Source organism: Bradyrhizobium sp. UFLA01-814 (assembly GCF_046718885.1).
In the GTDB taxonomy this organism is placed as follows: Bacteria; Pseudomonadota; Alphaproteobacteria; order Rhizobiales; family Xanthobacteraceae; genus Bradyrhizobium; species Bradyrhizobium elkanii.
In genome coordinates, this window is sequence record NZ_JAQOSR010000001.1 from 115,343 (window position 1) to 173,013 (window position 57,671).

Sequence of the window (57,671 nt, forward strand, 5' to 3'; positions counted from 1 at the left end):
CTTCAGGCCGATGGGCGTCCGCTGGTCTGCGACCACAGCGGTCACTTTATGTTGCGACCGCCGCGCGAGGCCGAAATATGGATGGGAGCGTCCAGTTTGGTCTACGGCTCGCCGCGCGGACGCTACGGCGACGCCCCCTTCACCGATCGTCAGATCTATTACCGGCAACGCTATCGCAAGGGTGCGCTGCGCCGGGTGTTCGCGCAGGAACACACAGGCCTGCTGACCACTGAGGAGCGCGAAGACCTAGAGCGACGGTTCAATGGTGGGCTTCACGCAGACGATCCCAATGTCATCACGGCCACCTCGACCCTAGAAATGGGCATAGATATCGGCGACCTCTCGACCACGATGCTGTGCTCGGTTCCACCGACCACCGCGAGCTATCTTCAGCGCATCGGCCGGGCGGGACGAAGCACCGGCACCGCGCTGGTCGTTTCAGTGGTCAATCAGCGACCGCATGACCTGTTCTTCTTCGCCCGGCCGGAGGAGATGCTGGCCGGAAAGATCGAGCCGCCCGGCTGCTGGCTAGACGCCAGCGCTATGCTAGTTCGCCAATATTTGGCATTCTGCTTCGACAGCGCGGTCAAGGAACGCGTCATCTCAGAGCTTCCTTCCAGCGGAAAACAGCTCAACGAGCAGCTCCAGGCTGATAGCGGACCGATCATCGACCTCCTGACATGGATGGTGATGAAGGAAGCCGCCCTACAGGATGGGTTCCTCGCGCGGTTTGGTCCCGAAGCGGTACGTCCGGATACGCGCAAACGCTTTCAGGTAGAGGCGGAAACTGTACGGCTCCATCAGAGGATCCGTAGCGCCTCGTCCGAGTTCGGCGAGCAGCTAAAGAGCATCGAAACAGCGCGCCGGCGTCTGACCGATCAGAAGAAGGAACTCGCCGGAGCCGACGATCAGATCGGGCTCCGCGAGATTGAGCGCGAATTGCGTATGCTCAAGGCGCGGACCTTGACGCTTAATCGCACGTCGGCATTGGAGGTGCTGACCGAGCGAGGATTGCTGCCGAATTACGCCTTCCCGGAGCGGGGCGTGAGGTTGACAGGTGCAATACACAACGAGCATCAGGGCGATGAGGACGCCACGATCTCCATCGACATCACCCGGGCGGCTGCCGTCGCCATCAGGGAGCTGGCACCTCGGAACATCTTCTATACCCACGGGCACCAATTCGAGATTCAGCAACTCTCGCTCGGCAATCAGTCGCAGCCACTGACGCAGGAATGGGGTGTTTGCGGGAAGTGCGGTCACATGCGGCTGGTCGAAGATATGGAGAAACCGGAAGCCAAACCGGCCTGTCCACAATGCGGCTACGACAAGCAGCAGCAGTCGCAACTAGATCGAGCTCAACGCAAGACGTTCCTGGAATTCTCTCGATCCGGCGCGATTTCCTACATGGAATACTACGACAGTATGTCCGGCGATCGGGCCGATGAGCGCGATCAGCACTATTATCGGCTAGTCTACAGCTTCGATCAGACGGCCGGAGGTTACAAGGGAGCCGTGGGCACGGAGGGCGAGCCTTTCGGTCTCGAGTTCCGCAGTTCGATGATCCTGCGCCAAGTCAATACCGGACTTGCCGAGACACCGCAGGGTTTTCAATTCGGTGTCGAACAGAAGGTGCCAGAGCTCGGATTCCCGGTGTGTCAGGACTGCGGTGTAGTGGCCGACGGCGATGCCACCATGGACAAGGTGGAGCATCGCCGCAGCTGCGCCGGGCGCAAGCGCACCGACAAAGCGTTTCGCGAAGGGCGGACGCAGAACGGATATAAGTGGCAGCGGGTCTATCTCTATCGGCAGCTCAGGTCTGAAGCGATCCGACTGTTGTTGCCACCGGATGTAGAATCGGAGGATATCCAGACGCTGCGGGCTTGCCTGTTCCTCGGCCTGCGTCTGCATTTCAGCGGAAACCCCGGCCACCTGCTGATCGAGCCGCAAACACTGCCCGACCACAAGCAGGATATCAGGCGCCACTATCTCGTCATCATGGACGCGGTACCAGGAGGAACGGGCTTCCTAAAATCGCTGTTTGAGCCTAAGCACGCTGGCGAAATCCCGGGTCAAGGCATCATGACCGTGCTGGGCCTGGCGCTCAACGCGCTGCAGTCATGCTCTTGCCGCCTCATCGGACCGGATGAGGATGACACCGACGGCTGTTATCGCTGCATTCGCGCCTACCGCTTGCAACATCAATCCGAAGAGATCAGCCGCGAACGCGGCATCAAGCTGCTGGCCGCGATGATTGAGGCCGGCAAAAAGCGAGTTGTGGTCGAGGCGCTGGATGATCTCGATACCATATCCCTGTTCGGCAGTGTGCTGGAAAAGAGATTTGTCGAGCGCTTGGAAGCAGCCGTTACCGAGAGCCATGGTGAATGGCAGAAGACCTTGGTGAAGGGCACCTCCGGCTTCCGATTTCGCTTCGGAAAGGATTCCCGATTCTGGGAGATCCAACTGCAGCCGAGGTTGGCCCAGGCGCAGGGAGTCATGACTGCATGCCAGCCCGACTTCATGCTGACCGCTGACGATGCCGACGTTCATCCCATCGCAGTTTTCACTGACGGTTTCGAATTTCATGCCCACCCCGGCCAGCCGACGAGCCGTCTGGCCGACGATGCGGTCAAGCGCCGGTCCGTGCTCGATAGTGGCACCTACCGGGTGTGGAGCATCACATGGCAGGATCTGCTGGAAGGCCCGGAAGCCGCGTTAAGCCTGTTGCACCCCAGGATCCATGCGACCCTCGAACGGAAGATGCAGGCTCTCGGAAGGACCGGTCTGGTTTACCCTCCGGTTGCCGAGGCGCTCGGGAACGGTTTTGTTCAGCTCGTCGCCTTTCTTCGATCACCCGAACCAGCCGGATGGCAGCGACTCGCCAACGAAGCGGGCCTCATCCCGCTGCAGGTGCTTGCTAACAAGGGAGCAAGAGGGGCCACGCCGGCCGATCTGCTCAATCTGCACGATCGTTGGCGCGCTGGCGCGGACATTCCCAAAGGCACCGACGACACCTGGATGGGCGATCTGCTGCACACAACTGTGTTGACTGAGTGTGCCGATCTCCTCGTGGTAGCCAACCAGGGGGACGTTCTGGCCAGCAGTTCACATAAGGTCATTGCCCGGCTGCGGCTCAGCGATACGGCTGTAGACCGCGCGTCGACACTCTATGTGGAGCGCTGGCGGCGATGGCTCGGGCTCAGCAACCTGCTGCAGTTTTCCGGCAGTGCCCGGTCCTTCACGACTTCCGAGGTTGCACTCGGCTCGGCACCAGATCTGGAGTTCACCGCCACAGATGGGGTGCCCGAGGCATGGGACGAAGTCTTGGCTGCGCTGCTTCCCTCGCTGCTCGCCTTGGCGAAGAAAATGGCGATCGACGGTGTCCCCGTGCCCGAAGTCGAGCACTACCTGGAAGGCGCGTCGGATGATTGCTTCGCCGAAATGGCTTGGCCGTTGGCCGGTCAGCGCAGTTGCTTGCTGATCGGTGACCAGATGCACTTCAGGAAAGATTGGGAGGATGCCGGCTGGCGCGTCGTTGCGCTTGACGAAGTCCATGGAAAAGGCACGCGTTGGCTGGCGGGCCTACTGCTTCGTGCCGAGGAGAACGTCTGATGGCGTCGCTGATGTTGCATCGTGATGTATTGACCGGTTTTGGCCGTCTTCCAGCCAAGGTGCAGAAGAAGGTCAGCGAACTGATTCGGAAATTCCAGGAGGACAGTACCCAGCGCAGTATCCATCTTGAGAAGATCGAGCAGGCGCTCGACGCAAAGGTACGAAGCGCTCGGCTCGGCGATGACTGGCGCGCCATCGTCATCGCGCCGGAACGGGGCGATACCTTTCTGCTGATGCATGTCGATCACCACGACGAGGCTTACCGATGGTGTGCCAACAAGCGCTTCGAAGCCCATGGCTCCCTGGGGATGCTCCAGGTCTTCGATGTCGCGGAAGTCGAGGAGGCAGCTGAGCGCAGCGGGGACGGGAATGGCGCCCAGGGGAACGATAGCCGAAGCTATCCATTGGATGAATTGACGGACGACGACCTGTTTCACGCCGGCGTTCCCCGGCCACTCATTCCTGCGGTGCGTGCCATTCGCACTGATGCGGCCTTCGAGGAAGTCGCGCCCTATCTGCCTGAAGAAGCGCAGCAGGTTTTGTTCTGGGTCGCAGCCGGGCGGTCGCTCGACGAAGCGCTGAGGGAGACGCTGGGAACCCTGAATGCCGGAGCGGCACGTCCCGAGAGCCCCGGCGATTTCTCCAAGCTCAATCAGGTCGGGAATTTCAACCTTGTCTTGGTCGAAGGGGAAGAGGAACTGCGCGCTATCCTAGCTGAAGACATCGAAATGTGGCGCGTCTTCCTTCATCCGTATCAGCGCAAGATCGTCGAGTGGAACGCGGCCGGCCCCATCAAGATCAACGGAGCCGCGGGGACCGGAAAGACGGTCGCGCTCATGCATCGTGCTGTCTATCTCGCGAAGCGGCTGACCGATCCGAAGGACAAGATTCTCATCACAACGTTCACGACGAACCTTTCCGTAACGATCGAGCATCTGATTGCGCAGCTTTCGCCGGAGGCAGCCAAGCGCATTGAAGTCACCAATCTGCATCAGCTCGCGCGGACCATCTGCATGCGGTCGGAATGGCGTGGACGGATTGCGGACGACCAGGAGCTCGATGAGATTTGGGACGCGTTGCTGCCGCCAGCTTCCGAGGCGGACGAGTTTGATCGGCAGTTCGTCAAGGAAGAATACGAGAGTGTTGTCGATGCAATGGGGATCGACACCGAAGAGGAGTATCTCACCGTCGTCAGGACCGGACGCCCAAAACTTTCCCGCCAGCAGCGTCGGAAGCTTTGGCCGATCTTTCTGGATTTCAACCGCCGGCTTCAGACGAAGGGGCTTCTAACTTTCGAGGGGACGATTCACCAGGCCCGTATGATCGTCGAGAACACTCGGGGCGATAGCGCAGGGCTTCCAAGGTATCGCCACGTTCTCGTCGACGAGTTGCAAGACTTCGGCCTCGAAGGTCTCCGCCTGATCGCGGCGTTGTGTCCACGGGGTGAGGTAGCGAGTAACCCTTTGTTTATGGTCGGCGATGGACACCAGAGGATCAATCGGAAGATTCCGATCCCGCTGTCGCGCGCCGGCATCAACGTCGTGGGTCGGTCTCGTCGACTAAAGATCAATTATCGAACGAGCGCGCAAATTCGAGCTTGGGCGCAGTCGCTGCTCGCGGGCATGGACATTGATGATCTGGACGGTGGCAAGGCCGACACGACGGGCGACCGCTCGGTTTTCAGGGGACCCGAGCCGAGTGCCCGCAGGGCGACCAGCATCGAGCAAGCAGCCAACATAATTGCGGACTGGTCGTCGGAGCTGATCGAAAAAGAGGGGTTTGGATCCCACGAAATCTGCGTCGCGCCAGTGCGTGATGCGGTTAAATCAGCACTGGCCGCCAAAGGGATCGGCTTCCTTGAGCTCGAAGCGCGGCGCGTCGATCCAGGCAAGGCCGAACCCGGCGTACGTCTCGGTTCGATCCGTCGCATTAAGGGCCTGGAATTCAAAGCCGTTGCCATGATCATTGACCAATCGAACGATCATCCAAGCAGGTTAGAAAGATACGTGGCGGCGACACGGGCGCGCCAACGACTGTTGATCATCGAGCTTTCCACGGCTGACGCTTCAACTGCTCCGGGCCTGGCCTCGAAAAATGCGGCGAACGAGCGCGCGTGAGCGATGCTCCAACGCCTTCGGCTCGTACGGAGATATGCCGGGCCGCCGTCGAGCGGGCAGCAGCTGCCTTTTTTCGCGCTGGTCGATACGGTAATGAAGGTCGCGCCGGCGCGCGGCCTGTGCTGGGGATCATGTTGAGCAGATCCCCGCGTCCGGGCTGCAGCAATTCCATGGCATGAGATGCCGTCCCGACGTTGTACAGTCACTCGAAGGGTGCAAGGCGCATTTTGGGCGCGATCGAGCAGGATCGTCTGGTGCGACCGACAGCATCCAGCCCCCGGCATTCGTTGGTAGAAATGAACGATTGATGCATCTTTGGATTAGCCGCCGTTGAACACCCTCTGGCCTGACCGCGAACGCACGCTCCCATGTATTATTCCTGCAGGCATCAAGAATGATGATCTTCGTCGCCGCTGCTGACTTGTCCATCGTGTCGATGATCCTGTCGAGCGAAATCGAACTGTGTTTCGCCTCGGTTCTTGTTCGATGTATCCGTGTCGATGGCGATCGGGTAATAGCGCTCATCCAGCTGCATTCCGTGACCGGCAAAAAATAAAAGGTCGACATCGTTCTCGTCCAGCCGCTTCTTGAAGCTCCCGAGCGACTTGTCCATGTCCGCGTTCGAGGCCTCGATCGCAAGGATCACGTCGAAGCCGAACGACTCGAGCTTCTCTGAGATATCTTCGGCCTCTTTGACCGGATGCGTAGCGCGCTGCCGCTGGCATAGGCAGCATTTCCGATTACACGGGCTACCATCTTGCGCGTCATTAAGCCGTCCTCTCTGCTGGTGGTCTTGCGCCGCGAAAGCCTTTAGGAAGGCTCGTTCACATCGCTGCTCTCTCAAGCCCGATGATAGCCGTCGAGGCGCGGAACGCGCGCGAAAGGTGGCTGGCCGAAATATCTAGCTCCGCCGCCATCTACGAGCCGGCTAACCACCTTAAGCCGCGATTACTGGTGCGAACCCTATGCCTCTTGCCTGGCAATCCGCAATCAGCGCGCTCCCGTCAGATGCGGCGACGACGGCGCTTCGGGCGCCGCGGATAATGATGACCGTGCAATCGGATGGCTTCTTCAACCGTCGCCAAGCTGATCCGGAAGCGCGCCGCAATCTCGTCTGGCTCATCGCCTCGGCCCCATAACAGAGCAAGAGCCGTTGCGGGAAGCGCTTCACCTAACGCGACGCGAACAACACCAGGTGATACTACCTTTTCATTTTCGTCCATTTCGCGCGCCTTTTAGTGGACAATAAAAGAACTTCCAGTCTATCGCGGTCGACGGATCGACCGTTTTCGCTGATCACTTCAAGCGGTAGCATACCCCGATTAACCGTCGCTCGATCTGTTGCTTCAACACGTCCTTTCCATGACGGTTAAATATGCTCTGTGGTTAACCGTCGCCGAATCTTCCTCAATGTCCGCGGCGGCTGCATAGAGCGCCGATGCGGCAGGCGTAAATATTGTCATGTCTTCTTGCGAAATCGCAAGCCAATCATCGGAGGCGAGGGTCACCAAGGCACCGAGATGCTGAAGGGCAGGCCGATCCTACACGATGGAGATAAGAGGGCGGCGCACGCCGCTGCTCTTCTCCGCAGCGAGCGCGAGCATGCGCGGCGGCAGAGAGATCGTCCTCGCGGCCTGGCGACGACTCGCCCGCTAATGCAGGGGCGTCGTAGCGCGTGGGAGAGGTCTTCGAAATCGATCATTCTTGATCGATGAAACGCCCGTGTTTCGCCAGCGCGGGTATCAATACGCTGTCAGCGTAACGACAGCCGGTCGACAAGACCGGCTTTTGGCCGGCCTTTCTCGCCTCCGCAGGGACGTGACCTTCGCCGGCATCAAGGCGAACCAACATCGGCGCATAACCCGGCTGCCACGCTTGCGCGGACGGAAACGTCGCCCGCAGGCTCGAAAGAATGGCCATGCCGGCATGGTCGAGATCGCCCCAGAAGGCCGCGTCGACGTCGACGTTGCTGTGAAAAGCTTCGTCGAAGACCTGGACCTGATTTGCGTTCGATAGGGCGTCTAGACAGTAGAATTTTCTCGAGCCGGCAGGGCTTCGCAGCCGTCCAGCCGTCCCCATGAAGCCGCTAGAGTAGATCAAGGCGGCGCCGGCATACCGACTCGACCGTCCGTGCTCGATAGCTTCTCTGGCGTCGAGGATGGCGCGCTCGAACGATGTTTTATTCTCAATAAATAGAACCCAGGAAAAAGCTCCCGCAAAATAGATATTCAGATGGATCGGTTGAGCGGGATAGGGACACTCCGGCAATCCAAGTAAGGCCGCTATCAGGTCCGACCTGTTATCAAGTACCTTCGAGAGCCCCCAGAACGTCCTACTGGCCACCTCGCGCAAATGAAGAGTTTCCCGAGCTTCGTAAAGAGAGCGGATCGAGATAAGACGATGGAAGACCTCGGTGGCGGACCTTCCCGGGATGGCGACCGGAAGATCCAGGATAGCCGCCTTAATGTCGCTATCGAGATCGCTCGATCGGACCAGTGAGCGCCATTCCTCCAAGTATTTCGGGCCTAGCCGCGGGCGAGTGTAGAAGGTGCGAAGGCGGTCCTCGTTGGCCGGAACAGTCGAGATTTCGAATACAGGCAGGCGCTCTTCGCGCGAACCGTGACGTGCCGCCCGGCGATAAACGATGTTACCAATGCCAGCGTCGGCGAGCACGTCGAGTACGTGCCATGCGACCTCGCGGTCGGCGCTGGTTTCCGCCCCGAATATCTCCGGTGCCGTTTCCGGGTCGATCGGGATCCTGACGGCATTCGTTCTCTCTTCCGGCCGCGACCTATCCAGCCGATCAAGAGCTCGGCCGAGAAGGCGCTTCGCGAGTGGATCGCCAAGGGCGGTCTCGGGGGTCATTCCGCCGCTTCGCCGATATCTGTCTTGAATGGATTCGCGAGCTCGAACTTCGTCTGCGCGTCTGCGACCGTGTTGCGTCGATGCTTTTCGTAGATTTCCGCGATCTGCTGCTGCTCGAGGTCCACTTCGTCGATCCAGGTCGGCGATCCTGCCGCTGGCGTCTTCGAGAAACTGATGCGCCGATTGAAAACGTCCATCAGGGCAGCCATCGATTTGGTCGGCGCGGCGCACACGAGTTGAAAGCCCATCTCCTTGGTCAGAAAGTCGATGACGCGTCGAGTCCTGGTCTCGTCCATGTTCTTGAAGACTTCGTCCAGGAAAAGGGTTCGGAAATGCGAGATCTTTTGCTTCGAGAACAGTCTAAAACTCGCGGCGAAGACGGCGGCGCGGATAATGTAGAATGGCGTCTCGGCTTCGCCGCCCGATCCCGTTCCCCAAGTCGATAGGCCGCGCGGATCGCCTCCTTTTGAAGATTTCTCGAAGTCATACTTTTTGTAATTGCGGTAGTCGGCAATCCGGTTGAGCTCGCGCATCGAATGCTCGACGTCATTTGACAAGAGAAGAAGCCGGAGCGCTTCGAGCGTCGCCTTCTCCGCCGGCGCGTACTCGGCTCCCGAGAATAGGTCGGCAGGACCGACCTCCGTGCGTTCGCGCACGGCGCGGAATAGATCGAGATATTGACTGTATTCTTCGCGCAACGATTGCGTCATGAGGATCTTGTCGCCGGAGAAGCTTATGTCTTCCAAGCTCTTGTTGATCACGTCGATCGTCCGGTCCGGCCCCGTAACCCGCTGCAGAATGCGAAGGCAAAAATTCGAGGTGAACGACTTGGTGAATTGCACTTCGGCCATCACCAACTTTTCGCGCTGTTCGACCAGGCCTGTATCGCGCTGTCGGCGTATCTGATCGGCCACTTGTTCGAACTGCGAACGAAGCCACTCCGTCATGAGCTCGGGCGATGGCAAAGGATACTGCAGAGTGTGAACGGCGATCTTCTGGTATTCGAGCGCGTCGCGATTGTACTCGCGAAGCACATTCTCGGCGCCGTTCTTGGCGTCCTGTGCCCACGAACGCCGTTCGACGTTGCGGTCGTGGAAGGACTTGACCGGCCGTCCGGACTCGATCTCCTGATGGTAGAGGGACTCGAACGGCAATTGCTTCTGCAGGACGCTTGAGAGCGCTATTCGCCAGTTCTTTTCGGCACGCTCCGCGTCGGGTGTCAATTTGCCGATCTGAACGGTCTCGTCGTTAGCCTTCACATCGGCGATCCGGATGTCACGGTTGAGTTCGCCGACTATGGGAAGCAATTCGTTCTTGCGCTCGGTCAGTTTGGTGACCTTGGCCTTGGCGTCGGCGGCCTGCCGTTCGAGATCCGCGATGCTCGATACGTCGAGGCTCTCCAGTTCCAGTTTCGCGGCGTTCAGTTCCTTGCCGGCAGCCTGAAACGAGCCGACGTCCAAGTCGTCGAGCTCGGCTTGCTTCGCGCGCCCCATCAAGGTGATGGCATTCCTGACGTTCTGTTCGCGGGTCGATCTTTCTGCGATCTCCTTGTTCATTTGCTCGATCGCCGCGACGAGACTTTCGGCCTGCCGACGGCGGACTTCGAGTCCGAATACCAGCCGGTCGTCGGGCTCCGACCTGTTCCGGTAATTGTAGCCCGCCACCGAGACGCCATCCTGCATCAATCCGCTGCGGACATCCTTCAAAGCTTCTTCAGTCGCCACGCAAACGCTTCGGCCATAGCGCGCCGTCAGGTAACCGAGAGCGACGCGGTCACTGGTCTTGATCTTGCCGACCAGCGAGTCGGGAGCGGGCGTACCCGCGTCCCTGAGGGCTCGCCCAATCTGGGCGACCGACGGACGGTCGCCGCCTGCATCGCGGTAGGAACGGAGTAGCGCGATGACTCTCGCTTCGTAGTCGGGCTCATAGAGGATAGCGAACCGATCTCCTCCGATGAATCCTTCCACCGCATTCTGCCATGACGGATCCTTCATCTCGACCACGTCGCAGAGAATTCGCGGCTTCGCCTCGGGCAGAATTTGCGCCAGATGTGCGACGAATTCCGGCACGCCGCGCGGATAGCTCGTTCGCCCGGATGCCAGAGCCTTTCGCTTCGTCTCGCTGTCGCTGCGCTTCGCTCTCAAGAGATCCAGATCCTGGCGCAACCTGTCGTGGGCGAAATGGAAAGGCTCGGCAATTGAGTCGATCTCTGCAGTCCAGCCGGAGCCGATGGCAGTGTCGATCGCGACGATGGCCTCCTGCAGTCTAACCGCCGCTCCGCCGTCGAATCCGTCCTTTACGGCGCGGAAGAAACCTTCGATTTCGGGCAGGCGAATGTCGTCGATCTTCTGCCCGATAGCGGACAATCGCATCGCTGCGTCGCCCAAGTCGTCGACACCCGAGCAAGCTGCTACCGACTGCCTGATCACGTTGCGTGCGGCGCTCAACGTGAGAGTAGCGCTCCGCAGCCTCTGCTCGAAGCTTCGGATAGCGTCGCCGCTCCGCTCGATCCGGTCCTGGATAACCTGCCGGACGCGATTTACGTCGCTGTCGTTGATGCGAGCCCTGAGTCGCTCCCATGCTTCATTTTCGACTGCCGCCTGCGCGTCGCATTTGAGGATCTCCTCGTTAATGTCGCCGAGGGTGGCGGTCGCTTTTGCCTTCGCTTCGAGAGACTGGTCGCGGCGGGCGACAGCGTCCTGCAGCAGCTTGGCGGCCTCCAAGGCGGCAAACATCCATTCCTCGATGAAGTGCTTCGCCCCTTCGTTGAGAAATCCCTCAGCCTCCTCCAGAAGCCTGACGTTGTTTTCCATCCGCTCGGCCTGCTGTCGCAGGTTCGAGACGTCGGTGATCGTCGTCTTGAGAGTCTCGATCATCCTGGCGTTGTCATCGGGCTCCAGGATGTCCTCGCGGATCAGCGCATCGATGTCATCGGGCTGCCGGTAGGCGATCGAGTTCACGAAAGCGCGCATGCAGCCTTCCGCCTCACGCCGATCCACGGGCGAGGGTTGTCCCTTTAGCGCCGCGTAAAGGCGACAAACGTACTCGGTCTTCGTGCTGTAGTCGCGTACCGAATCCTTGCCGAATTTCTTGCGCAGGGTGACGAGAAGCTCTTGGACGGGAATGACCTCTTCGGTTCCGTCGACCATCGTCACGAGATCCGCTGCGCCGACCTTGTTGCCGAAAACAATGATCCGGACGTCTTCCAAGGACTTGAAGACTGGTTGATTCGCCAGCCTCTCGAGCCGAGCCTCCGCTCCGACTATCGCGGTGAATGGTTGGCCAGCCCCGTCGTCCCTTTTGTCTGGTTCGAAATAGATGCCGGCATAACCGTGCGCGCCGTGCTGACGGTGTGGTTCCGCGCTGTCGTCGGCGCCGAGCACGTAGGACGCCACCGTCCGCTTCGTCTTTCTGCTCGAAGTGGCCTCGCTTTGAGCCGAGTTGTACTTGGCGAACCGCAATTCATTGCCCGTCATCACCCCGATGACCGCGTCGATGAACGAGGATTTTCCCGCCCCGGTTTCGCCGGCGAGAAGCACGACTTCGGCAAGTCGCACGTCGCCGATCGGGAGCTGGCCCCAATTAACAGTCGTCACATGCTGTATGATCATCCGGCGGAATCCACTTCCAAGTCGACTGTATCGGCTGAAGAATCGGTCTTATCATTCGAATTGCGGTTGGAATCCCGAATTGAGGCGACCGCCGCGGCCACAGCGCTGTCGTACACGAGCGATCCGATCTCCGGCCGGATGCTGATAACGGCGTCTTCGTCTTTAAGTTCGTCGATGTTGAATTCGGCGACACCGTGCTTCTTCAGCTTCATAAAGATCGCCTTGCGATGGAAATCGGCGGTCGGCAGATCGACCTTGAAATTGACTTTCATGGCAGTGACGAACTCCGTCACTCTGACGGCGACGCGTCCGCCGGGACCCATCCGGCGTTCGATGATTAGCTCGTCGTAGAGCAGCTTCAGGGTCAGCAACGCGGCCGTGAAATCCTTGTGCACGGGTCCCTTCAGTTCGCGGCGGATTTCCATCTCCTCGCCGACCTCGGGCAGGCCGATGTCGCGCGCGCCGAACGGCTGCAGGCGGAAATGGGATGTTCCGGGATCGTGAAATAGCGATGCGCCATATACAAACGCCAGCACATCCTGAATTTCGTCCTGGCACCTTTGCGCGACCATGTAGAGTGCCCGGTGACGCACGCCGTCCTCGCGAGAAAGAAAACCCCTGCTGATGAGGAGTGCGTTGACCGCTTGAAACTCTTCCAATCTGACGTTCTTGGCTTTGAGCCGGTCTTGGATCAACTTCATGTCAGGCCCTTTGCGAGATCTTGTGATCGAGCGCGCGGAAGACGCCGTTGGAACAGTATTCCTCTCCGGCGGAGACCGTCAGCCCTGTTTCCGCGCCGAGACTGCGGATGATTTCGATGGCGGACATCGCCGCTAAAAGCTCGCGGGCGTCTCCGACGGGTAGTTGCGTCACCGACGCCGATCCGCCGTTAGCCGCGACAGCCCCATTTACTCGTCCGACCACCTCCTTTGCCGGAACGGCGAAGGCCGCCGTCAAGGCGTTTCGGATGGCTGCCTGCAGCATCTCTTCCCGCGAGCGCTGCTTGCGAACGATCGTGGTTGGAGTCCGCACGCGTTCGGCGCGTTCTGCAATCTTCAAGTCCGCAGGATCGATAAGATCCGCGCGTAGCGGAAAAAGACGGCCCAGCATTTCCCTGCAGATGTCGTCGCGCTCCTCGTCGCCGGCCGATGCGAACATGCTGGCGAATCTAATCAGAGGGTCGTCGTTACCGACTGCGCTCAGCTTGATCAGCCTGCCGATCAGGATCGCATAGTTTGTCGAGAACTCGCCTACGACCCGATGCAGCTCCTCATGCTTGATATCCCGAGTCGACTCCACGACCCTGCGTATCCTCGCGAGCATCCAGACGTGGAGACGCTCGCCGTTGGCTTCCTCCTCCAGCGCGGGATTCTCTTCTGCCATCTTGCGGTCGGCTGCTGCGAGCACGGCAGGGTTCATCGTGGCAATGCTTTCGGTCAGGTCCACGATATCGGACGCATGATTGTAGATGTTGTCGCTGTCGAAGTAGCGCGAAGCACGCTTGTCGAAATCGTTCACCCCCCGCATGTATCCATCCAAGGCCTCCTTCGAAGTCGAAAAGGTGTGCCCCATGATGCGACGTTGGTGTTCGGTGAAGAGGTCGGAGACCTGGCAGACGTCATCAAAGATGGTCGATGCGTATTCGTAGGCGTCGACGAGATACTCGTGGTTCCCTTCGTCAGAGAAGGCCTTCAGCGCTCCCTTGCAGGCCCGCACGCTGCGCTGGCGCGCCACGGATGTCTTCCGGCGCGTGTCCGCGAACATTTTGGCGATCCGCTTGCCCTCCGGCGTGAAGCGCCAAAGCACCTTGAGATAGGCGGAATCGTTGTATTCTTCGATCATACCAAAGCGCTTTAAGCGCTTGCGTACCTTGTCGGCGTAGTCGCGATCGTCGCCGGCCTCGTCCAGCTCTTCGTCGCCTTCTTCGCCAGAAAAGATGAGAGATCGGTTCTTGTCCAACGCGTCCACGATGATTTCTGTCAACGCGGGTCGGTCAAGCACGATTTCGTAGTCGGCATTCACGCCGAGAGTGCGTTCGTAGATCTCGGTAACTATCTCGAAAAAGATGGCGCGGTGTCTTCCGGTGAACGGCCGAAAGATGTCTACGCGCGCCTTGGACAGGAAATGGTCTTGCATGAAAATCACTCAACTCACAAGCGATACAACGCCAAGGTGCAATCATATTCGCCATCCTCAGCCGAGACTAGGTAGGGAATAGCTATCCAAAAGGCGAAGAAAAGCCGGGCCCAGAATGAGCTTTCGCAAATTGACCAGCCTCGCTCGTCGCTCGATCGGAGGCGAGATTTTGCAGCGCAATAAATGGAAACCAATGACGCGTGGATCGTCTCGGAAAGTCCAGGCCGTCGGTAGGAAACTCCGATTTGCGCGACCCGCGGACGTCGTCGTTGGACAGGCGGTTCTGTAAGCAGCCGTAGGTACTTGCCTAATAACATCGGATCACCTCGCTCAAGCTGCCATCATTCTCGTCGAGGGCATGACGGTGATGACCGTGCCGCTGGACATCAGCACGATCAGGCCACGGTCGGCGCCGGTCACGTCAAGATACGTGCGAACCTGCGAGCGGTAGTGCTCGATCGACTGATGATCGGGGTTCACGTCGCTTTTCCAATCGACGATGACGGCGGGGCGACCGTCGCTGACCGTTAGGGCATCCGCGATGCCCGCTGTTGCGACAAGGTCGGTGTCTTCGCCCCGGATGGCATAGACCGGAAACTCAGCAAGCAGTGTGGGCCGGAGGGCGGCGATCTGAGGGAGCGCAAGCGTCCGTGCGACACAGCCCGCTAGTTCTTCCGGAGCGGGTCCGGCAGCCGGATCAACTGCGGGGATCTTGCCAATGGCCCGGATGAGCTCCTCAGCCCGCGTGGCGAGTGCCGAAAAACTCTCATCGGTCTCGCCGGTCAGGATCTCTTCCATCAACTTATGCAGGATGAGGCCGCGCTCGCGGCCACCTTGCACGGAAGCGGGAGCGTCGAGCTCAGCGGACGGGCCATCATCCGAGCTAGTCCAGATGTCGGCTTCCTTCTGCGGCAATACCGTGCCGGTTGCATTCTCGTCGCGGCTCGGTGCGAGCCAGGTCAATCGCACCTGCCGGTCAACGATCGCCTTGGCCTCAGCGGCGAAACTATCGCGCGTCTGATTGTTACTGGCGCTACCCAAAGCGACGATCGGATCGAGCGGCAAGTGCGACGCATCGAGGGCGGGAAGCGCAGCAAGCGACAGGTCGACCAGATCGATCCAGGCAGACTTAGAGGGCGTGACGTCGAGCCGCGGCAGAACCATCAATTCCCGGGCGCGCGTTGCCGCGACATACCAGAGGCGGACGCGTTCGCGATCCAGTTCATCCTTCTCTGCCTGGCGCGCAACGTCGTAACCCGAGGGCACGACGCCGAGGACTGGGCAATAGAAGGTGTCGGTCTGGCGATCGATCACCGCGCTGTCGGGCGCCATCACTCCGGTCATAGTATTGATGGGAACGACCACCGCCCATTCGAGGCCCTTGGCGGCGTGCATGGTGAAAAGCGCAACGGCTTCTTCCTGCGCGTCGGGTCGACCTTCGACCGCGCGGGCCTCATCGGTCCAGGCCGCCGTCATGGCCTCGGAAAAGGCCCGCAGGCCACGCACGGCGTAGCTGGTCGAGAGACTGAGATAGAGGTCGACATTGGCGAGCGCGCGCTCGGCCTGACCGCGATGACGGTCGAGCAGAATGGGTCGCAGTCGCAGGACATCCACGGCTTGCGAAAGCAGCTCGTGCGGCGTCGTGCTGTTGGCGCGTCGATAGAGCGCCTGCAGCTTTTCGACCACATCGCGCGCCAACGGATGAGCGATCGTCGCCGGATCGATCCCAAGGTCGAGGCGGGGAATGCGGTCAGGTTCGTCCTCGGACCGCGGAAGCGCCCAGACGACGTCCAACAATTCCTCCTCGCTGAGCCCGACCAGCGGGCCGCGCAGCAGTGCGCCAAGCGCCAAGGTGTCGCGGCGATCGGCCAGCACGCGCGTCAGCGCGATGAGGTCCTGCACCTCCTGCCGGCGGAACAGACCCTTGCCGGCCTGGGTTGCCACCGGAATGCCGCGCCGTTCGAGGGCTTCCTCATAGCGCCACAGATCCGCGCCGGTCGGCGCAAGAAGGGCGATGTCGCCGGGCTGACAAGGACGTTCCGTGCCGGCTTTGCGATCCAGAACGGGATGGCTGCCGATCAATCGGGCACACAGATCCGCCACGGCATCGGCTTCGGCGTCACGTTGCCGCTCGGCGTTGGCCTTGCCGTTCTCGTCGCCGACGGCGATGTCGAGTGCGGCGACGCAGACGCCATCGCCTCGATCGTCATGGAAGGGGTCGAGCGCGGTGAAGCCGGGCTGACCATCCGCTGACAGGATCGCCTCGAAGCGCTCGTTGACGAACGTGAGGATCGAGGCGCAGGAGCGGAAATTGGTCGAGATCGACACGACGCCGTCCGCGTAGCGATCCGCGAAGGCGGTACGCGCCTGGACATAGGCTCCGACGTCCGCGCCGCGAAAGCGATAAATCGCCTGCTTGGGATCGCCCACGAGGAAAAGCGCGCCAGGCCGAATCCTGAAGCGGATCCAATCCTGCGGATTGTCCCCGGGGTCACCGCACAGGCGCCAGAAGATTTCCGCCTGGAGCGGATCGGTATCCTGAAACTCGTCGACGAGGACCTTTGTGTACCGCTGTCCGAGCGCGAGCCGCACCGACTCATGGTTGCGCAGCAGATCGCGGGCGGCATAGATAAGATCGTCGAAATCGAGCTGGGCGCTGGCGCGCTTGTGCTCGTGATAACGCTGAAGGATCGGTTGCGCTTCGCCGATCAGCGCAGCGAGAACCTGACCGGAGGCTGCCTGAAGAAGGGCGTCCCAGGCTGAACAGCAAGTCCCGAAGAATGCTTGGGCAGCATCGTTCAGCCGGTCGCCGTCCGCCTTGGAAAGACCCGCCTGCTTGGCCGCGGCCACCCATTTGCCCTTCTTGCGATAGGAGGAAAAGGCGCCAGCCTTGGTGCAGAGGTCAGGATGCGGTCGCGAGACCAGCAGCCCGACCAGGCCGGTGGGCGCAGCGACCTCCGCTAGGGTCGGGAGAGCCACCGCCATTTCGGAAAAGCGTTCCGCGTAGACCTCCGTCTCCGGCTCGCTGACGCCGTTAGACTGCATGAAGGCGGAGAGATCGTCTGCCGCCTCCCGGAAGGCCCGCAGATGAGCGGCCAGCGGCATCGCCGCAGGCGCCGTGAGGCTCCTGCGCCGGCGCAACGCTTCGGCGATCTTGTGCATCAGCGCCACGGTTTCGCCGGGACTGTGCAGCACCATCTCGGCCAAAATGCCGCCATGGTCGCCGGACAGGCGCTCGCGCAGCCAGTTATCGACAATTTCGATAAATGCGAGATCGGCCTGATTCCGATCCATGACGGCAGCCCCCGGATCGATATCCGCCTCAGCCGGATAGGGCTTGATGAGGCGCTGGCAGAAACCATGGATGGTCGAACATGTGATCTCGTCGATCGCGGCGGTCGCCGCGATCAGATTGTCCCGCTGCGCCTGCGACAGGCCGTCGGGCAGCCCGACAGTGAGCTCGGGGGCGATGTGGCCAGCGGCGAGATCGGCGACGGAATCCCGGACGCGCGCGAGGAGTTCGCTTGCCGCCAGTTCCGTGAAAGTGACCGCGGCGATGGCCCGAGGTGCGACGCCCTGCGCCAGCATGACGGCGATGCGGCCGGCCATGAGCGCGGTCTTGCCAGATCCCGCGCCGGCCTCGACGAGGATGGAGCGGTCATGACGGCTGATCGCGTCATGTCGGGCCCCGTCATCCTTGAGGATCTTCACGCAGCTCATCATTCAGCCTCCCAGACCTGAGCGAGATCACCGAGCCGTTCGGTCGCGGCAGATCGCTTGCGTTTGCAGTAAGTGGCGCCAGCATTGGCCGGCAGGGCGAAGGCGAGATCGTCATAGTCGCCGCCTGTATCCGGACCGGGCAATGCCGCGCCGCTCGCAACTGCGGTGCGCGCGGCCAGGAGATGGCCCGTGATGTCCGCAAGCACGGCTTCGGGATCGTCAAGTTGAAGATCGAGCGGCTCGCGCGGATAGAGCAACGACGCGCTGATCTCGACATGGTCGCCCAAGAGCGCCTTGACCGCGAAGGCATAAAGGCACCGCTGGAGCTCGCGACCGCCGTTCAGACGAATCTCGCCCTTCGGTGGTTTGCCGGTCTTGTAATCGCGTACGAGTGCGCGGCTTCCATCACCGGCGACGTCGAGCCGGTCGATATAGCCCGCGATCCGAAAGCCCGTATTCGGGATCGTCACAGGCAAGCGTGCATCCCACGGAAGTTCCGCCGTCGATTTGGGTTCGGACCCTCCGAACGGCACTTCGCCATAGGAGCGGCTGCCCGGCAGATGATCGTCGCCGTAGGCGAGCGCCTGACCAGCCAGACTGCGTGCCTCGCCGAGCGTCCGGTCCCAGATGACATCGGGCGGAATAGGGCGTTCGCTTTCCCACTCGGCTGCCACTGCGGCGGAAGCCTCGGCCACGGCGGCTTCGATTGCAGACGAATCGGCTACTGCTAGACCTCCGGCCGCTTCGAGATTTCGCAGAACGCGATCCAAGACCAGATGGATGAGGTCGCCCGCCGCGAGCGGAGCGAGCATGAGTGGCTCGGCGCTGCTTTGCGGGGCCTTCCATCCGAAGGCATAGCGCCAGACAAAACCGAGCGGACTGCGCAGCAACATCTTGAGGGAGCTGGCCGACTGGGTTCGGGCAAGGATAGCAACAATGAGCGGATGGTCAGACCGCACCAGGCCGTCATGGCGCGTGACTTCAGCCAGACGCCAATCACTCCAACAGGCGCGCGCGCCGATCGCTTGGGGATCGGCGGCGAATTCGCGAGGTCGGGCCATGAGCCGGTCGGCTTCGCCGAAGGCATGCGGCGGCACTGCGTTACGGCGCAAGTAGGTTTCGCCGCCATAGGCAGCGAGCAAGGGGCTGCGGCCGAGCAAACGTCCGTCGCTGTCGCGTCGGGCGCGCGAAAGGACCACTTGGTCAGAGGTGGTCGCGAGGATCGTTTCGAAGTCACGACGGTCGGCGAGGCCGACGGGGAGCGGGTCGAGCTCGGCTGTTGAAATGACGTGATCAGGGATGAGTCGATCTTCCGCGACGCCGCGCGGCCAGCGCGAGGAGTTCAGGCCGATCAGCCTGACAAAACGGCGAGGCGATGCAGCAAGGGCACTGGCCGGCATCCAGGCGACCGACACGCAGGCTTCCAGCCCGTCGTCCTGTTTTAGCGATTCAAGCGTGACATCGATCGAAGCGGCAGGGCCGGCAACCAGCGCTTTGTGCCAGATCGACAAGGCACGGCCCTTGAGGAAAGCCTCGCCGATCTCTTGCGCAGCGTCTGGCCCTTTGGCCAGCAGATCGACTGCAGTGCGCAGCGTCGGGGCATGGTCCATACCATCGGGCCAATCGTCCGGCTTGAGGCGCGTCAGCAGGCGGGTCCAAGCTGTCGATGTGGACAATGGCGCATCGCTGGGCAGAAGCCGCATCCAGCCTTCGGGGAGCGAAGCCAAGCGCGCGGAGTCGCGGCACAATGCGGCAAGGCGGCGTAGTCGCGACTGCGAGAGTCCGCGGACAACGATGTCCGCCAGCGCTGCGGCCGCCTGTCCTTCCCGCGTCGTTGTGGTCCGCACGCCGTGAACGAAGTGCAGGTTGATATTGGCATCGGCTCGCAGCGCCAGGAAATGGTCGTCGTAGTCCGCCGGCGAGGGCGTGGCGATGGCGATATCGGAGGGTGAGACGCCTGACGCGAGCAACGCGCGCGTCCAGCGCATGGCCTCGATGGCCTCGTGATACTTAGTCGCGGCACTTACCGACCCTACCGTCGGCGCTTCGGCCTCGCGTTGCACGATAAGGACGCGGCAATCGTCCAGCCATGATGGGACAGAGCGGGGACCCGCCGTCCACTGGACCGGAATGCGCGCGGCGAGTGCCTTCAGCAGGGGACGCCAGCACGGAGACAGTTCGGTCAGGCCGATTATCTCGATCGCGCCGAGAACGGCCGGCGCGTGGGCGATGCGGCTGTTGGCCGCGGCGACGATATCGACCGGCCGCATCATCCCGTTCGGAAGCTGAGCAAGAACGGCAGCCTCCAGTCGGGCAATCGCGTCGAGGCGGGGGTGATCTGCCGCCCGAGCGGCGAGATCGATGCCGGCGCGCCAAGCCTTGCGTAGCGTGTCAGCGGCCGCGCGGACCATGCCCGGCAGCATCTTGATGCTCTCCAGTTCACCTATCGGCGTGATTGGGAGAACCGTCTGAATCGCCGCACGCAAGCTTTCGTCGTCGATCGGTTTGGCGAAGCCGCCGGCGAGTCGGGCCGCGGCTTGCTCGAACGTCATGATCTGGACGCCGTGATGATGCTCTCGGGCGGCGGCCAGCCGGTTTTCACGCGTAGCCAAGCGGCCATGCACGACCAGTGTCGAACGACGCGCGACGGACATGGCCCCCTCCCGCGGCTACTTTTTGTTCGGACGTTGGGTGAGGGCCGAGGCCGCCGCGGTCTTTGCCGCCTTGCTGCTCTTTGGATCCCGGAGAATCTTGGAGGCAGCGCTTGCTGCTTTTTTGCCGGTGACTTCATTGCTGGAAGGGCGCTTTGCCATTGTATTTCCTCGTGTTTTTTGGGTTTGATCGGGTGGTCTTATCTTAATAGAATAGTTTATATACCCATCTATTTTAAATGTCCATATATTTTTTATTCATATCGACTTTGGCTGTCCATATACTTCTTATGCCGTACCGGCATCGATAGGAGTGGCTGATGAGAGAGGGCGCTGCGGGACTAAATTGGGGGGTAGAGCGCCGGCTCGAATTCATCGAGTTTCGGCTGTTCTGGGAGGGTGGAGTAAATCGCTCGGACATCATCGAGATGTTCGATGTGTCAGTCCCGCAGGCGTCGAAGGATCTGACGCTCTACCAGGAGCGCGCGCCGCAGAATGCGATTTACGACAAGAGCGCCAAACGCTATGTGGCGAGCGCGCGCTTCTCGCCGATCTTCCTAAAGCCCGATCCCGACGCTTATCTTTCACGCATGCGGGCTATCGCCGAAGGGCTTACAGACCCTGACGAATCTTGGATCGCTAAACCGCCCCAGATGGATATCGCTCTAACACCGCGGCGATCGGTCGATCCGACCGTGCTAAGGGCAATCATCGGCGGCATTCGCGAGCACCGCTCTATCGAGATCCTTTATCAGTCGATGAATCGAGAGCGCGCCGATCCCATGTGGCGTCGAATGACGCCTCATGCATTTGGCTATGACGGCTTTCGCTGGCACGCTCGCGCCTATTGTCATCTCGACCACAAGTTCAAGGATTTCTTGCTGCCGCGCATTCTCCAGGCGGGTGACATGGGAGCGCCAGGCCTCGGCGGCGACCAGGATGTGTTGTGGCAGAGAACGTTCGACATTGAAATCGGTCCTCATCCTCGTCTTCCGCCCGGGCAGCGTGCTGTGGTGGCGAAGGATTACGGGATGACCGACGAGCGCGTCGTTCTAACGGTACGCTATGCAATGCTGTTCTACGTCCTAAAGCGGCTCGGACTTTTAGGAGACGCAAGTCAGTTGGATCCCCGCAGCCAACATATCGTCGCGCTGAATGCCGTGGAGACCGCGCAGGCGCTGAAGCGCGCCGAGATCGAGCTTGATCAAATCGACAGGGCGCCAAGAATTGCGGGGGCGCTTGAATCTCCAAGACCCGCCGCGACTCCTAAGGCCGACGACCGCTCGAAGTGATTGATCACCTTTATTGTTTTCGCTTTTGTCTTGACGGCAAGTCCAGGTTGCAATGATATCGCTGGCGAGCGCTCGGGGAGTGCCGGCACGTCGGGGTTGACGCAGTTCTCCTTCGCCGATCGCGCTCATTGATTTCGGAATTTTGAGGTTCCCCAGTTCTCTGCCACGCCGGGCAGGGTTGAACTGAAGTTCAGTTGTCAGTCGAAGATGGAAATGTAGTTTCCGCGGATATCAATTTGGGGGCAGGGTTGAGTTTCTTGGGTTCATCGTTTCTTTGGCGTGGCTGGTTCCGCATTGCGCTCTTTTGGGGCGCCTTCGCGGCCGCTCTCTCAGTATTGGCCCAAGTTGCGCCTTTCTCGGAATGGGGCCACGTTCTCGAGGTATTCCGTGAAGTCGCAAATGGCGACATCGGACACGTCGCGGAGCGGAGCTTCGCGTTCGCACTGTCGTCGGGAATAGCTCAAATTGCCATCGCATTGGCGGTGGCCTTCTTCGTCTCTCACGTGCTCCTTCTGCGTGCGACTCTGATGGGCGCCAGGAGCCTTCTCGGCCGCCCCCGTGATTTTGCGGGATTCGCGCAGAACTTCGACAGGATTTCAGGCCGGCTCGAGCGTAACGCTGTGGTCGGACATGGCTGGCGGCAATTCGCTGCGACGGTCATCCGAGAGGACAACGTCGTACGATATACAGTTCGTCCTCAATCCTACATCAACCTGGTCGACGCTCGCGGTGAGCTTTTCGGGCTCAAGATGATGGGCTCAATTCCCGGATACTTCGTCGGGCTCGGACTATTGTTGACGTTCATCGGGCTCGTTCTGGCGTTGAATCTCGCCGCGGGCAGCACCGCCGCAGGCTCGGCCGAGGCGATGACCGCTTCTCTGAACGAATTGCTTGCCGCAGCCACGTTCAAGTTTTCGACCTCGATCGCCGGCTTGGGTGCATCCTTAGGCTTGGCTCTGGCGTTTCGAACGTATCAGATATGGATCGAGGGTGCCTTCGAGGGGCTCGCCCGCTCGATCGAACAACGAATGCTCTATTCTCCGCCCCAGCGAATCGCGGAAGAATCCCGTCAGATACTCGCCGCGCAACGGGATCAATTGAAAGAGATTAATAGTGAGCGCTTCTTCGCCCGTCTGGGAGAGAGCGTAGCCCCAGCACTGGGAAATGCGATAACTCAAGCCGTTGGTCCGCTCTCCGATCGCCTCGAACGCACGACGGAGGAGCTCGCGCGAACCTCCCGGACAGGCGCGGATGCCTTGGTCCAGAACTTCGTCGACCGACTTGACCAAAGCGCCAGTCGGGAGATGCAAGAGATCGTCGGTGCGCTCAAGAGCCTCCGCGACTCGCTGGACAGAACTCAAAACAACCTGTCGGGCTCGGGAGAGGACTTCTCAAAGCAGCTCACGCAAGCAGCGGAGACGATCGGCAGCGTGCTCGCTCAGGCCAGTCAGAACCTCAGCGGCTCCGCGGCAGACGTCGCAAAGTCGGTTCAGGCCGGCCTGGCTCAGGTGATCGAAAGTCTTGAATCGCAATCGAAAGGCTTCGGAGACACGCTTGCGGGCCTCCAGAAGCGGCTCGCCGATCAGTTTGAAGATAGTACTCGGCGATCCGTAACGGCGGGACAGGATGCAGCCGCGGCCGTGCACGCGGGAATAGATGAAGTGGTCGGAGTTCTGCGGAGCGATATCGCCTCTCTTTCGGCGACCCTGCGATCAGTCTCCGCGGCACTTTCCGGACAGACCGCACAAATCGAAACCATCAGCGATCGTTCGAGAGACACGGCCGATGCTTTCACGCGGGTGGCGAGCGAGGTACGGTCGGCAAGCCAGCCACTTTTGACGCACTCGGCTCGGGTCGCGGATTCAACCGAACGGATGAGTGCCAGCATGGCGGAGTCCGTTCAGGCGCTTTCAAGCTCCCAAGGTTCTGCCGAAAAGGTCGCGGAGAAGCTTTCGGAGCATCTTGAGCAGATCGCGCGGGTCTGGGACCAGTACGAAGCGCGATTCAAATCCGTCGATGAAGATCTGGGAAATGCCGCGGACCGCTTCCACGAGGAAGTATCCAGGCACCAGGAAGCGATGCGCGACTTCGTCAAGCAAATCGACGATCACACCGGCGCTATTCTAGGCAAGATCAACGCTGCGGTGGGGAACCTGTCAGAAAGCGTCGAGACCCTCAACGAGACGCTCGACAGTTTTGTGCACGCAATGACGGCTCGTGAAGCTGCCGAGTAAGGCGACATGACCTATCACGAAGCAACAGGCGAATTCGTGCCCGAAAGGCCATCCGACGCACACGGGGATGATGAGAACTATTTCATCTCGATGACGGATATGATGGTGGGGATGTTGTTCATCTTCATCATCATGCTCATGAGTTTCGCTCTCCTGTTTCGGCAGCAGACCGATGTCCAAGTGGCGAAGACGAAGGTGCAGTCGGCGAAGATCGAAGTAGCGGAATCGGTAGGACGAGAGCTCGACGAAACGGAGGCACGGATCCGGAAGCGGCTCGATGAAATCCGGGAAGCGAGCGAGCTGCGATTGCGTCTTCTTACCGAAGTCCGAGATCAGTTGAGCAGAGAAGGACTTACTGTCGAGATATCGCCGTCCGGCGACGTCCTTCGCCTGACGGAGGCTGCGGTCCAGTTCCCAGTCAATAATTTCGCGCTTCTCGGTGACGCCAAGAAGAACGTGGGAAAGATCGCCAGGGTATTGGCTCGAGTTCTGCCCGGCTATTCGATTTGCCCGCGCTCGCGCACGAAGTCGGCGTGCCGCTCCTCGGATCAAGCCTCGGTCGAAACCGTCTTCATCGAGGGACACACGGATGAGACCGGGAATGATGATCAAAATTGGTCATTGTCGGCTCAGCGTGCTGCCAGCACCTATCGCGAGCTCACCGCGATCGCCCCGGAACTACGCAAGTTGATCAACCGGCGCGACGAAGAGATTCTATCGATTTCGGGCTATTCGTCGACCCGTCCGATCGATCCTTCCGGTACGGCGGCCGCATGGGGAAAGAATCGAAGAATAGACTTGCGGTTCGTGATGGATACCGATCCGAGCTCTGGTCTGGAAGACGTGCGAGGTCTCCTTCAGAAGATGAGAACCGCCATTCAGGAGCTGAAAGGGCGATCTGAATGACCCTTCGTGCGGCTTTGAAGGCGAGGAAACGGTCCCTCCCGCTGCTGGCCGAGCCGACAGCAGTGTCGCGGCTTCTTTCGGAGCTGTCGTCGATGCCGACTGGTGAATCCGAGAAGCCGGCCGTCGATCTGAACACAGTGGCGGATAGGTTCATGCACCAACTCTCCCGAGGCAGAGAGCCAACGGTCGGAGATTGGAACAAGATCATATGGTGCATTTGGAGTACGGAGCCGGCCATAGCCGAGCATGACGAGGCGCTGGACAGCGTCCTTGCTCGAGTCGCGGAGATGCGACGCAAGCGCCCCTATCGCCAACTCGCCTCTGTCTACCTGTCCGAGTTCGCGCCAGATCGCCCGCGGCTCGACCGCATATCGTACGTTCTCAGCAGCTTCGCACCTGTCGCGGGAGAACCTTGGACGGGTCTCAATGCGCGATATGACGTGTTCAACGGACCCGCGCCGATCGTCCAGATGGCGCGCGTCGCACTCGGCAGGCAGATAAGCGTGCAGACGTTTCTGCAGGCGATAGGTCTCTCGAATTCGTTTGCCGGGAGCGGCTTTGCGGGATTCATGCACGGTGCCGGGCTAACTGTATTGCGAGGTACTCCCATCACGGCGGCAGCGGAGCGGCTCGATACCATCCGGCGGTGGTGCCTTGGACCGGATGACAAGCTCCTCTTCCCGGTTTGGGGAAAGGAAATGGCGCGCGCACTGACTTTGCCATTCGGCAATATGATTCCGGCCCAGACCGACCGTGACCTGATTTCCGGCTTCCTTACGACGCGTTTCGGCGATCCTCGCATCAATCGGGCGTCCTGGATCGGCTTGGATGATGTCTCGGATATTTTGAAGCGGTGGTTGACCGAGCAGTCGTTGCGACAGTTCTTCGACGTCGTCGACAGGATCGCGCCGGACGGTGCCTGGAAGTACAGGCGCAAATTCTGGCTGGCGTTTCACAACCACGGCCTCATCAGGAACGCGTGGGTGGTCTTCGGCGATGACGGCGCACTGGAAGCTCGAAGGGCGTTCGGACGCGAAGCACTTTTCGGGGTGTTCGATAGGAGCGGTCGGAAGAGCATTCAACAAGGACATGCCGTGCTCCTGCTGGACTTCGGACAGTGCATCGTCGCGGATTGGAGCTACAATGGATATTGCAATATCTGGCCCAACCGTAGCGCCACCAAGACGCCGAGCTTGAATCTTTCGTCGTATAGCTCTGACGACGTCAGACGCCATTTGCCGGCCGATCGCACCGAGCAAAATCTGAGACAACATGACATCTTCGGCCATGGTGGTTCGGAGAACTATGTCTGGCAAAATCGCGTGGCTCGCAGATTGCAAGAGCTGACGGGCGTCCGCATCCAAGAAGCCGAATATACGGTGCGTTGAGATGACGGCGTTCTTCAAAACGATATTCGAGACGGACCGGGTCCGGGTTCGGGCTTTCGAAAAGCGCAGCTTCGGTCGGGTGAACGACATTCCACGCTCGAGTTGGTCAGCGGCTGGTTTGGACCGGGAAGCTCTTCTAGAATTGGAGGCGCTGGTCGACAACGGTGCGGCCAAATCGACGGACCTGGAAGTCTGGATATCTCCTACGGACGCAGCGTCGTTCACGGACCGAATTTCTGTCGCACTCGGATTTCCGCCTCCCGCTGCGCTCGGACTATCGATAGCTTTGGATGGAAGAATCGAAGACGCCCGCGGCTTGCTGAAACTGCGTTGGACCGACAAGTGGGGGAGCGAGGTTCGGCCAAAGAGGGCAGGCTTGCTGTTGCAGTGGGGGGAGCAGGTTGGCCGCCTCACCTCGACCTTGTTTTCTCTGATCGGAGCGGTGGATGGGTACAATGAGACCGTCGGGCGCGATCTCGAGCAGAGGGTGTCTGCCTGGCTGCCGGTGCAAGACGCGCTAAGGCGGATCACGGGAGCGGAAGTACAGCGCGACGGCTTCCTTGAGACGTTTACGCTATATCAGGCCGGTGCTTTTGCTCTCGATGTCCGCGAGACCTCAAATGGAGTGGATTTCACTCCTGTGCTGATGAGCCGGAATCGGGCTTTCGCTTTACAAGACGACGAACCAAATGACGCCGCCGACATTGAGCCTGCCTCAAATCAATCCCACGAGTTAGGGGGATGGAATGAGGCTTTGCTATCCGCAGAAGATCAGCGCTCGTTTGTCGAGCAAGCGATCGATAGAACGGGCTCGGCGAGGGATGCCTATCAGGTCGGTCGAAATCGCTTCGTCCTCGTCGATTCGGCGTTGAAGCTTGCGCTGAACGTCCTGACGGAAAAGCGAAAGGGGTCTGAACAGGCGCGTCGCGAATTCGTTCGCAACCCACGTGCCGCCATCGCTCACGCATTGGAGAGCGCCAACGAAAAGGCCGTGCCTGGACAATTGTTTGTCGAGACCAAGCACTATTCCGACCGCGTGGAAGGGCTTGGGCTTTGGGAGCGCCCTCAGCTTCCCTGGTTGACGCGACGCCCCAATGCATGGCTGCCCGAAGCAGGGTGGATCGTAGACGGGCCGGTCGAGGAACTCGCGCCACTGAGCGCGGAGGAATTGGAACAGGTCGAGAGGGATATTCAATCGGCCGAGATTCGCGGCGACGCGCATGTCGTCATTCGCGGCTGTCCCATTCCAATCGACTTTGCCCCGGAAGTTCTCGCGGACGAGCGTCGCCGATCGGCAGCGGGGCGGCAGGACGACGGCTCGACGTCGAAAGAGTCTCTCGCGGAAGACTTCGGCGGGGACCCCAAACAACGACTGGTCCTCCTGATCAAGAAGACCAACTTCGACGACGTCGAGTATGAACTCGAACGGAGGCAACGGACGGCGCTGATTGACACCGATGCGCCGCCGGCGGCGCGGATGGGGTCGACTCCTCTTAAACCTCATCAATCCGAGGGCTTTCAGTGGCTGGTCCAGGCTTGGAAAGCTGGCTGGCCGGGTGTTCTCCTTGCCGATGATATGGGTTTGGGCAAGACATACCAAGCACTCGCGTTTCTCGCCTGGCTCAAGGCCAACGCGGCAGCATCGCGTTCTCGGGTCCCGACGCATGGACCCTGCCTCATCGTGGCGCCAACCGCCCTGCTCAGAAATTGGGAGAAAGAGAGCCTCGACCGACTTTCCGACCTCGGCTTAGGACAGCGGATCGATGCCTACGGCAGCGCGCTCAAGCAGCTCAAGCTGCCGCGCTCCGCAGAGGGGAGGGATCAGGACACGCTCGACGTCGTTCGGTTGCGCGAAGCCGACTGGATTCTGACGACCTATGAGACCCTGACCGACCATGAAAGATCGTTCGCGCGGATCGCCTATCCGGTCGTGCTTTTCGACGAGATGCAGAAGATCAAGTCGCCGGATACCCTGAACACGAAGGCGGCAAAAGCGCTGAATGCCGATTTCGTCATCGGCCTGACCGGTACCCCGATCGAAAATCGAATGGAAGATCTTTGGTGCCTGTTCGACCGACTGATCCCGGGGTTCCTGGGTGACCTGAAAAGCTTCTCAAAAGCATTTCAGAAGGAGAATCGGGATAAGCTGAGCGAATTGAAGCGGTCGCTTGATTCACCCCAGCAAGCGGCGCCCCCGGTCATGAAGCGTCGGATGAAAGCCGATATCTTGGAAGGGCTTCCAGCGAAGCAGGAAAAAAAGTATCCGACCGCGATGCCTACGGCACAAGCTCAGGCATATCGAGAGTTGATCCAGGAAGCCCGCGGCAGTCGAGATCGATCCCCGGGTTTCATGCTCAAGGTGTTGCATGGAATGCGAGGCATTTCGCTGCACCCGGAGGATCCTGCTTCGATCGATGTGACGAACAAGGCTCGGTTCGACATGTTCGTGCGTGGATCCGCTCGCCTGTCGACGACGGTCAGGCTGCTGGAGCAGATCGCCAGCCGAAAAGAGAAGGCCCTTCTTTTCATCGAGAACCTCGCTATGCAGGAAGTGCTTGCGCGAGGATTGGCCATCACCTTCGGTCTGGACAGGCGGCCGGCGATCATTAATGGCTCCACGCCCGGTGAGCGTCGCTTGGCGATAGTCGAGAGCTTCGAGAAGGCGGGAAACGGATTCGGCCTGCTGATTCTCTCTCCCAAGGCGGCTGGCGTCGGCCTGAACATCGTCGCGGCCAACCACGTCATACACCTTAGCAGGTGGTGGAATCCGGCCGTCGAAGACCAGTGCAACGATCGCGCATATCGGATAGGGCAGACCAAGCCGGTCAACATCCACATCCCGATGGCCACCCATCCGGATCTGCCTAACGAGTCGTTCGACGAGGTCTTGGACAGATTGCTTGAGGCCAAGCGCACCTTGTCGCGCGACATGCTCGCGCCGCCGACAAGCGACGGCGATATCGACAGCCTGTTCGGCGAGACCGTGAGGAATTGATCGCGTTCCTATTTCACGGGATCGAGAAATCTCGATCGGTTACCGGACCATGTTATCAGCAGCTGATCCCGCGCTCTCGTGCAGCCGACATACAAGAGGCTCAGCTCCCGTTCGCGCGTCAAGCGCTTCTCGTCCGGCTCGCTCGCCAGGTCCAAGGCAGCCTGAAGAGGGACATGAGAGTCGTCGCAAGCGACGACCGCGACCGCCCGAAACTCGAGGCCCTTGGCGGAATGAAGCGTGCCCAAAATGATCTTCCCGTCTTCATGGGTCTTGTCCGGACCGAGCCAAGTGCCGCCAATGCCGGCCCGCTCTAAAGCGGGTCCGGCTCGTTCTTGAAGCGCCCGTCGCGTGCGCGCAAAGATGGCGATCTCACCGGGGGCGAACCCGCGATCCCGAAGTCCGATCAACCATTCGCCCAGGATGTCCACTTCTGCTGCGGGGTCGTTCGCGTCTTTCAAGTCGGGCTTGGGGCCGTGCAACAAGGAGACGGCCGCGCGCTCTTCCGGCTCTCCATCCAGCTCGTTTAGACGAGCCGGCAGTAGGTGGTCCGAGAATAGACGTATTTCTGCAGTCGTTCGATAATTGACCTTGAGACGGTGAGACCGTCCACGAACGTCGATCCCGGCGCCGAGCCAGGAGAAAGGCCAGCGGAAAATGCGCTGACCGACATCGCCGGCAAAGGTCAGCGGGCGAGAGCCGGTCGGTGCGAGGGCGGCGACCAATCTCAGTTCGCGCGGACCGAGATCTTGAGCTTCGTCCACTACGACATGCGTGAAGGGCCGAGTCTCGTCCTGTTCGATCCTCTGTCGCAAACGATCGCAGACCTCGCCGAACGTATGCAATTCGTTCGTCGCCAGTTGCCGCTGCACGCGCTCGAAGACGTCCCACAATTTTCGACGAAGGGCAGCGTTTAAAGCCATACCGCGGCCGTTACGAGCGATCACCTTGTATTCGTCGAACGTTTTAATGCCCCAATAGTCCACGACGGCGTCCCATTCGGTCCTTAAAAAGCTGGTCGTGATGGTCGGATCCAGGCCGCGCCGAGCACGTTCAATGAAATCATCGATCGTCCGATCGTCGGCAATCGCCAGCGGCTTGAGTCTCGAGGCGTGACTGTGGGCGTACGCATGAAGGTGGACTACATCTACTCTTTGGCGCGCCTCAGATGAAGATCCCAACAGGGCATCCATTCCTTCGGATAGTCTCTCCGACAAGATCTTCGAAAAGGTCGTCAGCAGGATTCTTCCGGAGTGGAGTTGGCGTGCGAGATGAGCGGCGCGATGCATGGCAACGACGCTCTTTCCCGTTCCGGCTGATCCGGATATCCGCGCCGGCCCGTTGAAGTTCCTTTCTACGGCGGCTCGTTGAGACGGGTGGAGAAAAACGAGCCATTCCGCCCACGGCTTCTCAAGCGCCTGAGCAACCATCTGTTCGTCGCTGGCAACCCAGAAACGCCGTTGAGCGTCGGGGTGCGTGAAGGGGTCAGCCTTGTTGTCGATTTGCATGACCGGACGAGGCTCGGGTCGCTCGCCGGCCGCGATTGCCACCAAAGCTTCCTGTGCTTCTTCCGGTAGTCGCGGGAGAAGTTCGAACAATCCGTCTTCGTCGACCTGGAGCAACAGTTCGAGATAGGTTGCCGGTACCCCGAATGAAAGGAGGTAATCTCGGTCTTCGTTCGCAAATATGCCGCGCCTTTCTGGTGCACGAATAACCGTCCTAATTTCCTCGCGAACGACTTCAACGAGCTCGACGATTTGCGCGGCGCCGGTGACAGGATGAACCTCGAACCGTCTCCGTTCCGCCCAAGAATAGGCATCGTCGTGATGGGCGACATAACAGAAGACCGACTTTTGACCGTGCTTATAAACGACGATGCGCAGGTCGCGGTTGACCCTGATCGTCCAGAAATTCTTTTCCCGCGCCTTGTCTACGCGGTGCAACGACAAGCCGGGCCGCGATGGATCCGACATATAGTCGACGATTATGGTCTTGGTGGCCGTTTGCTCGGCGTTGGTAAGCCGGTTTAGGCTACGATGAAAGGTGTTCGCGAGCTCAAGCACCGTTGTGCGCTTCCCACGTCATTAGTCGTTTGGCTATGCAGTTCACCGTTCGATGGAAGCTCGCTTAGCGGTCCACTATTTTCCCGTTCGCTCGTCGCACCACATTGGACAACCCAATCTGATCTAGGTCAGAACCTTTTCAAGGTGTTTCGCGAGGATCGCCTCGCGCTCCGAAAGGAATTCGCCGAATTTTGCATAGGGGAACGATGACCAGCTTGGAAAGTGGTGCATCGCCAGAAAATAGCCCTTCTTTGTGCTGTCCCCTAGTTCGTGGTCAAGCCAGTCGTCGAAGTCGCTATCCGATTTGGCCTGGTTGGGCCCGCCCTGCAGTAATTGCAGATTGGCGAGATTGTCCCTGAGGTTTGGCCACTCGCGCGCATCTGGCGCGCTCACATCTTTCGCCAGGAGCCGGCGTTCCGTCATCTTACTTCTGGGATAGACATGATCAATATGGAAGCCATTTGAGAAATCGAAGTTCGGATAAAGCACGCTCAAAACGAGGAAAGTCTGCCGGTTTTTGTATTGTAGCCCCAATAGATTCTGGATCTCATCCGGCGAGAATTTGATGGATCGGTTAAGCTGCGTGAGCCGGTCATTTATCGCGAATTCCGGAAACGCGTCGACGGAAGCGCTCTGCAACTCCCCACGAAGCGCGGCGAGGATGGTGTCGCCCATCGACCCGAACGTTCCCCGGAGAAGAACCTTCGTGAGCCAACTACGGATCCCGGCCCGGTCCGCCGAGGTGGTCGAGGAATGCAAATAGGCGTCGGTGGCGCCCTTTTTTCGCAGGTAGTACGCAATGGGAATCAAGGCGTTTGCCGAGAGCAGCGACCGATCGGTTAGTCCGAAGGACCTGGCCAGGTGGGCGGTCAGCGACAGGGCGGTCTTGATCGAGGGCCACGCCTTTTCGATGGTGGCCATGTTCTGTGCATTGAAGTTCTCGATCTTGAACTTCACGTCAGATATATCCGAAAGTACCAGCGCGGATTTGAGGACAAAATCCTGGTCGAAAGTCAATTCGTCGCTGACGCTGTTCAATTCGTCGACAAACGCGTGGATGGCTTGACGGGCATCGGTGCCTTTCCACGAAGCCGTCGCGATCGAAAGCAGCAGGTCCGAATAGCTCAGCTTTGTGCCGCCGCTGTTTATTCGGATGAATATCTGTAAGACCTTGTCGAGATCGGCTTCGCGCTCCAGGAAGAAGTTGACATTCCCAAGCGTATTAAATGTCTCGCAGATCATGCCGAGCGTCCGTGCCGCAAAATCCCGCCTTTCTTGAGGGGCAGAGCTGATCCGTTCCATCGCCATGAACATCAAGACATGGCTCACATTCTTGATTTTCGAAAACAGCTCAGGAAACGACACCCAGAAGCGCTCGGTATCGGCCGCGGCTTCCTCCGTCGTGAGAAACCGGATGGCGTAAAACTTTTGCTCGTCGGTATCGTCGGCCGGCCCGAGAAGATCGATGCAAAGCTTCTTGATCGGGTATGCGGCTAGATTTGAACGTTGCTTGTTCTTGGTGCGGCTCGCATAGGTGCCGGTTAGGGCGATGACGAGCGCCGTCAGTCGCTGCTGACCGTCCAGCACGGCGGTAACATCGCGATCACCTGTCAATTGCGCCGGCGCGTTGTGCCGAGCATTGTACTCGTGATAGTGCGTCAGAAATCGATAGAACTGCCAGTCGTTCACTTGACTGCGAGGCACTTCCCAAAAGAGAAAGCTGCTGATCGGGTAGCCGCGCAACAATGAATCGAAAAGAAGCTCAATTTGCTCGGGCTCCCAGATGAATTCGCGCTGAATGGCTGGAAGTACGTATTTTCCATCGAGAATGTTTTGTATGGCCTGACGGATCGGAATCGGCGTTTCGAATGGCATTTCATCTCCCCCACAACCGTCGATAAGAGCTGACGCGCATCGCACGTGTCAAGGCGACCCAGTTGCGAAGCCGAGTTGAAAACCGCACTTCATTCGCCTTGGCGACAAAGCTACAAACCGATGCTCAGGAGATTGCTCGGCGGTGAGGGACACTCCCCAGAAGAGAGCGGCATGGAGGATTAACGTCCCCTTCGATCATACGCGCTGGCGGGGGCGAAGAAGCCGGCGGCCAAGCCGCAGCGTAAGGCGGCTTAGACCGCTCAGACGACTGGCTGGAGGCAGTCGGCGGATCGCGCAAAAACCGGCTTATAGGAGGCCCAGGCGATCAGCCGATTTAAGTCATGGCTTGATCGCCGTGAGGCCGTCGGCGGAAAGCATCGGATCTTCGTCGACGTCCAGCATCAAGAGAGCGGCGGTTGGCGAGATGGGGTAGAAGATCGAGAGAGGCTAGGTCGGCTCGGGGCGGGTGCCCTTCACGGGCTGATCGCCGGTGATGAAGGGCACGTCGGTGCGATTGAGCTCCTATTAATGGTTTTACAGTCGAAAACGACGAAACCATTTGTCGTCCAACGCTTGCTCTTTAACCAAATAAGATATTACGATTGCAGGATTTTCAGAATTTGTAGATCAAATCAAAGTTTTCGTATACGCCGAAATACTTCGAAAATAACTTTGCTTTACTTCGTTTTCGACGCTTTTCGTCGCTCTCCGTCCAGTTGATCTACATCCGTTGAGGTCCGTGGCGGTTCGTTTCGAATCCAATTGCCATCCACGCTTCCGCCATTTGGACTCCCGTGAGACTTTGGACTTCGCAAAAACCGGTTCCTATGTAATCTGACCCCATCCAATCCAAGAAACCCCTGTGCCCTAGCGCTTTCTTTGATTCGGATTATCGTAGGTCATCTCAGAGCCGCGACGCTGCCGACGATCTGGCCGAGCAGGATCGTCTTCGGAGACGCCCCGCGGGTGGCCTTGAGCGCGAAGGCCTTACCTTCGTTCGTCCTCGCGTCGGCGATCACGAGTTCTTCGCCGACCAGCACCGCATACACGGCCGAGAAGATCTCGCGGACCGACGCGTCGACGATGAGCCGATCGCCGGGCGCCACGGAGAAGCCGCCCGTCCTGGTCTGTCTCGGCACGGCGACGACCACGCAGCCGGCGGGATCGGCCCGCAGCACGCCTTCGAGGAACGCGGCCGGCATCGACCAGCCGCGCATCGTCGCCGGCCGCGCCGCCGAGTCCGGCTTGCGCATGAGGCGGGCGAGTCCTTCGATTTCGTATTCGGGAAGCGTCTCGCCGGCGGAGGTCGGCGTCGCGCGAGGATCGATCGGCGGCTCCGCCGCCGTGGTGCGCGCCGGCGGCGTGAACGTCGGCATCAGGGGGAGGGCCTCCTCGTCGTTCTTGTCGTAGGTGGCGAGCAGCTCCGGGAGTCGGTCTTCGATGGCCGGCGGATACCCGCTCGGCGGATTCCCCTCCAGAAGCCAGACCGGCTCGCATCCGTAGACCGCGGCATAGATGCGCGCCTGGCCTATGTCGAAGGCGAACAACCCGCGCTCGGCGCTGCTCACGGTCGTCCGGTGCAGGTCCATGGCCTTCGCGGCGGCGGCCGGCGTCGGAAATCCGGCGAGCCTGCGCGCCAGACGCAGCCTCTGGGCGCGAAACGCGTCGTCTCCCTCGGCGGGGCGGCGTTGCGCCATGACCCGCAATTCGAGCTGCCGCTCCCGGAGTTGGTCGACGACGATCTTGCTGTCGGCCACCTCTTCGCCGTCGGCAGGCTCTTCGCCCTCGACCGGATCGTCGCCCCCGAGCCATTTCACGGAGACGCCGTAGGCGCGCGCGTAGTCTTTAAGAGTGTCCGCGTTCATGTCGCGGATGGCACCCTCGTGCGACCGGTACCTGGGCTCCGGCCACCCGAAGTGCTGAGCTGCTTCGCGAGCCGTGGCGTAGCCGGCATGCAGCCGCGCGGCGGCGAGCCGTGCCGCCCGCCGCGGATTTCCGGAGTATTTGGATTCACCCGCCATAGGCCCACCTTCCGAGCGTAGTATAACGATTCGACCGGTGTTAACCACTTCAGCGACGTTCAATGGCCGGCTCGCATTTTGTGCATTAGGAATGCACATATGCATAATGATCGCAAAACGCCCGACGGCAAGGCTCCCAGCGAGCGGGTCCTTGCTCGCCCGGATCCCGGGTCCTGGGGACCTGATGAGCTGCTGACTCTGAGCGAGGCGGCATATCTCTTCTGGCCGAACGGGCCGATTACGACCGCGACCCTTCGCACCGCCGTCCGCAAGGAGGAGCTCTCGGTCGCGGAAATTGCCTCGAAATTCTTCACCACCAGACGTTCAATCGAGGCGACGAGCGTGCCGGCGATCCGCCGGATGGCCGCCAAGCCCCAGCCGGTGTCGGCACCGGCGCCAGAGGCCGAGCCGAAGAAGGCCGAGGCGTCGTTGCCGGCCCGAACTGCTGTCGAGCGCCTCCAGACGCTGAAGCGTCCCCGCCGCTCCTCTTAACCCCGCATTAAGCATGACCATCGAGAGCACAACCGCCTCGATGGACTCTGCGAGCGTAGTCTATTACACACATATCGGAGCGTAGTAGAGAACGCTCGAAACCCAGAAGGAGGCCACCATGAAGTACGCCAAGCACAAGCACACGAAGAAGGACCTGCCGATGGGGGCGGTCCCGTCGCCGGTCGTCAGCACCGAGGGCTCCGCGCCCGGCCCGCGCAACATCGCCGCCAGCCTGCTGGCGTTGGGTCGCGGTGCGACCAAGGGCCCCGAGAAGTCCGACGACATCCTGGTCCTCCGCAAGTCGCGGTCGACCACCGGGACCACCGACGGGATCTTCTATCTCGAGGGGGCCTCGACGGGTCTGCGCGAGAGCGAGGGCGAGCTCGCCGAGACCTTGAAGGTCGCCACGCGCATGGCCACCGACGCCGAGCGCCTCGCCCGCGTCCATCCCGAGTCGATCCCGCTCGAGGCGATCATCCGCAACGCGATCGGCATCGAGCCCCCCGAAATCCTCGGCAAGCGCGAACACGACCTGTGGAAGGTGAAGTTCCGCCGGGGCAACATCCTGCTCAAGAACCTCGAAGAGGGGCTCACGGTCGGGACGTTCACCGAAGCGAAGCTGGCCGAAAGCTGGGACGTCTTCGCCAAGGTGCCGGTCGCCTACGCCAACAAGACGTCCGGAGGCGAGGGCGATGTCGAGGTGAAGGTGAAGAAGGGCGCCAAGAAGCCGCGGACGCTCTCCTACACCTACATCCGCGACACGTTCTCCTGGCTGCGCGCCGAGATCGGCAAGTACCTGCACGAACGCCACATCTACTGGGTGCCGCCGCTGCCGCTGCCGACCACCAAGGTCCGCCGCGAGGAGTTCCTGTGCCGCGACGATCTCGCGCGCCTCCTGTGGGCATGCCGCGGCCGCATCTGGCTCAACGCGCTCGGCGGCTGGATCAAGGTCCGCAAGATCGTCGATGGCGTCGACCGCCTCGTCAACTACATCGACCACGAACTCGCGCGTCAGGCGAAGGGCATCGCGCGTGCGTTGCTCCTGATGGTCTACACCGGCCTCCGGAAGAGCGCCTGCAAGAAGATCCTCTGGAACGCGCACGCCACCCAGGGTCACATCGACGTCGTCGACGGCATCATCCGCCGCGTCGGCTACAAGCAGCTCACGACGAACAAGACCCAGCGGCCCACCTCCCATATGCTGGACCGCATCCTGCAGCACTGCCGCCGCTGGCACGCGGCCGATACCAAGAACCGCTACGACCAGGTCGTCCGCAACAAGGAGAATGCGCCCTATACCTCGTCGTTCGACGCGATCTTCGACTCGGTCGTCGACGCCGCCGGGCTCTCCAAGCAGATCGTCGTGCATACGATGCGCCACACCTGCGCCACCTGGCAGGCCATCGTCGGCGTCCCGATCCAGGCCGCGGCCGATCTCATCGGCGTCACCGTCGACACGCTCGAGGATGTCTATCGCAAGTGGCACCCCTCGACCCAGGAGGTGGCGGCGAAGGCCTGGCGCGACCGCGAGAACCTCGCGCGGCTGAAGCGCGTCAAGTTCGCCGACCTCCCCGACCGGGCGGATCCGGATGCGCGCGTGCCGAGCCGCGCGCTGCCGCGCGAGGGCCGCGAGCGCAAGACGCGCGACAAGCTGCGCAGCCTGGCCGCGGCCAACGCCGGAGTGCTGTCGTGATGCTCGTGCCCGGAGTCTCGCTGGGGAAGTCGGCTGCCAAGGTGTTCGACCCCGATCTGTGGCGCGCCTGCTTCCGGTCGGAGCGCACCGCCTTTCGCGGCCTGGCGGCGAGCAGCGTGCTCGCCTCCTGCCACCGCAGGCTCTGCGAACTCGAAAAGCTGCCTCGCTACGCATGGCGCGACGGTACGCTCCAAGTCAGCCGCTCGGGTGATCCGCGGCCGATGCCGTTGCTGCCGTTCGCCGACCAGGCTCTCCGCCTGATGGACGCGGCCGGCGTCGGCTCCGAAGGCGCGACGCTGTTCACCACGGAAGGCGGGGCGCCGATGCCCCCCGGCAATCTGCGCGAGCAGATCGTCGGATTCGGCCGCCGTCACGGCATCGCGGAGAATCTGCCGTCCAACCTGCTCGCGACCTTCCGCGAGGCCGTTGGCGGCGGCGAGATCGCCGACGGTCTCTTCGGACGGGCGGCGCCCGTGTTCGACATCGAGGAGGAGCGCGCCTTTCTCGAGGCCTGCCACCCGCTGATGAGCATCGTGTTGCCGTCGGTGACCGATCCGGCGTTCGATACGCCGGTGGCACGCGCGCTCGCCTGCACGTCGCGGCGCGAGCTCGACGAGGAGGCGCGCGAGCGCGTCCGTCTCGCGGAGTTTCCGGAGCTCTACGAGGCCTGGACCGAGCGGAAGCTCGATGCCACGCACTTCTCGATGTATCTGGGCCTCGACAACGTTGCCCGCTGGATCCGACGCTACCGCGAGAAGGGCGTCGCCGGTCTCAAGCAGAAGCTGCCCTCGCCGAACCGGAAGAAGGCGTTCATCGTCGATCTGCGGCGCAAGCGCGGTCACCATGAGAGCGAGGCGGCGTTCCGCAAGCACCTCGACACCGAGCACGGCATCGTCGTGAGCGAGTCCTGGCTCTCCAAGGTGCTGGCCAAGGCGGGGGTTCTCGGTCTCCGCATTGCGCAGAAGGAGTGGCGCGAAAAGGTCGTGGAGATCTTCAAGATCCACGCGCCCGTCCGCGACGCCCGCAAGTTCTGGAAGGAAGTGCTCTGCGACGAGCACGGCTATCCCTACACGCTGTACTGCGCGCGGGCGACCGTCGCGGCCGCCGGCCTCGAATTCTCGGTGCCTGCCCGCGATCCCGCTCGCGTCGAGGAACGGCGCCGGCTCGTCCTCAAGCTCTACAAGCTCCACGCCCCGGTTCGCCGCCTCGACGTCTTCCTCGAGATGCTGCGCGAAAAGCACGGCGTGAAGATGGAGCTGAAGCGCCTGCGCGAGATCCTCGACGAGGCCGGGCTGCGTCCCAAGCAGGCGAAGAAGTTCAGCAAGCCGCGGAAGGCCGCCAAGCGCGCGGCCCGAGTCCCCAGCGCGAACTGATCCCCCAAGGCAATCCTGACAGGAGTGACGACCATGAAGCACGCCCCGAACAGCTACGCCGCGATCCAGATGACCCTCGACAGGTTTCCCGAATTGAAGACCAGCACGGAGAACGACGATCTCTTCATGTGCGAGACGTCGCCGCCCGAGGTGACCGGCGACATCGTCGAGTTCTGTGCCCACGTCGGCGACACCGTCCCTCCGATCCCCATCTTCGTCGACGTCGTGCCGTCTCCGACCGCGCGCGAGGGCTGGTGCTTCGCCAACGTGGCGGACAGGGTGGCCGAGGCGGGCGGAGAGCCGGTCCACGGCTGGACGATCTGGGGTGCCCCCTCCCTGTTCTACACGGCCGAATTCCATGTCGTCTGGAAGACGCCGGCCGGCAAGCTGGTGGACGTCACGCCCAAGCAGGACGGCGAGGAATACATCTTGTTCCTGCCCGACGACCGCTACCCCGTCGGCTTCGACTTCATGGGGCGGCCCAATAACATCCGCACGCGCGTCTACGGCCACGACCGGCGCCGGGACGAAGTCGTCTGCAAGATGCTCGGTTTCAGCGAAGCCAGGTTGGCCTACGAGACGAACAAGGCGCGGCGTCGCGGCCTGACGCTGCCCCAGTCCATCGGCATGCGGCTCGGATCGCGTGATCGCCTCGAGCGCCTCATCGACAAGTTCCTGGAGGACGTCGGCATCCTCGAATCCATGCTGATGCCGACGCCGCAAGGAATGGAGTGCAAGGATCCGCGCCGGTCGGCGGAATTCAGGCGCCGTGCCGCGGACGTCCTGCGGCAGAAGAACAAGCTCTTCCTGACGGTGGACTTGCTCGTCCGCGGCGCGAAGCCGCACCCGGGGGCCTGATCCATGCGCGCGTACGTCATCGACCCAATGGACGAAAGCCTTTCCGAGGTCGATCTCCCGGACCTGACCTCGGAAATCCGCCGTCTGTTCGACGGCGCGCGGATCGAGCGCGTGGAGACGCTGCCGGCCGGCGACGCCATCCATCTCGTCGTATCCGACGCGAGCGCAGGCACGTTTCGTGTCGGGGGATCGCGAGACTATCGCGGCGTCGGTCTGGTCCTCGGACGGCGCGGGGCCTTCGGCCTCTTCGGTCACGTGATGACCGACCTCGATTCGCTGTCGGCGATCCTGCGCTTCGGCTCCTGCATCGAGCCGCAGACCGTCGCCGAGGTGACAGACGACAGCCGCCACCGTCGTTCGGACTGCGACTGATCGACCATCCAAGAAAGGAAGAAGCATGAAGTTCTCTGAGTTCAAGCACGGTCCGGCCCGCCATCTGTTCGCCGGCCTCGGTGGTGAGTGGTTGGCCATCTTCGACGGCACGCACTCGTTCGAAGAACTGAGGTTCGCGATCATCGACCGCAACGACAAGGACGTCGGCCGCTTCGTCCGGGCGATCCGCCGGTACGCGGGCTTCTGCTCCAGCGGCGAGTTCCGGTTGCTGCTGGCCGTCGCCGCGTTCGCCGACTTCGGTCACGTCGCCGACGACCTGTCCGGCAACACGACCTGGCAGAACATCACCCGAGGCTGCGACGCCGATTACCGCGCGGCGATCGCGGCCTGCGTCATGGCCGCTCCGTAGATCGACACGAAACGACCTAACCCAAGACGCAAGATATGAAGAACGCACCCGTTGCGACGAAGGGACTTCTCCTGAAGGAGTTGAGCCGTCGGGCCTACAGCAAGCACGGCGACAACACGATCGAGAGGATCGTGCTCGAGCATGGTGTCCCGTTCACGGGCATCGACAGGCCGAAGGGAATGCGGTTGCGGAAAGCCCAGTACTGCTTCCGCAACTCGTTCTACGCCGCGAGCGAGCAGCCGGGAATGTTGTACGTGGAAGGCTTCGCCGCAGTGGCGAACTCGGTCGTGGTCCACCACGGTTGGATATCGCCCGACGGAGTCCACGCGATCGACGTGACGCTCCGTTACCCGCCTGAGAGCATCGAGTTCTTCGGGGTCGCGTTCACGGTCGGTACGGCCACGAGCGAATTGCTGCAGACCAATCAGCTGATGCCGCTTTTCAATTCGTGGAAGCCCGGCTCGCGGCTGCTCGTCCTGGCGGAGAAGGCCGCAAAGTCCCCGGCGCCGACCGGGCCCGGTGTGTCGGGCCCGTAGAGGTCGCGAGACGCTGAATAAGATCGCTGAGTTTCGCAAGCTCTCGTCAGATGCGAGTGCGAATGGAGAAATTTCAATGTGTGGATTGCCGGTGACTGTGGGCTTCTTCTTCCGGCGCGACTTTGTACCGAGGAGGTGCAGGTCTCCGCGGACCGAATGGTTCAGGGCGGAGTGCGGCTCGGTCATTAGGATCATCGAACCTCCCGAGGCGACGCCGGCATTCCGCGTGACGTTTCCCGAACGGGAATCGCCGCACCCGTCGAGGACGCGACGGTTGCCGGAAACCGACTTGATTCTCCTGCACCATGACGCCGCTTTTTGGTGGCCGCTCCACATCTGGGAGGAAGATCGCTATCCCTATGCGGAGATTTCAGTCGATGGTCTGCTCGAATTCTTGACGGAGCCTTACGACCTGTTCGGCTTCACGCCGCCGTGGGATCCGGTCCCCTTCGATTCCGGAATGTTCGCATTCGCGCGGAAGCTTTGTCGGGATGACGAAGAGATCAATGCCGGCATCGCGGCGCAGCGCGTTCACGAGAACTTCCTGATCTGCGGCGGTCACGCCTACGTCGCGGCGGCATGCCCGTCTACGTCCACGGTTGGCATCGATCGCTGCGGAAGAATGTCTTCGGTGTTGCGAACTCCGGCGCCGATCGATCCATCGAGCCTGCGATCGTGACGTTGTTTACGCATCGCTCGCAGGAGTGGCGCCAGACATTCGAGTCGGCGGACATTTGGCTCCCGACGGATCGCGATGCCGCGCTGTCGATCATCGGCGAACAGGCCGATTGGGGCCCGGTGATCGAAGTCCTGGCCGCTGACACAATCGTGGACGTGCTTTTCGAGACCAGGCTGGACGCCATTTTCGCCGGAGCTCTCGAAATGTTCGAGCGCCGCTCGGGCACCTGGAAGCCGAAGCTGGCCAAGGTATATCGGGAGATGCTTGCGCCGGGAATCGAGGTCGCCGCCGGTCCTGAACTGAACCGCCGCCGATTCGCGGCGCTCTCGGAGCTTCTTGGGACGTCGACGCCCAGGCACATGGATCGGCTTGCGCTGAATTTCTACGACATGACGCTGCGGCACGGTCTGGATCTGCCGTTGTTCGACATCTCGGTGTTCGGCCCCACCGCCGAGTTGGCGATGGAAGACGATGCCGCGCTCGCAAGTCTGGCTTAAGCGAGGTCGTCCGGCGCCCTCACGTCGAGCCTTGCGGAGCAAAATTTTTGGGTTCGGGCTCGACTCTATGTTCATGATATGTTCTCATGCCGTCATGAGCGACCGACCGGCGAGCTGGCGCATGCCGTCACGTAAAGAGATGGAAAAATTGGCTGCGGCCAACGAGCGACGGAGCGACGCGGCTCAGACGGGGCATGCCGATATGCCCACGGAATACTGGGATTCCGTGATGGCGGATCCCGCTGTGGCGGCGAGGTCCGGCATCCCGATTCAGCAGCGGCGCCTTTCGGAGATCCCGCGCCATGTGCTGCGGGTCGGATGCCAGCGATGCGAGCGGGTCATCGAGATTCAGAAGGCGGACGCGGTCCGATTCTATGGGCAGCATTCGATTTGGAAGGATGTAGGGCAGAAGCTTCTAGGTCAGACCTGTCCACATCGAACCGGACGATACGAAGAGGATGGCTGCTGGCCATCGTTCAACCAACCCTGAACGAATCGACGCGCGCCGTGGACTCGCATGGCTCCGAAGTATCACCCCGCGCCCTTGTCTGGAGGCGATCGCAAAGCCTTGAAGAAGGAACTGGGCAAGGTTCGCCAGCCGGCAACGGCGATCATGACATACAGAATGGTCCAAGCGATCGGGAAGGCCCAGTTCGGCGGCACGAACGCGGGCTTTGCCAGCCCGGCATACCAAACGCCTGGAAGATTGGTCGCGCCGATCAGCCAACCGATTCCGACCACACCGACGACGAAGGACGACAACTGAAGCATTCGCCACCTCGCGATTCATGTGCTCCGATTGTATCATCCGCACATGAGAGAAGGGGATGCGGGGCAGGCCTCGACGCCGCCCGTACGCAAGATCATCCATATCGATATGGATGCGTTCTACGCATCCGTGGAACAGCGCGACAATGCGGAACTTCGCGGCAAGCCGGTTGCGGTGGGAGGCTCGGCCGAGCGCGGCGTCGTGGCCGCAGCGAGCTACGAAGCTCGCAAATTCGGTGTGCGGTCGGCGATGCCGTCCGTTACCGCGAAGCGTCAGTGTGCTGATCTGATCTTCGTGAAGCCTCGTTTCGAGATCTACAAGGCCATCAGCCGACAGATCCGCGAGATTTTTGCCGAGCACACGTTGCTCATCGAGCCGCTGTCGCTTGACGAGGCCTATCTGGACGTGACGGACAATCTCCAGGACATCCCGCTCGCCCGGGACATCGCTCTGCGGATACGGCAGAAGATCAAGAAAGAGACCGGGCTCAATGCTTCGGCGGGCATCTCATACAACAAGTTCTTGGCGAAGCTCGCCTCCGACCATCGCAAGCCCAATGGGCAGTACGTCATCTCTCCCGAGATGGGGCCGGGTTTCGTGGAGACCTTGCAGGTCGGCAAGTTCCACGGGATCGGTCCGGCGACGAGCGCGAAGATGAACGCGCTCGGGATCTTTACGGGTCTGGACATCCGCAACCAGACGCTTGAATTCATGAATGCCAATTTCGGCAAGTCCGGCGCGTACTACTACTGGATATCGCGCGGCGTCGACGAACGTCTCGTCCGAGCAAACCGGATCCGCAAGTCGATCGGCGCGGAGAATACGTTCTCGACCGACCTGACGGATTTCGACGCCATGGTCGCCGAGCTCCGACCGCTCGTCGACAAGGTTTGGCGGTATTGCGAAGCCGTCGACACGCGAGGGCGCACGGTGACGCTCAAAGTCAAGTTCTCCGATTTCGAGATCATTACGCGCAGCCGGTCGACGTCGACCGCCGTCGCGGATCGCGAAGAATTGGCCGATCTGGCGATGGCACTGCTGCAGGAAAACATGCCTTTCCCCAAGTCGGTCCGTCTTCTGGGCGTGTCGCTGTCGTCCCTCCAAGCCGGGGATGATACGGAACCGCAACTGGATTTCGGCCTCTGACCCGGACTAGACTTTCTACCGGGGTCGCCGACGGCAGCCGTGGCCCAGGGGATCGCAACATTCGATGCTGGAGAACGACCTGACCCTGGCCGCCATGGCTGAGGCACTGGCTGGATCCGCCGACTATCGCGTCCTTCGACGCCTGGTTCGTCGGGAGACGTTTTTACCTTCCGTCGGTCACGGCACCAAGACCGGGATCCTCCTGGACGTGGAGACGACCGGTCTCGACACGCAGAAGGACGAAGTCATCGAAGTCGGCATGGTCAAGTTCGAGTACTTTCCGGACGGCCGTATCGCCGGCCCGCGGGACGTTTTCTCGTCGTTCAACGAACCGTCGGTGTTTATCCCGCTGGAGGTCACGGCCCTTACCGGCATCACGAACGAGATGGTCGCCGGACGACGCATCGACGATGCTGCTGTCGAAGCCTTTGTCGAGGATGCAGTGGTCGTAATCGCACACAACGCAGGCTTCGATCGCAAATTCGCGGAGCGCTACTGGCCGGTATTCCAACGAAAGGCTTGGGCGTGCTCGGCGACCGAGGTCGAATGGCGAAAGCATGGGTTCGAAGGATCCCGCTTGGGCTATCTTCTGAACGGCGCCGGCTTTTTCCACCAGGCGCACAGGGCCGTCGACGATTGCCATGCGCTTCTCGAGATCCTCGCGTTCGAACTGCCGGCCGCCAGCACTTCGGCGCTGGCGGTCCTGCTGGATCGAGCGCGAAAGAAGACCGTGCGGGTGTGGGCGGAGCAATCGCCGTTCGATCTCAAGGATTCGCTCAAGCGTCGCGGTTATCGCTGGAGCGACGGCAGCGATGGTCGGCCGAAGTCGTGGTACATCGATATCGACGAAGACGAGCTGGATGACGAAGTCGCATTTCTCAAGACTGAGATCTATTTGCGCGATGTCGAACCACGCCTTCAAACCCTGACGGCGTTCGACCGGTTTTCGACCCGGGCCTGACGTGCTTGGCGCGGTGGAGCGCCGACGAAACTTAGACTTCGCGCTGTCGAGGTGTTCGCGCGCGCTTGTCCTTTTTGTCGCGGGCTTCGTGAATCTTTTCGCTGATTCGGGCTTCACGAATTCGTATGCCGACGCCGATCTGAGGGTCGGTCTCGTCCTGCAGGAATTCGACACCCATGCCTTCAAGCGAAGTCTGGAGCGCAGCCAGCGTGCGATCGTGGAGAATGCGCTCTCCTTTTTCGAGATGTGCAATCGTCCGCGTGGCCACCTCCGCGTCCAATCCAAGCTCCGACTGTGAAATTCCGAGCCAAACACGGGCGGCCGCAATTTGTCGTCCGTTAACCATTAGTGTACATTCCTAATGCACATGTGCATTGAGAGTGGTAGTGTCTTCCCATCGAAGCGAACGAGGACACAGACCACCGATGACCCCCAGCGAATGCGCGATCCAGACCTCGGCTGACGATCTGCCTGACCTTGTCGGGCAGATCGTTGAACCGACGGCCAGAGCCGCCGAAATCTCGGAGGTGCCGTGGCCGGCCGGCGCGAGCGAATCGGCAGCCTACGAAACCTACATCGGCAGCAACGCCTGGAAAACTAATCCCAGCCGACTCGCCGAACTCCGCGCCTCGGGCTACCGGTGCCGCACCTGTAATGCGTCCCGGGACGAAGCTCGACTGGAGGTGCACCATCGCACCTACGAGAATTTCGGCCGCGAGCTCATGTCGGATCTCACGACGCTGTGCGCGGCGTGCCACAAGGTCATCACGTCCGAACTGCGTTCCCGTCGTTACGCGGCTCACCCCGTGGTGATGGCCGACTACGCGGCGGAAACGGCCTCCGCGCCGCTCTTCGACGTCGCCTACAGCACGGGAGACGTGTGATGAGCGTCGATCACATTAAGCTGAAGCTGACCGGTGTCGGCCCGATGCTCATGCATTCTTCCAAGCTGGCCGATCCGTTCGAGAAGGTGACGAAGGCGCTCACCAAGATCACCGGCAAGGCAAAGAAAACGGACGCGGATCACTTGCGGATCGCGGAGCTCGAATTTCGCGGCGGGCTTTGGCTGCACCACGGCTTTCCCTGCCTGCCGCAGCAGACCATCAAATCGGTCTGCGTCGATGGCGCGAAGAAGGCCAAGCAGGGCGAAATCGCGAAGGCGGCATTCCGCTCGGAAGGAGCGGCTCTGCTTCAGTACGATGGCCCGAAGACCGTCGACGCCCTCTGGGCCGACGAAAACTTCCGTCACCGCGCAATCGTCCGCGTCCGCGGGTCGTTGACGGTGCGCACGCGCCCGATGTTCCAGGAGTGGAGCGCCATCGTCCACGGCAGCTTCCTGCCGTCGATGCTCGATCGCGAGGAGATCGTGGGGTTCTTCCAGACCGCCGGCTTGTTCGGGCTCGGCGACTACACCCCGGAATTCGGCCGCTTCGTCGCAGAGGAAGTGCAGCTGGAATAGAGCTCGGCGTGCCGGGGCGTGGCCCGGCGAGGCAGGGCAGGGCCCGGCGTGGTTACCCGCGAGAACGCCGGCCGAGAACAGACAAACCAATCGTACTAACCGACGCGCAAGACACGATCTGCGCGAACGGAGGGACATGACGTGACGCGCCACTTCCACCGCCGCTTCCATGAAACGCTCGACTCAACCAATGAGTGGCCCTCGACGCTCTCGTACTGGCGACAGTACGGGGCGGAGAGCTTCGACGCGCGTCGCATCGCCGAGGTCGTCGCATGCGTGGCTCGCATCTCTTCCACCATCCCCGACTGGCGCAAGGCGATCGACGGAGACGCCGCCGCGGCGATCGGCATCGTTTTGCCTCAGCCGCGTCCCGAGAAGTTCACCATCCGGGTCGATCTCCCGATGACCGTCTTGTTGAACTGTGCCTTCCACGATGCCGCGGCCGCTCTCGTTCTTTCCAACAGGTTGATGCAGATGCCGCTTTCGGAGGGGCATCGCACCAATCTGTCTACCTCCTGGCTGGTTCACAAGATCTGGCTGGACCACAAGCGAACCCGCCCGAACTGGACTTGGAGCGCGTCATGAACACGGGTTCGTTGGAGCTCAGAGCCTACAAGCGCAACTGGCGTGCTTCGCGTCGCTTCCGTTGCCATGCTGCGGCGGGCGGGAAGCGTCGCAAGGAGATTTTCGCCCACGAGGATCCGCGCACGTCGTGCGATGCGATCGGAGGCGGGTTCTCAGCGCTCCGCCGTGCTTGGGCCACCCATGATTTCGACATGGAAGAGGAGGACGAGCCGGTTGTCGTGAGGAACGGCCCGCGTTCTTCAAAGGAGCGACCGGTGTCCCCGGCCGACGTCGCGGCCAGCTTGATGTGCGCGCGGCTGTTCGATGCGCACCCCGACGTGCTCGGTTCGATGCGATCGGCCGCACCGGTCATCGCGATCGACGTGTCGGATCCGGATATGCTGGAAAAGGTCCTTGGCGTCTGGCGCGAGACGCTGCTGTCGCCGTCCGTCCGGGTCATGAACCTCGGGGAGCGTCATGGCGGTCGCGACAGCCATGATCTGATCCTCATCGCCGAACGCGATGTCCCGGCGGGTAGCAAGCTCGCCGATCGTCAGCGAGAAGCGCTTTGGGCCCTTCAAGTCGCGTTGCCGATCGTCGCGATCTCGCCGTCGGCCGAAACGCACGTCGCAAGTGCCATCTTGAAGGCGGCGCCGATCCGTATCCGCTTTCCCTTCATCGATCCCGCAACGATCGCTCTGACCATCAGGGTGGTGACGGGACGCCCGTGCGGCGATCTGCTCGACGAGGCGGTGAGTTCGCGGGTTTCGCTCGAAGATCTGGTCTCGCGGTGAGGTTCGACCGTACGCCGGACGAATGCATGAAGGAACTCCGCCGCTTGGTGGCCCTCAAGGACCACCGGAACACGGGCCGTGACATCGAACTCGACCAGATCTTCGGGATGAGGGAGGCGGTACAATGGGCCCACTCCTCGATCCGAGATGTAAATGCGTGGCGCCGCGGGGAGATCTCCTGGTCGGCCGTCGACCACGCTGTCTGCCTCGTCGGCCCTCCCGGAACGGGCAAGACCCTTTTCGCCTCTGCCTATGCCAAAGCCGCCGGCGCAAAGTTGATCGCCTGTTCGCTTGCGCGCTGGCAAGGCTCCGACGAAGGACATCTCGGTCACCTGCTGCGGGCGATGCGCAAGGACTTTGCCGAAGCGCGCGCGCAGGCTCCGTGCGTACTCTTCGTCGACGAGATCGACTCCTTTGCCGACCGAAGCAAGGTACGCCATTCGCATGCGGATTATGCGGTTCAGGTGGTCAACGCATTCCTCGCAGAATTGGACGGCTTGGCCGGCCGTGACGGCCTTCTGTTCTGCGCCGCCTCCAACGACGTCAGCCGCTGCGACCCGGCGATTCTGAGGCCGGGGCGCTTCAGCAAGGTCATTCGGATCGGACTTCCGGATGCGGATGAGTTGGAGCGCATGTTTCGTGTCCGATTGCGAGGCGAACTGGCGACCGCGAGGCTGGACGATATTTGTCTGCTGGGAATGGGGTCTACCGGTGCGGATGTCGAGCGGATCGTGGCGGACGCCCGGCGCTTCGCTCGTCAGGACAACCGTGACATCGAGCTCGCGGATCTGCGGAGGGCACTCACCGGAGATCGAGATCGGGACCAGGCCGAACTGGAGCGCGCAGCCGTGCATGAGGCCGGGCATCTGCTCGCGGAGATGCTGCTGTTCGGCGAGGTTGATTGCCTGTTTGCCCATATCGCCGCCTCCGGCGATAGAGGCGGTGCCACGATCCGTACCAGAACTCCCGCGTTGCAGGGGACCTATGAGGATTACAGCAAGCGGCTTCAGGTCCTGCTGGCCGGTCGCGTGGCCGAAAAGATGATCTTTCACGCCTATTCGGATGGAGGGGGAGGTCGCAAGGGCTCGGACCTGGACCAGGGGACCCGATTGGCGACGGCCATGGTCGCCTCGCTGGGGCTCGTCGACACCTCCCTTCTGTTCCTCGGTTCAAGGGAGGATACCCGTGAATTGCTCTCCTATCCCGAGGTGCGGCGCGCTGCCCGCACGGAGCTCACACGCGCCGCCGACGCCTGTCGCTCGACGTTGATCGAACATCGGGAGTCCCTTGAGCGAATCGCCGCCGTATTGCTGAAGAACGGCAGTCTGGATGGCGTCAGGGCTGCGAAGTTTCTTTCCGGCAATTCGGCGTCGTGGAGCGTTGCCCCATGACGACCGAAGCCATCAGCGCCGTGGAGCTGGAGCGCCTGGCGACGTTGCTGCAGTCGTCCGGCGAATACAGAGTGTTGCGTCGTTTGCGGCAGGGATCGACCGGTCCGATCAGCGCGGCGCAGGTGAAGCGGGCCGTCTTCCTCGACGTGGAAACGACGGGTTTGGATACCTTGAAGGACTCCGTGATCGAGCTTGCGATGTTGCCGTTCGACTATGATGCCGACGGAACCATCGTAGGGATCGGCGAGGTCTTTGTGTCGCTGCGGGACCCCGGCGTCCGAATTCCTGCCGAAGTCACGAAGCTGACCGGGATTACCGATGAGATGGTCGTTGGGGCTTCCATCGATCCGGCACAGGTCGAAGGCATTGTTGGGCCTGCCGCGGTCGTGATCGCCCACAATGCCGGCTTCGATCGGCCGTTCTGCGAGCGCATGTGGCCGATCTTCGCGTCGAAGCCATGGGCTTGCTCTTTGCGCGAAGTCGACTGGAGCTCTGAAGGTTTCGAAGGTGCCAAGCTGCGCGATATCGCCGCCGGCCACGGCTTCTTCTTCGACGGACATCATGCCGCAGAGGACTGCCGTGCGGGCGTCGAGATCCTAGCGCGGGGCCTCCCGAAATCCGGACGGACGGGCCTGGCGGCGCTCCTCGACTCCGCGCGTCGGACCCGCTGGCATTTGTGGGCGCTCGGTGCTCCATATTCCGCCCGGGAGTTGCTGAAGAAGCGCGGCTATCGCTGGAATCCGGGCGATGATGGTCGCGCCAAATCTTGGCACATCGAGGTGCCCGAAGCCTCGCTCGCGGACGAGCGCCGCTTCCTGCTCGATCTGATGCGGCAGGACGAAGACGGAATCGTCTCGCTGCCGACGACGGCTTTTGATCGCTATTCGCTTCGGTGAATCTTCCGCTGACGCGCGCTCAGACACCAAGGGAGGCAAGAGCCGCATCGTCGTCCTCGTCCGTCGGCCCATTCAGCTCCAAACGATCAAGTATTGTCTTTGCGCTCGCGATTAGACGCGAAAGATTCCTGGAGAGCTCGGGATTCTTCTGCGAAATCAATTGTCGCAACATCTCTCGGTATTCGGGAAAGTCCGGAGCAGGAAATAGATGGTTCGCATTGGCGACCGCGGGCACGGCTTGGCGAAGGCCCGAATACATCCATGCGATGTCCCATAGGTGCTCGGCGACTGCTCGTGCGCACAGGTCGGCGGCGGACGTCGTCGGTCGATAGTGTCTTGCTGCGATTTCCGACCTAACGTTGATTGCTTGCTCGGTCGCCCAGCCTTCTTTGGCCGCCTCGATCTCGGTGAGCCCAAAAACGTGGCCGTGCCACCCGCTGGATAGCCGAACATGGCGCTCCGGACCGGGCATGGAATAGCCTGCTGCTTCCCGCCGATTCAACGTGGTCGGTCCGAGGACGAGATCGACGCCCTTACGGTCTTGGGCGGCGGGGATGAAATACCAGACCGGATCTCCGCCTTCGACCAGCACATCCCCGCCGCAGAAGAGCAGTCTGGAGGCATCCCTGTGAGCACCGGCGAGCTGCAGATCGAACGTTGACCGGTCTTTGTCCTCCCTCACCTCGATCCTACCGAAGTTTTCGGCCTTGAGCGGATTACAGAGTCGGTACGTACGATGCAGCGGGTCGAGAATCGCACTTGCGGTTTCCCAATCGTTTTCCACCATGCTCCGGAACTCGGCGGACTTCAGTGGACCGTCAGCGCCGTGGAGCGGCCACCACATGGATCCGGCATAGGAGCGGATTTCGTGGGGCTGCCGTTCTTCGCCGTTGAACTGAGCGACTTCGTAGGCGATCGGAGCGTCCTTGGCATCGACCTCACTGATCGCGACGTCGCACGTATCGTTAAGGTCGATCCATTCTTCTAAACGGCACCGCTTGCGCACGTAGTGGCGGCGATAGAAAAACTGCGACTTGAACATGAAGTCTGTCATTTTTCTGCTCCTCCGTTTCCGCCCTAGAATCCGAGGCGGCCAAGAGCCGCGTCGTCATCTTCGTCGAGGCCATTGATGAGATCGAGACGGCGTAGGATTTCGCGAGCGTCTTCGGCCTCCTGAGCGAGGTTCGATGTGAGAGAGGTCCAATCGACTGCAGCGAAATCCTCAAGTACGCGGCGATGAGGCAGGTCGTGCGGATATTCGGCCCTTCCGTCGGCGTCCGCGAGGCACGGGACGTACGGACGAATCCAAGGCCAGCTATCCCAGTCGCCGTCCTTCCGCATGCCGCGCCACAGCCATTCCGCGAGGGCGCGAGCGCAGGTTTGGGGGCCCGCTGGCGGCGCCGGCAAGAGTTCTTCGATCTGGTGGATTCCGCGCACTGAGCTATCGCGACGGTCGAACAAATGCCGTTCTCGATCCAATTCGTGCGGTCCGATAGCTAAAGCTCTCTTTGCAGCCCAGCGCCGGGCGCTGACCGTAGGACCGTAGATCCCGGTCTTGCCACGTTCGCGGAAGTTGTCCCCTGCATCGACCAGATCCAATTCGGAAGGGCCGACTTCGATGTCGATGACTTTCCGATCCAGTCCCGACCTGATCCCGTAATAAACGGGCGGACCAGCTGCCACCAATACGGTTGAGTCGCAGAAGACGACTTTCGACGCGCCGACACGGGCCTTTTTCCATTGGTCGTCCTTCGTCGATTTGACGACTCTTGGCTTTGAGGCGAAGAATTTTTCCTCCGAAACCTCCGAGTGGTACGGTAGACCACACCCCAGCGTCGCAAGGACGAGATGGCTTTCCCTTTCAGCGTATGACGCGAATTCCGCGGGACTGACTGCCCGCCCGGCCTGCTTCAGGACCCACCAGTAAGAGTTCTGAGAAAGCCTAACTTCCGCTTTCAGAGAGCCCTTTTCGTCGACAATGCGATGCGATATCGGAGCGTCAATCGCCGCGATGCTCTCGATCACGATGTGTCCATCGCTCGCGACCTTCTGCCCCTGTCGATTCCTATGGCGGTAAGGGATGTAAATGGCGTCGTATGGCACACGAAGCTTTACGGGCGCGTTCATGCTTTCATCCCTTCAGCCGATAACCGCCGCTTCCTGGTCGCGGTTCGGTGCGAGGCCTTGTCAGCGGCGATCTGAGCCGACGTGCGCCGGATGCGCCGGAGCGGCTTCGGCGGTGAGGTCAGCGCTGCGATCTCGTAGCGTGGGTACATCTCGATGGTGTTCTTGAGCGTTTTCACCCAGGCGTCGCCGTAGTTCAGGCTGACCTTCTCGATCTCGACGGGATCGTCGGATCCTCCGTGCCCCGTGATGAAAGCCTCCACCTCGGGATGCATGCCGACGTGGCGCGACACGGACTTGAAGCGGTGGCGCCACCCATGATTCGGCTTCACGCCCGTGACGTGGAGGCTCTTGACGACCCACTCTCCGAGACGCTCGGCGATTTTTTGCCACTGTGGATTGGCGTTGTCGCCACCCTCGGCACGCTTGGGGTCGTAGAAGAGCGGCAATCCGGCCTTCTCGCGCTCGGCCACGAAGTCGAGGAACTCTTGGTCGATCAGATGCGAATGCAGCGGGACAACCCGCTCGTAGTCACCTTTCGTCATCTCTGGACGGAGATAGAAGCACGGTATTCCCGACTCCGGATCCGGCCGCACGTCCGACGGTAGGAGCGACGTGATCTCGTTCACACGCGCTCCCGTGTAGGCGCAGATCCAAGGGATCCAGCGTCGAGCGGCCCGCGTCTCCGCGGAGGTCAGATGCGAGAAGGTGGCGAGCGTCGCCGTGAGAATCGTCTCGGCCTGGGCGTCGGAGAAACCCTTCTTGTTCGACTTCATGGTCGACTTGACGCCCCTGACCCTGACGCGGGAGAACGGATTCTCGGTCGTCAGCTTGCCGCGCTCGATCTGGAAACCGGCGACTGCCCGCAAGGAGGCGATCCAGACTTCGCGAATGGACTTCTTCGCGATGCTTTCTTCGGTGAGGTGGTCGACCCAGCGATAGGCGTCGTCCTTCGTCATCCGGCAAAGGTCGGAATGACCGACGAAGTCGCAGAACGCCTTGATCTTTGGGCGCCAACGTTTGGCTGTCGCGCCCGTTGCCCCGCCCTTGATGCCGGCTTTCTCGCAGTAGAATTCGAATGCTTGTTGAAGGTCGATCTCCTTCGATAAGGAGGGGGCGTTCTTGGCGAACGCGTCTGATTCCGAAAAGTCGCGGTCCCTGGCCGCCCGGGTCAGGTCGATCGAGATCTGTCGCCGCGCCTCGACGAACATGGGCAGGAAACGGGCGCGGTCGGCATCGTTCAGGACGTAGCCGTTCCGGTTCAGAAACTGGTCCAACGACTGCTCGTCGTACTCGCGCTCCTCGTCGTTCTCCTCATCGTTGCGTAGGTGCGTGTTCTGTCCCCACCTGGCCCCCGCGGGAGGATTGCGGATCTGGGCTGCGCGGCCCTGCTCGTGCACGACACGCTGAAGACCGCTGAGATCCCAGTCGGTCATGGTCCGGGCCGGGGCGGCCGGCGTTCTGCCGGCGGCTTGGGCCGCCCGCAGTCGGTCCTCCCATTCCCGGTCCAACTCGAGGCTGAGCTTGTTGCATGCGACCACGGCCGTCTTGAAATCGGTCGTATCGAGCGAGCGCCAGACCTCGCGGCGGTCGACGACGCCCCGGTACCGTTCCGGCACCTTCTTGCGGAGCCACCAGAGGTCGCTTTTGATCTCTTTCCGGTCGGTCCTCTTGTTCTTGATCGTTTTTCGGACGGGGGTCGGCATGTTTAAATTTTTAGGTTTTCCCACGTGGGTGTAGCCCCTTGGTGTAGCCCCGGGACATGCAGGAAGCCCTTATTCCGCCGATAAAATTTGAAATATCAGCGGGTTAGTTCAACGGGGGTAGTGGAATCCCTCCCTCTCCGCCACCCTTCGCCTGCCGGGCTTCGGGTGGCAGGCTACCCTTTCGGACCAGGGCGAAGGGTGTCTCCCGAAGCTTCGGAGAAGCGTAGGCAATGCCCCCTGACATTCCAACGATCTCGACCGCTCGCCTGATGCTTCGTGCGCAGGTTGTCCATGACTTCCCCGCCTGCCAGGCGTTCATGGCTTCGTCCCGGTCCGCCGGCACGGGCGGTCCGTTCCGGGTATTGGACGTGTTGGAGCTCTCTCAACCCGAGATAACCGCTACCCGGCCTCTGGACAGTGATGCAACCTGCCCTTCGCGGTCGTCCCTCGGGAGTGCGCCCTCGAGGCCGAACGTTGTGGCAAGTCCTCTAACACCAGCAGGCGTCACGACGAGCGCGCGGCTATCCCGGACATGCTCAACCCAATCGTGCTCGAGAGCGTGATGAAGGATGGCAGCGCCGAGCGCCCCGGCCAGATGCGGCCGGCGCTCGCTCCAGTCGAGACAGGGGCGACAGAACACCCGGCGCTTGGAGGCGAGGCGAAGATCGACGCCTAACTCATCGAAGAATGACCGACCGGCATCGGTGAGTTGTCCGCCATCCTCGTCGAGCAGAATGAACGACTGCTGGACCAGCCGGTCGGCGATTGCGACGGCGATGCGGCCGGCCATGTGGTCATAGCACGTCCGCGCGTGTCGGAGCGTCTCTCCGCCGCGCCAGAGATTGCGCTGCCGGGCGGGGCCGTCCTGCGCCACCACCATGAGACCTTCCAGCACGCGCGCGACGTGCGGAGAGGCCAAGCGAAAATATCGTCGTCGGCCCTGCTTTGCGAGCGCAAGCAATCCGGCGTCGCTGAGTTTCGCAAGATGGCCACTCGCTGTCTGCGGCGCCACGCCAGACACATAGGCGAGCTCCGAGGCGGTCAACGTTCGGCCATCCATCAGCGCACTGAGCATGTTGGCGCGCGCCGGATCGCCGATGAGTGCCGCGACTTGGGCGATTTTGGGTCCCGTATCCATGTCTTTCTCGTACGCCGATGAGGCCGCAGTGCCAAGCACGAATACTTCGGCCAAGATCGTAGTGTTTCTGCAAGACCGATTCAATCGCGGGACATAGGTTGTCTGGACACCACTAAGCCCCAGCGAAAGGCATCGCCGCGATGGGACGAAAGTCTCGCGGCTCCAAATATTCGATTGGCATCGAATGATAATCGCAAAGCGGGCTGGTCTGAGCCATCAAAATCTCACAGACAACCGAGTGTGATCAATGCAAACAACTTCGCTCAACACAAGGCAGCCGGAACAAGCCGGCTCTGACAGCACGTCATCCCGTTCGCCTCTCGCCGCGGTGCTGGCGCTTGCCGCCACGAGCCTCGGCCTCGGCGTCGTGCAGCTGGACATCACCATCGTGAATACCGCGCTGAGCAGCATCAGCACCTCGCTCGGCGGCAGCGTGGCCGAGCTGCAATGGGTGGTGACCGCCTATACCATCGCATTCGCTGCCTTCATTTTGACCGCTGGTGCGCTCGGTGATCGCGTTGGCGCCAAACGGATATTTATAGGGGGCTTCGCAATCTTCACGTTGGCTTCGCTCGCCTGCGCATTGGCTCCGTCGGCGATGTTCCTGATCGTTGCTCGCTCCGTGCAGGGCCTGGCGGCGGCAATCCTGGTGCCGAACTCGCTGACGCTACTCAATCACGCCTATACCGATCCGAAGGCGCGCGGCCGCGCGGTCGGCTTCTGGGCCGCAGGTGCGAGCGTCGCACTGACTGCGGGGCCGCTAGTTGGCGGCGCGCTGATCGCGCTGGTCAGCTGGCGTGCGATCTTTCTTGTCAACTTGCCGATCGGCGCCGCCGGCCTCTGGCTCGCCTGGCGTTACGCCGAGGAGACGCCGCGGCTCGCGCAGCGTGAGATCGATCTGCCGGGACAGATCGCGGCGATTGCAACCCTCGGCACGCTGGCCGGCGCCCTGATCGAGGGCGGCGCGCTGGGCTGGAGCCATCCGCTCGTCATCACGGGCTTCGCGGGGGCGGCCGTAATCGGACTCCTGTTCGTATGGCGCGAGGCGCGCGCGCCGCAACCGATGCTGCCGCTGTCGCTGTTCCGCCATCACATGTTCGCGCTGACCGCTCTGGTCGGGCTTCTCTTCAACATCGCCTTCTACGGCCTGATCTTCGTACTCAGTCTCTACTTCCAGAACGTCAATGGCTGGTCGCCGTTCGCAACGGGCCTCGCCTTCGTGCCCATGATGGCCATGGTGCTGCCCGCCAACCTGATCACCGCGTCGGTCAGCGAGCGCCTCGGCGCGCCGCAAACCATTGCGCTCGCTTGTGTGATCACCGCCGCGGGCTGCGTTGCGCTGCTGCCTATGGCCTCAGGCACCAGCTACGGGGCGATCGGCGCTCAGCTCCTCGTCCTCGGCGGCGGGCTCGGCCTGCTCGTGCCGTCCTTGACCTCGACGCTGCTCGGCAGTGTCGAGAAGTCGCGATCCGGCATCGCCGCCGGTGTGTTGAACGCGACGCGGCAGACCGGCAGCGTGCTTGGCGTTGCCCTGTTCGGCTCGCTGGTCGCGGGGAACAACGCGTTCATGGCAGGCGTGCATGCCTCGCTCGTGATATCGGCCGCTGTGTTGCTCGCAGGTGCGGTCGCGATCTGGCAGGGCCGAGCAAAGGAGGGACGATGACAGGGGAGGTCGAGCTCATGCGGTGCCCCTGGTGGAGCGGTCTAGATCTGCTCACGCTGAGTTCTTCTCAGTTTGGCGCGAAGCGCTCGATCCGTCAGCGCCGCAAGGCGACCCTCGCGATCTGGTCTATCGCTATCGGCCGCGCTGAGCGGGGACGCGCGAGGCACGCTCAATTCCGCCATCCCGTCACATCAGGCACGTTGTGCAGCTTGTCGGGATTGCGGGTCACATAGATCGCGACAATCCGTTCGTTCTCGATATGCAAGGCTGTCGTTTGAACGAGGTCGTCCTCGATGGTGATGAAGCCCGGCAATCCGTTGATAGTCGCGTAGCGGATCAATCGTGAGGGATGCACGGTGAAGAGCCGGGCGAGCCCCGCGAAGCGCTCCATCGCGCTTTCGAGTCCGACCAGAGGCTCTGTCGGTGCCGGGACCTGGCCGCCACCATCCGCATAGACCACGACATCTTCGGCGAGCATGGCGCGGAGCGCAGCAAGGTCGCCGGTCCGCGTTGCCGTGAAAAAGGCATTTGCGAGCCGCAAGCCTTCTTCGTTCCCGACGACGAACCTGGGTTTGGCAGCGTGGATATGCGCGCGGGCGCGGCTGGCAAGCTTGCGACAGGTCGCAGCCTCACGCCCGATCGTCTCGGATACGGCATCGAACCCCAATCCGAACACGTCATGCAGCAGAAAGGCCGCCCGTTCCAAC

The 57,671-nt window shown here is 61.4% G+C and carries 44 protein-coding genes and 1 pseudogene (2 of these 45 running past the window's edge); 25 read left to right on the forward strand and 20 right to left on the reverse strand.

Annotated elements, in window-relative coordinates; translation table 11 throughout:
• On the forward strand, nucleotides 1-3,612 hold the 3' portion of the coding sequence (locus PMN64_RS00375) for a DEAD/DEAH box helicase (RefSeq protein WP_411779186.1). 2,979 nt of this gene lie to the left of the window's left edge; only the last 3,612 of its 6,591 coding nucleotides appear in the window; its start codon lies beyond the left edge, outside the window; it ends in the stop codon at nucleotides 3,610-3,612.
• Nucleotides 3,612-5,729 (forward strand): UvrD-helicase domain-containing protein, encoded by a 2,118-nt coding sequence (locus tag PMN64_RS00380; RefSeq protein ID WP_411779187.1) that lies wholly within the window; start codon nucleotides 3,612-3,614, stop codon nucleotides 5,727-5,729. The genes PMN64_RS00375 and PMN64_RS00380 overlap by 1 nt, the downstream gene beginning before the upstream one ends.
• 388 nt (nucleotides 5,730-6,117) lie before the next feature.
• Here PMN64_RS00380 and PMN64_RS00385 read toward each other — a convergent pair whose 3' ends face one another.
• The 9 genes from PMN64_RS00385 to PMN64_RS00425 all read right to left on the reverse strand — a co-directional run bounded on the left by PMN64_RS00385 (nucleotide 6,118) and on the right by PMN64_RS00425 (nucleotide 20,874).
• On the reverse strand, nucleotides 6,118-6,573 hold the full coding sequence (locus tag PMN64_RS00385) for a caspase family protein (RefSeq protein ID WP_411779189.1): 456 nt from the start codon (nucleotides 6,571-6,573) through the stop codon (nucleotides 6,118-6,120).
• Nucleotides 6,574-6,733: 160 nt separating this feature from the next.
• The gene (locus PMN64_RS00390) at nucleotides 6,734-6,952 is read right to left on the reverse strand and encodes a hypothetical protein (RefSeq protein ID WP_411779191.1); all 219 of its coding nucleotides are present in this window, start codon (nucleotides 6,950-6,952) and stop codon (nucleotides 6,734-6,736) included.
• Between the two features lie 475 nt (nucleotides 6,953-7,427).
• Nucleotides 7,428-8,594 carry a Wadjet anti-phage system protein JetD domain-containing protein gene (locus PMN64_RS00395; RefSeq protein ID WP_411779192.1) on the reverse strand — a complete coding sequence of 389 codons (1,167 nt, stop codon included), beginning with the start codon at nucleotides 8,592-8,594 and terminating at the stop codon, nucleotides 7,428-7,430.
• Nucleotides 8,591-12,205 carry an SbcC/MukB-like Walker B domain-containing protein gene (locus tag PMN64_RS00400; protein WP_411779193.1) on the reverse strand — a complete coding sequence of 1,205 codons (3,615 nt, stop codon included), beginning with the start codon at nucleotides 12,203-12,205 and terminating at the stop codon, nucleotides 8,591-8,593. Before PMN64_RS00400 ends, PMN64_RS00395 begins: the two co-directional genes overlap by 4 nt.
• Nucleotides 12,202-12,906 carry a hypothetical protein gene (locus PMN64_RS00405; RefSeq protein ID WP_411779194.1) on the reverse strand — a complete coding sequence of 235 codons (705 nt, stop codon included), beginning with the start codon at nucleotides 12,904-12,906 and terminating at the stop codon, nucleotides 12,202-12,204. Before PMN64_RS00405 ends, PMN64_RS00400 begins: the two co-directional genes overlap by 4 nt.
• A 1-nt stretch (nucleotide 12,907) precedes the next feature.
• Complete coding sequence (locus PMN64_RS00410) at nucleotides 12,908-14,341, reverse strand: Wadjet anti-phage system protein JetA family protein (RefSeq protein WP_411779195.1); 1,434 nt, start codon at nucleotides 14,339-14,341, stop codon at nucleotides 12,908-12,910.
• Nucleotides 14,342-14,671: 330 nt separating this feature from the next.
• Complete coding sequence (locus tag PMN64_RS00415; protein ID WP_411779196.1) at nucleotides 14,672-18,064, reverse strand: UvrD-helicase domain-containing protein; 3,393 nt, start codon at nucleotides 18,062-18,064, stop codon at nucleotides 14,672-14,674.
• The gene (locus PMN64_RS00420) at nucleotides 18,061-20,715 is read right to left on the reverse strand and encodes a PD-(D/E)XK nuclease family protein (RefSeq protein ID WP_411779197.1); all 2,655 of its coding nucleotides are present in this window, start codon (nucleotides 20,713-20,715) and stop codon (nucleotides 18,061-18,063) included. The genes PMN64_RS00415 and PMN64_RS00420 overlap by 4 nt, the downstream gene beginning before the upstream one ends.
• 15 nt (nucleotides 20,716-20,730) lie before the next feature.
• On the reverse strand, nucleotides 20,731-20,874 hold the full coding sequence (locus PMN64_RS00425; RefSeq protein ID WP_411779198.1) for a hypothetical protein: 144 nt from the start codon (nucleotides 20,872-20,874) through the stop codon (nucleotides 20,731-20,733).
• 158 nt (nucleotides 20,875-21,032) lie between these two features.
• Between PMN64_RS00425 and PMN64_RS00430 the strand changes: the two genes are divergently transcribed.
• The 5 genes from PMN64_RS00430 (at nucleotide 21,033) to PMN64_RS00450 (ending at nucleotide 29,527) form a co-directional block, all read left to right on the forward strand.
• A complete protein-coding gene (locus PMN64_RS00430) occupies nucleotides 21,033-22,004 on the forward strand; it encodes a WYL domain-containing protein (protein ID WP_411779199.1) in 972 nt (323 codons plus the stop codon).
• 194 nt (nucleotides 22,005-22,198) lie between these two features.
• Entirely contained in the window at nucleotides 22,199-24,238 is a 2,040-nt protein-coding gene (zorA, locus tag PMN64_RS00435; protein WP_411779201.1) for an anti-phage ZorAB system protein ZorA, read from the forward strand.
• A gap of 6 nt (nucleotides 24,239-24,244) precedes the next feature.
• The gene (locus PMN64_RS00440; RefSeq protein ID WP_411779202.1) at nucleotides 24,245-25,144 is read left to right on the forward strand and encodes a flagellar motor protein MotB; all 900 of its coding nucleotides are present in this window, start codon (nucleotides 24,245-24,247) and stop codon (nucleotides 25,142-25,144) included.
• Nucleotides 25,141-26,532, forward strand: coding sequence for an EH signature domain-containing protein (locus PMN64_RS00445; RefSeq protein WP_411779203.1), 1,392 nt, complete (start codon nucleotides 25,141-25,143; stop codon nucleotides 26,530-26,532). Before PMN64_RS00440 ends, PMN64_RS00445 begins: the two co-directional genes overlap by 4 nt.
• 1 nt (nucleotide 26,533) lies before the next feature.
• The gene (locus tag PMN64_RS00450; protein WP_411779204.1) at nucleotides 26,534-29,527 is read left to right on the forward strand and encodes a DEAD/DEAH box helicase; all 2,994 of its coding nucleotides are present in this window, start codon (nucleotides 26,534-26,536) and stop codon (nucleotides 29,525-29,527) included.
• Between the two features lie 8 nt (nucleotides 29,528-29,535).
• Here PMN64_RS00450 and PMN64_RS00455 read toward each other — a convergent pair whose 3' ends face one another.
• The 3 genes from PMN64_RS00455 to PMN64_RS00465 all read right to left on the reverse strand — a co-directional run bounded on the left by PMN64_RS00455 (nucleotide 29,536) and on the right by PMN64_RS00465 (nucleotide 35,483).
• Entirely contained in the window at nucleotides 29,536-31,587 is a 2,052-nt protein-coding gene (locus PMN64_RS00455) for a UvrD-helicase domain-containing protein (protein WP_411779205.1), read from the reverse strand.
• 123 nt (nucleotides 31,588-31,710) lie between these two features.
• On the reverse strand, nucleotides 31,711-33,462 hold the full coding sequence (locus PMN64_RS00460) for a DUF262 domain-containing protein (protein WP_411779206.1): 1,752 nt from the start codon (nucleotides 33,460-33,462) through the stop codon (nucleotides 31,711-31,713).
• An 899-nt stretch (nucleotides 33,463-34,361) separates the two neighbouring features.
• Nucleotides 34,362-35,483 carry a helix-turn-helix domain-containing protein gene (locus tag PMN64_RS00465; RefSeq protein ID WP_411779207.1) on the reverse strand — a complete coding sequence of 374 codons (1,122 nt, stop codon included), beginning with the start codon at nucleotides 35,481-35,483 and terminating at the stop codon, nucleotides 34,362-34,364.
• Nucleotides 35,484-35,582: 99 nt separating this feature from the next.
• Here PMN64_RS00465 and PMN64_RS00470 point away from each other — a divergent pair, with 99 nt between their 5' ends.
• From PMN64_RS00470 to PMN64_RS00500, 7 genes are all read left to right on the forward strand, one after another.
• Complete coding sequence (locus tag PMN64_RS00470) at nucleotides 35,583-35,975, forward strand: hypothetical protein (protein ID WP_411779208.1); 393 nt, start codon at nucleotides 35,583-35,585, stop codon at nucleotides 35,973-35,975.
• A gap of 118 nt (nucleotides 35,976-36,093) precedes the next feature.
• Nucleotides 36,094-37,668: a tyrosine-type recombinase/integrase gene (locus tag PMN64_RS00475; protein ID WP_411779209.1), complete on the forward strand. Its 1,575-nt coding sequence runs from the start codon at nucleotides 36,094-36,096 to the stop codon at nucleotides 37,666-37,668.
• On the forward strand, nucleotides 37,668-39,041 hold the full coding sequence (locus PMN64_RS00480) for a hypothetical protein (protein ID WP_411779210.1): 1,374 nt from the start codon (nucleotides 37,668-37,670) through the stop codon (nucleotides 39,039-39,041). The genes PMN64_RS00475 and PMN64_RS00480 overlap by 1 nt, the downstream gene beginning before the upstream one ends.
• A gap of 33 nt (nucleotides 39,042-39,074) precedes the next feature.
• A complete protein-coding gene (locus PMN64_RS00485) occupies nucleotides 39,075-39,899 on the forward strand; it encodes a hypothetical protein (protein WP_411779211.1) in 825 nt (274 codons plus the stop codon).
• 3 nt (nucleotides 39,900-39,902) lie between these two features.
• Nucleotides 39,903-40,271 (forward strand): hypothetical protein, encoded by a 369-nt coding sequence (locus PMN64_RS00490; protein ID WP_411779212.1) that lies wholly within the window; start codon nucleotides 39,903-39,905, stop codon nucleotides 40,269-40,271.
• 25 nt (nucleotides 40,272-40,296) lie between these two features.
• A complete protein-coding gene (locus PMN64_RS00495; RefSeq protein WP_411779213.1) occupies nucleotides 40,297-40,641 on the forward strand; it encodes a hypothetical protein in 345 nt (114 codons plus the stop codon).
• A gap of 35 nt (nucleotides 40,642-40,676) precedes the next feature.
• Nucleotides 40,677-41,177 (forward strand): hypothetical protein, encoded by a 501-nt coding sequence (locus PMN64_RS00500; protein ID WP_411779214.1) that lies wholly within the window; start codon nucleotides 40,677-40,679, stop codon nucleotides 41,175-41,177.
• Nucleotides 41,178-41,547: 370 nt separating this feature from the next.
• On the opposite strand, the gene PMN64_RS00505 is transcribed toward PMN64_RS00500, so the two are convergent.
• Complete coding sequence (locus tag PMN64_RS00505; protein WP_411779215.1) at nucleotides 41,548-41,739, reverse strand: hypothetical protein; 192 nt, start codon at nucleotides 41,737-41,739, stop codon at nucleotides 41,548-41,550.
• Between the two features lie 17 nt (nucleotides 41,740-41,756).
• Here PMN64_RS00505 and PMN64_RS00510 point away from each other — a divergent pair, with 17 nt between their 5' ends.
• Nucleotides 41,757-42,353, forward strand: coding sequence for a hypothetical protein (locus PMN64_RS00510; protein ID WP_411779216.1), 597 nt, complete (start codon nucleotides 41,757-41,759; stop codon nucleotides 42,351-42,353).
• Between the two features lie 121 nt (nucleotides 42,354-42,474).
• On the forward strand, nucleotides 42,475-42,843 hold the full coding sequence (locus PMN64_RS00515) for a hypothetical protein (protein ID WP_411779217.1): 369 nt from the start codon (nucleotides 42,475-42,477) through the stop codon (nucleotides 42,841-42,843).
• A gap of 98 nt (nucleotides 42,844-42,941) precedes the next feature.
• On the opposite strand, the pseudogene PMN64_RS00520 reads toward PMN64_RS00515, so the two are convergent.
• Nucleotides 42,942-43,124 (reverse strand): annotated as a pseudogene (locus PMN64_RS00520) (tryptophan-rich sensory protein); the annotation flags it as partial.
• A 43-nt stretch (nucleotides 43,125-43,167) separates the two neighbouring features.
• Between PMN64_RS00520 and dinB the strand changes: the two are divergent.
• Nucleotides 43,168-44,268, forward strand: a complete 1,101-nt coding sequence (dinB, locus tag PMN64_RS00525) for a DNA polymerase IV (protein ID WP_411779218.1) — start codon at nucleotides 43,168-43,170, stop codon at nucleotides 44,266-44,268.
• A 64-nt stretch (nucleotides 44,269-44,332) separates the two neighbouring features.
• On the forward strand, nucleotides 44,333-45,229 hold the full coding sequence (locus PMN64_RS00530) for a 3'-5' exonuclease (RefSeq protein WP_411779219.1): 897 nt from the start codon (nucleotides 44,333-44,335) through the stop codon (nucleotides 45,227-45,229).
• Nucleotides 45,230-45,260: 31 nt separating this feature from the next.
• Here the strand turns inward: PMN64_RS00530 and PMN64_RS00535 are convergent, their stop codons facing one another.
• Nucleotides 45,261-45,575 (reverse strand): helix-turn-helix domain-containing protein, encoded by a 315-nt coding sequence (locus PMN64_RS00535; RefSeq protein ID WP_411779220.1) that lies wholly within the window; start codon nucleotides 45,573-45,575, stop codon nucleotides 45,261-45,263.
• A gap of 79 nt (nucleotides 45,576-45,654) precedes the next feature.
• Here PMN64_RS00535 and PMN64_RS00540 point away from each other — a divergent pair, with 79 nt between their 5' ends.
• From PMN64_RS00540 to PMN64_RS00565, 6 genes are all read left to right on the forward strand, one after another.
• Nucleotides 45,655-46,113 (forward strand): HNH endonuclease signature motif containing protein, encoded by a 459-nt coding sequence (locus PMN64_RS00540; RefSeq protein ID WP_411779221.1) that lies wholly within the window; start codon nucleotides 45,655-45,657, stop codon nucleotides 46,111-46,113.
• The gene (locus tag PMN64_RS00545; RefSeq protein ID WP_411779222.1) at nucleotides 46,113-46,688 is read left to right on the forward strand and encodes a hypothetical protein; all 576 of its coding nucleotides are present in this window, start codon (nucleotides 46,113-46,115) and stop codon (nucleotides 46,686-46,688) included. The genes PMN64_RS00540 and PMN64_RS00545 overlap by 1 nt, the downstream gene beginning before the upstream one ends.
• 141 nt (nucleotides 46,689-46,829) lie before the next feature.
• Complete coding sequence (locus tag PMN64_RS00550) at nucleotides 46,830-47,273, forward strand: hypothetical protein (protein ID WP_411779223.1); 444 nt, start codon at nucleotides 46,830-46,832, stop codon at nucleotides 47,271-47,273.
• Nucleotides 47,270-48,046, forward strand: a complete 777-nt coding sequence (locus tag PMN64_RS00555; protein WP_411779224.1) for a hypothetical protein — start codon at nucleotides 47,270-47,272, stop codon at nucleotides 48,044-48,046. The genes PMN64_RS00550 and PMN64_RS00555 overlap by 4 nt, the downstream gene beginning before the upstream one ends.
• Nucleotides 48,047-48,072: 26 nt before the next feature.
• Nucleotides 48,073-49,437, forward strand: a complete 1,365-nt coding sequence (locus PMN64_RS00560; protein ID WP_411779225.1) for an AAA family ATPase — start codon at nucleotides 48,073-48,075, stop codon at nucleotides 49,435-49,437.
• A complete protein-coding gene (locus tag PMN64_RS00565) occupies nucleotides 49,434-50,333 on the forward strand; it encodes a 3'-5' exonuclease (protein WP_411779226.1) in 900 nt (299 codons plus the stop codon). Before PMN64_RS00560 ends, PMN64_RS00565 begins: the two co-directional genes overlap by 4 nt.
• 19 nt (nucleotides 50,334-50,352) lie before the next feature.
• Here the strand turns inward: PMN64_RS00565 and PMN64_RS00570 are convergent, their stop codons facing one another.
• The 4 genes from PMN64_RS00570 to PMN64_RS00585 form a co-directional block, all read right to left on the reverse strand.
• Entirely contained in the window at nucleotides 50,353-51,387 is a 1,035-nt protein-coding gene (locus tag PMN64_RS00570; protein WP_411779227.1) for a hypothetical protein, read from the reverse strand.
• 23 nt (nucleotides 51,388-51,410) lie between these two features.
• Nucleotides 51,411-52,460, reverse strand: a complete 1,050-nt coding sequence (locus tag PMN64_RS00575) for a hypothetical protein (protein WP_411779228.1) — start codon at nucleotides 52,458-52,460, stop codon at nucleotides 51,411-51,413.
• Complete coding sequence (locus tag PMN64_RS00580; RefSeq protein ID WP_411779229.1) at nucleotides 52,457-54,163, reverse strand: DUF6538 domain-containing protein; 1,707 nt, start codon at nucleotides 54,161-54,163, stop codon at nucleotides 52,457-52,459. Before PMN64_RS00580 ends, PMN64_RS00575 begins: the two co-directional genes overlap by 4 nt.
• 382 nt (nucleotides 54,164-54,545) lie before the next feature.
• Nucleotides 54,546-55,301, reverse strand: a complete 756-nt coding sequence (locus PMN64_RS00585; protein WP_035632987.1) for an ArsR/SmtB family transcription factor — start codon at nucleotides 55,299-55,301, stop codon at nucleotides 54,546-54,548.
• A gap of 247 nt (nucleotides 55,302-55,548) precedes the next feature.
• Here PMN64_RS00585 and PMN64_RS00590 point away from each other — a divergent pair, with 247 nt between their 5' ends.
• Nucleotides 55,549-56,964: an MFS transporter gene (locus PMN64_RS00590; RefSeq protein WP_411779230.1), complete on the forward strand. Its 1,416-nt coding sequence runs from the start codon at nucleotides 55,549-55,551 to the stop codon at nucleotides 56,962-56,964.
• Between the two features lie 169 nt (nucleotides 56,965-57,133).
• On the opposite strand, the gene PMN64_RS00595 is transcribed toward PMN64_RS00590, so the two are convergent.
• A protein-coding gene (locus tag PMN64_RS00595; RefSeq protein ID WP_411779231.1) for a sigma-70 family RNA polymerase sigma factor crosses the window boundary here: on the reverse strand, nucleotides 57,134-57,671 show its 3' portion. 350 nt of this gene lie beyond the right edge of the window; the window shows 538 of its 888 coding nt (coding positions 351-888); its start codon lies off the right edge, out of view; the stop codon is at nucleotides 57,134-57,136.

Bases quoted from the DNA above. Each gene is read 5' to 3' on its own strand.
- PMN64_RS00560 (WP_411779225.1), top strand. From the start codon at position 48,073: ATGAAGGAACTCCGCCGCTTGGTGGCCCTCAAGGACCACCGGAACACG.
- PMN64_RS00515 (WP_411779217.1), top strand. From the start codon at position 42,475: ATGCCGTCACGTAAAGAGATGGAAAAATTGGCTGCGGCCAACGAGCGA.
- PMN64_RS00380 (WP_411779187.1), top strand. From the start codon at position 3,612: ATGGCGTCGCTGATGTTGCATCGTGATGTATTGACCGGTTTTGGCCGT.
- PMN64_RS00490 (WP_411779212.1), top strand. From the start codon at position 39,903: ATGCGCGCGTACGTCATCGACCCAATGGACGAAAGCCTTTCCGAGGTC.
- PMN64_RS00565 (WP_411779226.1), top strand. From the start codon at position 49,434: ATGACGACCGAAGCCATCAGCGCCGTGGAGCTGGAGCGCCTGGCGACG.
- PMN64_RS00460 (WP_411779206.1), bottom strand. From the start codon at position 33,462: ATGCCATTCGAAACGCCGATTCCGATCCGTCAGGCCATACAAAACATT.
- PMN64_RS00470 (WP_411779208.1), top strand. From the start codon at position 35,583: ATGCATAATGATCGCAAAACGCCCGACGGCAAGGCTCCCAGCGAGCGG.
- PMN64_RS00540 (WP_411779221.1), top strand. From the start codon at position 45,655: ATGACCCCCAGCGAATGCGCGATCCAGACCTCGGCTGACGATCTGCCT.
- PMN64_RS00570 (WP_411779227.1), bottom strand. From the start codon at position 51,387: ATGACAGACTTCATGTTCAAGTCGCAGTTTTTCTATCGCCGCCACTAC.
- PMN64_RS00415 (WP_411779196.1), bottom strand. From the start codon at position 18,064: ATGATGAGCTGCGTGAAGATCCTCAAGGATGACGGGGCCCGACATGAC.
- PMN64_RS00485 (WP_411779211.1), top strand. From the start codon at position 39,075: ATGAAGCACGCCCCGAACAGCTACGCCGCGATCCAGATGACCCTCGAC.
- PMN64_RS00425 (WP_411779198.1), bottom strand. From the start codon at position 20,874: ATGGCAAAGCGCCCTTCCAGCAATGAAGTCACCGGCAAAAAAGCAGCA.
- PMN64_RS00420 (WP_411779197.1), bottom strand. From the start codon at position 20,715: ATGTCCGTCGCGCGTCGTTCGACACTGGTCGTGCATGGCCGCTTGGCT.
- PMN64_RS00410 (WP_411779195.1), bottom strand. From the start codon at position 14,341: ATGCAAGACCATTTCCTGTCCAAGGCGCGCGTAGACATCTTTCGGCCG.
- PMN64_RS00555 (WP_411779224.1), top strand. From the start codon at position 47,270: ATGAACACGGGTTCGTTGGAGCTCAGAGCCTACAAGCGCAACTGGCGT.
- PMN64_RS00580 (WP_411779229.1), bottom strand. From the start codon at position 54,163: ATGCCGACCCCCGTCCGAAAAACGATCAAGAACAAGAGGACCGACCGG.
- PMN64_RS00400 (WP_411779193.1), bottom strand. From the start codon at position 12,205: ATGATCATACAGCATGTGACGACTGTTAATTGGGGCCAGCTCCCGATC.
- PMN64_RS00430 (WP_411779199.1), top strand. From the start codon at position 21,033: ATGAGAGAGGGCGCTGCGGGACTAAATTGGGGGGTAGAGCGCCGGCTC.
- PMN64_RS00395 (WP_411779192.1), bottom strand. From the start codon at position 8,594: ATGACCCCCGAGACCGCCCTTGGCGATCCACTCGCGAAGCGCCTTCTC.
- PMN64_RS00500 (WP_411779214.1), top strand. From the start codon at position 40,677: ATGAAGAACGCACCCGTTGCGACGAAGGGACTTCTCCTGAAGGAGTTG.
- PMN64_RS00535 (WP_411779220.1), bottom strand. From the start codon at position 45,575: ATGGTTAACGGACGACAAATTGCGGCCGCCCGTGTTTGGCTCGGAATT.
- PMN64_RS00530 (WP_411779219.1), top strand. From the start codon at position 44,333: ATGCTGGAGAACGACCTGACCCTGGCCGCCATGGCTGAGGCACTGGCT.
- PMN64_RS00480 (WP_411779210.1), top strand. From the start codon at position 37,668: ATGCTCGTGCCCGGAGTCTCGCTGGGGAAGTCGGCTGCCAAGGTGTTC.
- PMN64_RS00585 (WP_035632987.1), bottom strand. From the start codon at position 55,301: ATGGATACGGGACCCAAAATCGCCCAAGTCGCGGCACTCATCGGCGAT.
- dinB (WP_411779218.1), top strand. From the start codon at position 43,168: ATGAGAGAAGGGGATGCGGGGCAGGCCTCGACGCCGCCCGTACGCAAG.
- PMN64_RS00440 (WP_411779202.1), top strand. From the start codon at position 24,245: ATGACCTATCACGAAGCAACAGGCGAATTCGTGCCCGAAAGGCCATCC.
- PMN64_RS00450 (WP_411779204.1), top strand. From the start codon at position 26,534: ATGACGGCGTTCTTCAAAACGATATTCGAGACGGACCGGGTCCGGGTT.
- PMN64_RS00510 (WP_411779216.1), top strand. From the start codon at position 41,757: ATGCCCGTCTACGTCCACGGTTGGCATCGATCGCTGCGGAAGAATGTC.
- PMN64_RS00575 (WP_411779228.1), bottom strand. From the start codon at position 52,460: ATGAACGCGCCCGTAAAGCTTCGTGTGCCATACGACGCCATTTACATC.
- PMN64_RS00590 (WP_411779230.1), top strand. From the start codon at position 55,549: ATGCAAACAACTTCGCTCAACACAAGGCAGCCGGAACAAGCCGGCTCT.
- PMN64_RS00495 (WP_411779213.1), top strand. From the start codon at position 40,297: ATGAAGTTCTCTGAGTTCAAGCACGGTCCGGCCCGCCATCTGTTCGCC.
- PMN64_RS00405 (WP_411779194.1), bottom strand. From the start codon at position 12,906: ATGAAGTTGATCCAAGACCGGCTCAAAGCCAAGAACGTCAGATTGGAA.
- PMN64_RS00390 (WP_411779191.1), bottom strand. From the start codon at position 6,952: ATGGACGAAAATGAAAAGGTAGTATCACCTGGTGTTGTTCGCGTCGCG.
- PMN64_RS00545 (WP_411779222.1), top strand. From the start codon at position 46,113: ATGAGCGTCGATCACATTAAGCTGAAGCTGACCGGTGTCGGCCCGATG.
- PMN64_RS00465 (WP_411779207.1), bottom strand. From the start codon at position 35,483: ATGGCGGGTGAATCCAAATACTCCGGAAATCCGCGGCGGGCGGCACGG.
- PMN64_RS00475 (WP_411779209.1), top strand. From the start codon at position 36,094: ATGAAGTACGCCAAGCACAAGCACACGAAGAAGGACCTGCCGATGGGG.
- PMN64_RS00445 (WP_411779203.1), top strand. From the start codon at position 25,141: ATGACCCTTCGTGCGGCTTTGAAGGCGAGGAAACGGTCCCTCCCGCTG.